The sequence below is a fragment of the Variovorax sp. PMC12 genome (assembly GCF_003019815.1).
Taxonomy (GTDB): Bacteria; Pseudomonadota; Gammaproteobacteria; order Burkholderiales; family Burkholderiaceae_C; genus Variovorax.
In genome coordinates, this window is sequence record NZ_CP027773.1 from 5,100,333 (window position 1) to 5,154,927 (window position 54,595).

A 54,595-nucleotide genomic window follows, 5' to 3' on the forward strand; every position below is an offset into this window, starting at 1 on the left:
ATTTCGGCCTTGATCCAGTGCATGGCGTAGCTCACGAGCCGCACGCCCTGGTCGGGGTCGAAACGCTTCACGGCCTTCATCAGGCCGACGTTGCCTTCCTGGATCAGGTCGCCGTGCGGCAGCCCGTAGCCCAGGTATTGGCGGGAGATGGAGACCACGAGGCGCAAGTGCGACAGCACGAGCGCGCCGGCGGATTCGAGGTCATTGTGGTCGCGCAATTTACGAGCGAAGCCCTGCTCTTCTTCGAGCGTGAGCAGCGGCAGGCGGTTGGCGGCCGAAATGTAAGCATCCAGGTTGCCCAGCGGGGGAACCATCGACCAGGGGTTGGCGACGGCCAGCTGGTTGGCAGAGACTCCGGACAGGGTTGTCATCAGGGGAAACTCCTTTGTGTTGGCCATATTAGCACTCGGTTAGAGGGAGTGCTAAACCAAGGGTTCCCTTGAGTTTCTATCGCGCCGATAGCCCCAGGCTACCAGCGTATGCCTAGCTTGAGAAAGAGCTTCGACAGAACGAACAGCGGGCCGACCCAGAGGTATTGGATGTCTTCGAAGAACGAAGGTTTCTTGCCTTCCAGCTTGTGGCCCACGAACTGAAAGATCCAGGCCACTACAAAGATAGCGGCCGAAAGCGGCAATACAAGGCCGCCCATCGCATGGACCAGCGCCAGGGCAATGGCGGTGAGCAGGGCCATGGCCAGCAGGAAGGCGGGCGCCCGCAGCAGGGCGTAGTACACGAGGCTGGCCGCCACGAACACGTACGCCACCCATGGGTGGATGGCGAACAGCAGCCCGACGATGCTCAGCATGATGGCCGGGATGGCCACGAAATGGATCAGTTCGTTGGTCGGGTTCCGGTGGCTCTCCTCGTAGTGGGCGAGCAGCCGGTCGACCTTGCGATCGCTCGATTCGAGCGGGGCGGCGGCGGTGTGCGTCATGGCGTGTCTCCGTGGGCGCCGTTCGATGCGGCGGAGCTTCGATGGTGCACACGGAAAAGCCCGATGGCAAGAGCGCTTCCGATGCGTATTTGCTATCAAAAAAGTAGCTTGAAAGCATTACAGGTGCGCGCACAGAATGACTTTGGGCACTTTCATCGCGCCGTCGCGCCGCTAAGATCAAGCGCGTGGCTTCCCTCGACACCTCATCCACGCCCCCGCATCCGGCCGCCGAGACCGGCACGTCCGCCGCCAACCCCGCACCCACCGCGATCCTCGTCGTGGACGACCACGACCTGCTGCGCCTCGGCGTCTGCGCGCTGGTCCAGGCGCAGGCGGCGTCCTCCGGCGCGAGCATCGAGGTTTTCGAGGCCGGCAACGTGGCCGACGCGCTGGTGCTCTACGAAACCCACCAGGCGTCCATCGGCCTCGTGCTGCTCGACCTGGCGCTGCCGGACACGCGCGGCCTGAGCGGCCTGGCCGACTTCCGCCAGCGCTTTCCCGACGCGCGCATCGTGGTGCTCTCGGGCACCGGAAACAGCACGCTGGCGCAGGGCGTGCTGGCGCTGGGCGCGGCAGCCTTCCTGCCCAAGTCGGCCGACCTGAAGGAAGTGGTGAGCTTCATCCGCGCCTGCGGCCTGCTCGACCCCTCGGCGCCCGGCGCCGCCGAACCCCCGCCGCCGGCCTTTTCCAGGCCGCTCGCCGGCCATGCCGAATTCCCCCATGCCAGCGCCTGGCAGGAGCTCACGCCGCGCCAGATGCAGGTGCTGCAATGGGTGCTCGAAGGCAAGGCGAACAAGGAAATCGCGCAGCTTGCGAACCTGAGCGAAGGCACCGTGAAGAACCACGTCTCGACCATCCTGCTGCTGTTCGGCATGCGATCGCGTGCCCAGCTGATCAGCACCCTGCACTGATTTGAGCGCACCGACCGTGGCGCCGAGCGAGCCGTCCGCCGACTACATGCTCGGCCAGCGGGTGCTGCGCGAGAGCATCGCCTCGGTCTACAGCACCTACATCGTCTCGACGCTGACGCACATGGCGTTCGTGCTGGTGTTCGGCGCCATCATCTATTCGCAGCTGAAAGACCCGAGCCTGCTGTTCTGGCTCGCCGCGCTGTTGATCGCCGACATCTACGTGCTCTTCACCCCGCGCTGGACGCCCGAGCGGCCGGCGCGCGAAAGCGCCTACTGGGCGCGCAAGATCTCGCGCATGGTCACGCTGGTGAGCATGGTCACCGCCGTGGTGCCCTGGCTCATCGTGCCGCACGAAAACCTGCCCATGACGTCGCTGCTGATGGCCGTGATCGTCGGCAGCTGCGCTCGCGCGGCCCAGTCGCTCTGGCCGCTGAAGCCGGCGCTGTTCGGCTACACGATGCCGATGTCGCTGGGCATGATCACCGCGCTCGCCTGGCAGGGCGACGGCCTGCACCTCTTCCTGGCGGCGGCCGGCGCCGCCTACCTGCTCCTGACGCTGCATGCGGGCGTCGGCCAGCACAAGCTGCTCACCGAGTCGCTCCTGCTGCGCTTCGAGAACGAGGCGCTTGCCGCACGGCTCGGCGAGCAGATTGCCGCCACCGAACGCGCCAGCGAAGAAAAGACGCGTTTTCTCGGCGCCGCCAGCCACGACCTGCGCCAGCCGCTGCACGCCATCGCGCTGTTCGGCGCCGCGCTGGAAAACGAACTGCGCGACCGCCCAGAGCGCAGAAATGCCGAGCGCCTGATGCGCGCGGTGAATGCGCTGGGTGCATCGCTCGACACGATGCTCGACGTCTCGCGGCTCGACGCGGGCGTGGTCACACCGGTGCCGCAGCCGGTGCAGCTCGACGCGCTGTTCCTGCCGCTCAATCACACCTTCGCGGCCCGGGCCGAACACAAGCAGCTGCAACTGCGCGTGCTCGCCAGCGGCCTGTGGGTGCACAGCGATCCGCAACTGCTGCACCGCATGCTGTCCAACCTGATGGACAACGCGCTGAAATACACGGCACGCGGCGGCGTGACCGTGACGGCGCGCGACCGCGGCGAAACCGTGTGGATCGAGGTGCGCGACAGCGGCATCGGCATCGCGCCCGAACAGTCGAGCCGGATCTTCGAGGAGTTCTATCAGATCAACAATCCAGGCCGCGACCGTTCGCGCGGGCTGGGCATCGGGCTGTCGATCGTGCAGCGGCTGTCGCGGCTGCTCGGCCATCCGGTGCAGATGCATTCGCGGCCGGGGCGCGGCACATTTTTCCGCGTGGTGGTGCCCGCGGTGAAGGCGCCGGCACGGTCGGCGGCCGCATCGGCGTCCGTCGCGGGGGCCGCATCGGCGCTGCGTGGCGGCAACCCCGAGTCCGCGTTGCCCGGGCGCGTGCTGCTGCTCGACGACGAACTGGAAATCCGCGAGGCCATGGTGGGGCTGCTGCGCTCCCATGCCGTCGATGCGCATGCCGTCGACAGCGAGGAAGCCGCGGCCGAGGCATTGAAGCAGGCCGCCGCCGAAGGCCGTCCCTTCGATCTGCTGCTGTGCGACTACCGGCTGGCCGACGGCGCGGACGGGCTCGACGCCGGCTTGCGCCTGAGCCAGGCCGCGAACCAGGGCACGACGGCCACGCCGCTGCTGCTCATCACCGGCGAAACCTCGCCGGACCGGCTGCAGCGCGTGCGCGAATCGCGCGTGCCGGTGCTGTTCAAGCCGGTGGCCGCCGAATCGCTGCTGCGTGCGATGGCGGAACTTGCGGCGGCCCGGTAGTCCATTCGATTTTTGAGCCTATTGGTATTAATTGAGTGCCAATGGCATCTGTAGCCGACAGATGAAATGACTTTCGGCACTGGCGAATACCGTGGTTGCGCATTAACTTAGCGGGGCACTGGCGACTCGGACACCCCGTCCGATTCCACTTGCCAGAGCGCTCACAACACATGGATTCCGGAGGTTTTTCCCCAATGAAGTTCAGACTCGCGGCGGTAGCCGCAGCAGTCGCGGCGACGCTTGCCCTGGCGGCTTGCGGCGGCGGCGGCAACGATGGCAACAGCTTTGCGCCCATCGGCGTTCTCCCGTCCCCGCCTCCCGCTCCCGCTCCGCCGCCCGCGGAGCCCCCCGCGCCAGCCCCTGCGCCCGCGCCCGCGCCGGCCACCAGCACCTTCCTGTACGAGCAGGTGCCGTATCCAGCCGATGGCGCGGCTTTCCTGAACGACCTCAATACCGAAGGTGCGAAGGGCTTCAGGTTCCTCGGCGCGTTGACGGCGGCCCAGTCCGGTGCCGGCGCCAACGTCTACTACAAGACCGGCGACATCACCTACGTCTACGAGACGAAGGCGACGCCGGCGGACGCGGATGCCTTCCTGGCCCAGGCCAACGAAGCGGGCGGGCGCGGCTATCGCTGGGCCGGCGCGAGCAGCGTGAACAACGTGCCGGTGATGATCTATCGCAAGGACAGCGGCACCAGCGCCACCTACACCTACCGCACCGAGGCCGCGGCGGCCAGCAGGTCCGACTTCATCGCGCGTGGCAACGCGCAGGGCGCGGAGGGCTACTTCAATACCGCGCCGGCCTACGGGTTCGGCTCGGCGATGGTCGCGGTCTTCGAGAAGAGCTCGGTCGGCAATTCCACGTTCGCCTATGAAGTGAAAGACGACGCATCCGACGTCGGCGCGACCCTGGCGCAGTTCGAGGAGGCGGGCGCTCGCGGCTTCCGCTTCAGGGGACCGTACAGCTTCGGGAACATCTTCGCCAAGGACCTTTCGCAGTCCAGCACCTTCACCTACCAGGCGCTGGTTCCGAAGGACACGCTGGCAGCGGAGATCGAGCAGTCGAACACGCTGGGCGCGACCGGCTTCGCCCTCATCGGCCCGATGATCGTGAACTCGCAGACGCGCAACTACTACTACAAGGCCAGCAATTGCACGGGGCCCGCCCTGTGCATGCCGACATCGCCGTTCGGTCTCTGACCCGGCGAGGGGGGAGAAGAGAAGAAAAGAAGAAAAGAGAAACGGCCCCGGTGCAAGCCGGGGCCGTTTTTTTATGGGTGGGGCACGGGCCGCGTCAGCCGAGCAGCGCCTGCGCGAACTCGCGCGCGTCGAAGGTCTCCAGGTCTTCCAGCTTCTCGCCTACGCCGATGAAGTACACCGGGATCGGCCTATCGCGCGCAATGGCGCACAGCACGCCGCCCTTGGCCGTGCCGTCGAGCTTGGTGACGATCAGGCCCGTGAGGCCCAGCGTCTCGTCGAATGCCTTGACCTGCGCAAGCGCGTTCTGGCCGGTGTTGCCGTCGATGACCAGCAGCACCTCGTGCGGCGCCGTGGCGTCGGCCTTGGTGACGACGCGCTTGATCTTCTTGAGCTCGTCCATCAGGTGCAGCTGCGTCGGCAGGCGGCCGGCCGTGTCGACCAGCACCACGTCCTTGCCGCGCGCCTTGCCGGCATTCACCGCGTCGAAGCTCACGGCGGAGGGGTCGCCGCCCTCGTTGCTCACGATCTCGACCGTGTTGCGGTCGGCCCAGACCAGCAATTGCTCGCGTGCGGCAGCCCGGAAGGTGTCGGCCGCGGCCAGCAGCACCGAGGCGCCTTCGGTGGCCAGGTGCTTGGTGAGCTTGCCGATGGACGTGGTCTTGCCCGCGCCGTTGACGCCGGCCACCATGATGACGGTGGGCGTGAACTGGCCGATGACCAGCGGCTTCTCCAGCGGCTTGAGCAGGTCGGCGATCGCCTCGGCCAGCAGGACCTTGACCTGGGCCGCGTCGGTGGCCATCTGGCGCTTGACGCGGCCGCGCAGGTCTTCGAGCAGGTACTCGGTCGCCTTGACGCCGGTGTCGGCCATCAGCAGGGCGGACTCGAGCTCTTCATAGAGTGCGTCGTCGATCTGGGCGTTGACGAAGACGGCCTGGATGCCGGTGCCGGTCTTGCGCAGGCCGGTCTTGAGCTTGTCGAGCCAGCTCTTGCGCTCGGGGACCGCCGGCGCCGAGGCGACCGGGGAGGGAGCCGGGACGGGGGCAGGCGCCGGAGCTGGCGCGGGAGCGAAGACGGGCGCCAGTGCCGCAGGCGGAGCGGCCACCACCGGGGCTGGCGCCGGCGCCGCGACGACCGGCGCAGGGGCGGCCGGTGCCGGTGCAGGTGCTGGTGCCGGAGCGGGCGTTGGAGCAGGGGCCGGCGCAGGCGCAGGCACGGCAGGCGCTTCCTCCGCCGCAGGCTTCGAGCCGAACCAGCTCGAAGGCGAGAACACCGAGCGCGTGGGCGCGGGCTCCGGGGCGGGCGCTGGCGCGGCGGCCGGAGGGGGCGCCGGCGCGACCGGGGCATCGGCAGGCGGTTTTTTCTTGAAGAAACTGAACATCAGGAGCTTTTTACAATCCGACCCATTCTATGAAACACCTCCCGCCACGCCGTGCTGCGTCTGGTGCGGTGCTGGCGATGGCGCTCGTGGCGCCGTGGGCCATGCCTGCGCAGGCCCAGTCCACTCCGGCCCCCGCCGCTTCGTCCGCCGCCGCCGCGGCTGCGCCGGGACCCCAGCAATTCACCCTTGCCAACGGCATGACGCTGATCGTCCAGCCCGACCGGCGCTCGCCCACGGCGGTGCAGATGGTCTGGGTGCGCGTCGGCTCCCTCGACGAAGTCGACGGCACCTCCGGCGTCGCACATGCGCTCGAACACATGATGTTCAAGGGCACCAGGGACATCAAGCCCGGCGAGTTCTCGCGCCGCGTGGCGGCCCTCGGCGGCCAGGAAAACGCCTTCACCACCCGCGACTACACCGGCTACTACCAGCAGATCCCGGTCGGCAGCCTCGAGCAGGTGATGAAGCTCGAATCCGACCGCTTCGCCAACAACCAGTGGCCCGACGACGAGTTCAAGCGCGAGATCGAAGTAGTCAAGGAAGAGCGCCGCCTGCGCACCGAAGACCAGCCGCGCGCCCTGCTCGGCGAGCAGCAGAACGCCGCCGTCTTCATCGCGTCGCCCTACCACCGCCCCGTGGTCGGCTGGATGAGCGACCTCGACGCCATGACCCCGGCAGACGTGCGCGACTTCCACCAGCGCTGGTACGTGCCCGCCAACGCCGTGCTGGTGGTGGCCGGCGACGTCGACGTGGCCCAGGTCCGCGCGATGGCCGAGAAGTACTACGGCCGCATCCCCTCGCGCGCGGTGCCCGTGCGCAAGCCGCGCGTGGAGCCGGTGCAGCGCGGCATCCGCCGCCTCGAATTCAAGGCGCCCGCCGAGCAGGCCTATGTGTCGCTGGCCTACCGCGTGCCGCAGATCGCGAACATCGACGACGTGAACAGCGACTCCTGGGCGCTGGTGGTGCTGTCCGCCGTGCTCGACGGCTATGCCGGCGCGCGGCTCGACCGCGCGCTCACGCAGGGCCCCGACCGCGTCGCCGATTCGGCCGGCGCCTATGCGGGCTTCATCGGCCGCGGGCCGCAGCTCTTCGTGCTCGAAGGCGTGCCGGCCGCCGGCAAGAGCGCCGAGGCGGTCGAGGCCGCCTTGCGCGCGCAGGTGGCGCGCATCGCCAAGGAAGGCGTGGGCGAAGCGGAACTGGCCCGGGTCAAGACGCAATGGGTGGCGAGCGAAACCTACAAGCGCGACTCGGTGATGGCGCAGGCGCGCGAACTCGGCAGCAATTGGATCCAGGGGCTGCCGCTGGACGCCAGCGAACGCATCGTCGCGCGGCTGCAAGCCGTCACGGCCGCGCAGGTGCAGGCCGTGGCCGCGAAGTACTTCGGCGACGACCAGCTCACGGTCGCCACGCTGCGGCCCCTGCCGCCCGAGGCCAAGCGCGGCCGCGGTTTCGCTGCGCCCGCGGGCGAGCTGCGCTGAAAGGTCCCGATTCCATGACGAAGACTCTCAAGAAAACCGCATGCGCCCTGCTGTTCGCAGGCGTGGCGGCCCTCACGGGCATGACCGGCGCGCATGCCGCGCTGCCCATCCAGCACTGGACGCTCGCCAACGGCGCCAAGATCTATCTGGTGTCGACCAACGCGCTGCCGATCGTCGACATGCAGCTCGACTTCGATGCCGGCAGCCGACGCGACCCGGCACCGCAGGCCGGCCTGGCCAGCACCACGGCCGCGATGGTCGAGAAGGGCGTGCGCGCAGGCAAGGGCGGCGAGCCCGCGCTCGACCAGAATGCCCTCGGCGAAGCCTGGGCCGACCTGGGCGCCAGCTTCGACGTGAGCGCCGGCACCGACCGCACCAGCTATTCGCTGCGCACGCTGTCCGACCCGGCGCTGCTGAACAAGGCCGTCGCGCTGGCTTCGCGCGAGATCGGCGAGCCGGCCTTCCCCGACGACGTGTGGCAGCGCGAGCGCGAGCGCATCAACGCCGCCATCAAGGAGGCCAACACCAAGCCCGCGACCGTTGCGGGCCGCGCCTTCGCGCAGACGGTGTACGGCACGCATCCCTACGGCCAGGAAGTGACCGAGGAAACGCTGGCGCGCATCGACACCGCCGCCATGCGCCAGCGCTACGAGCAGCTGATGGTGCCGTGCCGCGCCAAGCTCAGCATCGTCGGCGCCGTCACGCGCGCCGAGGCCGAGACGCTCGCCAACACGCTGCTGTCGCGCCTGCCCGGGCCGGAGGCCTGCACGCCGCTGCCGGCCATCGCGCCCGTGGCCGCGCTGACCGCGCCGAAGGAAGAGCGCATTCCGTTCGACTCGGCGCAGGCCCATGTCTTCATCGGCCAGCCCGGCTATCCGCGCAAGGACCCGGACCACTTCGCGCTCACGCTGGGCAACTACGTGCTCGGCGGCGGCGGCTTCGTGTCGCGGCTGACCGACCAGGTACGCGAGAAGCGCGGGCTCACCTACAGCATCTACAGCGGCTTCGCGCCGGGGCTCGAGGCGGGCGCGTTCCGCATCGGCTTCCAGACCCGGCCCGACCAGGCCGAGGAAGCGGTGAAGGTGTCGCGCGAGGTGCTCGCGAAGTTCGTGGCCGAAGGCCCGACCGCCAGCGAGCTGAAGGCCGCCAAGGACAACGTGATCGGCGGCTTCCCGCTGCTGCTCGACAGCAATCGCAAGCTGATCGGCAACGTGGCCAACATCGCCTGGCACGACCTGCCGCTGGACTACCTCGACACCTGGACCGCGCGCATGAACGCGGTCACGGCGGCAGACATCAAGGCCGCGTTCCAGCGCAAGCTGCAGCCGGAGCGCATGGTGACGGTGGTGGTGGGCGGGAAGCCCGCACAGGCCTCCGCCAAGGCGCAGCCGCAGTAAAGCGACTAGGCCAGGGCGTGCGGCCCCTGGCTGGCGGCCGCGCGAACGGCGGCGCCGAGTTTTTCCAGCAGGCGCGGCGCCGCGCGCGCCTGCTGCCAGTAGAGCGGCACCGGCAGCGTCGACCCGGGCACCAGCTCCACCAGCCTGCCTTCGCGGAAGGCGCCGGCCACCATGCTGGCCGGATGCATGCCCCAGCCCATGCCGGCGCACGCAGCCTCGACGAAAGCGGTGGGCGAGGGCACCCAGTGCCGCGGCGTCTCGACATTGCGGTGGCAGATGCGCCGCACCCAGCGCGCCTGCAGCCGGTCCTTGCGGTCGAACACCAGGCTCGGCGCGTTCGCCAGCGTGCGCGCACCCACGCCCTTGGCGAAATGGTCGCGTACGAATGCCGGGCTCGCGGCCGCCACGTAGTGCACCGTGCCCAGCGCCTCGCTGTTGCAGCCCGCCACCGGCTTTGCCAGCGCCGTGACGGCCGCCAGCACCGCGCCGCTGCGCAGCCGCTCGGCCGTGTGGTCCTGGTCGTCCACCGTGAGGTCGAGCAGCACCGTCCGTGCCTGCGCGGTGAAGGCTGCCGCCGCCGCGATGAACCAGGTCGCCAGGCTGTCGGCGTTGACGGCCACGCGCACCGTCAGCCGCTCGTCGGCGGCCTCGCCACTGCCCATGCCCAGCACGGGCATGGCGTCGCGCAGTTCGTGCTCCAGCATGCCCACGCGCTCGACATGCCGGCACAGCTGCAGCCCCGCCTCGGTCGCCACGCAGGGCTGGCCGCGCACGAGCAAGGCGCCGCCGGTGCGCTCTTCGAGCTGCTTGATGCGTTGCGACACCGCCGACGGCGTGACGTGGAGCGCGCGGGCCGCGCGTTCGAAGCTGCCCTCGCGCACGACGGCTGCAAGGGCGTTCAGGGCGGCATAGTCGAGCATGGTGAAGATGAAGTAAAACTGAATCGGCGTTAGAAAGTTTAGTTTGAATTAACCGCGCGCAGGCCGCAAGCTCGGACCATGCAAGCCGTACAAGCCACCCCCGCCTTCGCCAACGGGCTCCTCATGAGCCTGGTCCTCATCGTCGCCATCGGCGCGCAGAACGCCTACGTGCTGCGCCAGGGCTTGCGCCGAGAGCACGTGGGCGCGGTGGTGCTGTTCTGCGCGGCCAGCGACGCTGTGCTGATCGGCGCCGGGGTGGCCGGCATGGCGCAGGCGCTGAAGGGCCGCCCGATGCTGGCGACCGTGCTGGCGGCATTCGGCGCCGTCTTTCTCTGCGGCTACGGGCTGAAGGCGCTTTGGCGTTCGCGCCGGCCCGCCGCGCTGCAGGCCAGCGCGCAGGGCGTGTCGCTGTCGCGCGCGGCCGTGGTCGCGCAGGCTGCGGGCTTCACGCTGCTCAATCCGCATGTCTACCTCGACACCGTGCTGCTCGTGGGCAGTGCCGGCGCACAGTACGCGGGGCCGCTGAAGGTCTGGTTCGTGGCGGGCGCGGCCACGGCCAGCGCGCTGTGGTTCACCTCGCTGGGCTTCGGTGCACGCCTGCTCGCGCCGGTGTTCGCCCGGCCGCGCGCCTGGCAGATGCTCGACGGGCTCATCGGCGGCACCATGCTCCTGCTGGCCGCCATGCTGGCCCATCGCGCCTTCAGCGGGCTCTGAAGTCGGCTCTGAGGTGGGCTCCGGGCCGAGGGGCGCCGGGCGTTAAGCTCGCCGCATGCCCCAGAAGAAAGCCGCCCCAGCCGCCCGTCCCGCCGCAACCAGGCGCCCATCGAAGCCCAGCGAGGTGCGCATCATCGGCGGCGAATGGAAGCGCACCCGCCTCGCCGTGGCCGACAAGCCCGGCCTGCGCCCCACGCCCGACCGCGTGCGCGAAACCCTCTTCAACTGGCTCGCGAGCCTGGCCGGGGCCGGCGGCGGCGAACTGCCGGGCTGGCACTGCGTCGATGCCTTCGCCGGCACCGGCGCGCTGGGCCTGGAAGCCGCCTCGCGTGGCGCCGCCAACGTGCTGCTGTGCGAGCAGGACGCCGCGCTGGTCGCGCAGCTGCAGGCCGCCAAGGCCAAGCTGTCGGCCGAGGCCGTGCGCATCGAGCGCGGCAACGGCGTGACCGCGCTGGAGCGCACCCCCGCCGGCAGCCTCGACGCCGTGTTCCTCGATCCGCCGTTCGACAGCACCGCGCTCTACGAGCCCGCCCTGCGCGCGGCCGCGCGCGCGCTGCGTGCCGGGGGCTCGGTGTACCTCGAGGCGCCGCGCCGCTGGAGCGACGAAGAGCTCGCCGCCTTCGGCCTCGCCGGCTTCCGTTACCTGAAGGCCGGCGCCGTGCATGCCCATCTGCTTCGGCCCGCTCCGGAGGGGACTGCATAATCCGCCGAACAAGCCGCATCGGCAGCATGAGGAAGAAGCAACCATGGCCAGCAACGTGATCGCGGTTTACCCCGGCACTTTCGACCCCATCACCCTCGGTCACGAGGACGTGGTGCGGCGCGCAACCCAGCTCTTCTCCAAGGTGATCGTCGCCGTCGCGGCGGGCCACCACAAGAAGGCGCTCTTCACGCTGTCCGAGCGCATGGACATGGCCCGCGAGGCGGTGAAGCCCTACAGCGACCAGGTCACGGTCGAGAGCTTCTCCGGCCTGCTGCGCGACTTCGTCGTCGCGCGCGGCGGCAAGGCCATGGTGCGCGGCCTGCGCGCCGTGACCGACTTCGACTACGAGTTCCAGCTCGCGGGCATGAACCGTTCGCTGATGCCCGACGTCGAGACCGTGTTCCTGACCCCCAGCGACAAGTACCAGTTCATCTCCAGCACCTTCGTGCGCGAGATCGCCATGCTCGGCGGCGAGGTCCACAAGTTCGTCTCTCCCAACGTGGAGCAGCAGCTCGCCGCCAAGGTTCGCAGCCTCGGCCGTGAATAAGCCTCGATGAGCGGCACCCCGCCGCCCCGGCTGCATCTCCTGGGCGATGCAGCGCTCTTGTGCGAGCTGCCGGCGCCCGCCACGCTGGCGCAGCAGCAGCGCATCTGGGCGCTCGCCGAGCGTGCGCGCCAATGGCCGGGCGTCGGCGAGACGCTGCCGGGCATGAACAACCTCACGCTCACCTTCGACCCGACCGCGATCGACCTCGACACCCTCACGGCCCACGTGCTGGAGGCCTGGCCGAAGCTGCCGTCCGGCGGCGCCCTGGGCCGGCTGGTCGAGATCCCGGTGGCCTACGGCGGAGAGCACGGGCCCGACCTGGCCGACGTCGCGGCGCACACCGGCTTCACACCGGCCGAGGTGGTGCGGCGCCACAGCGCGGGCGAATACGTCGTGTACCTGCTCGGCTTCCTGCCGGGCTTCGCCTTCATGGGCGGCCTGCCACCCGAACTCGCCACGCCGCGCCGCGCGGAGCCGCGCACCGCGGTTCCCGCGCGCTCGGTCGGCATCGGCGGCGAGCAGACCGGCATCTACCCGCTGGCCTCGCCCGGCGGCTGGCAACTGATCGGGCGCACCCCGCTCGAGCTGTTCGACCCCAAGGCCGCACCGCCCACGCTGCTGCGCCCCGGCGACCGCGTGCGCTTCGTCGCGGAAAGCGTGCAGGCATGATCGTCGTCCACAAACCCGGCGTGCTCGCGTCGGTGCAAGACCTGGGGCGGCACGGCCATCGCCAGCTCGGCATCTGCCCCGGCGGCGCGCTCGACGTGCTTTCGCTCACGCTGGCCAACCGGCTCGTGGGCAACGCCGACGGCGCCGCGGGCCTCGAACTCACCATGGGCGGCTGCGAGCTTCGCTTCGAAGCCGCCACGCGCATCGCGCTGACCGGCGACGACTTCACGGCCAGGCTCGACGGCGTACCGCTGCGCGCCTGCTGGAGCGTGCCGGTGGCGGCCGGCCAGGTCCTGAAGCTCTCCGGCGCGAACTCGCCTGGCGCGGCGAAAGCCGGGCTGCGCAGCTGGCTCGCGGTGGCGGGCGGCATCGACGTGCCGCAGATCCTGGGCTCGCGCAGCACCGACCTGAAGGCCGGCTTCGGCGGCCACCAGGGGCGCCCGCTGCGCAAGGGCGACCGCTTGCCGCTGGGCACGCCCAGGCTCGACGCCGCTCAGCTCACCCGCCGCCCCTTCGGCGTGCGCGGGCCGGACTGGGGCCCCACGGAAGCCGACGGCGCCATCGCCCTGCGCGTGCTGCCCGGCCCCGAGTTCGAGCAGTTCACCCTGGCCGCGCGCGAACTGCTGTGGGGGGAGCAGTGGCGCATCACGCCGCAGAGCAACCGCATGGGCAGCCGGCTCGCGGGCGCCGAGCTCAAGCGCAAGCGCGGCGGCGACATGCTGTCGTCGGGCGTCATCCCCGGCACGGTGCAGGTGCCGCCGTCGGGCCAGCCGATCATCCTGATGGGCGATGCGCAGACCACCGGCGGCTACCCGCGCATCGGCGTGGTGATCCGCGCCGACCTGTGGAAGCTGGCGCAGGCGCCGCTGAACGGCATGCTGCGGCTGGTGCAGGTCGACCAGCCGCAGGCGCTGGCCGCATGGGCGCAGCAGCAGCGCTATCTTGCGCAGGTGGCACAGGGGTTGGCCGCTACAGGCTGGCCGGGCAGGGCATAGACTTTCCGCAAAGGAAACGCCCCATGCACATCGACCTCAACGCAGACCTCGGCGAAGGCGCCGGCAGCGACGAAGAACTGCTCGCGCTCGTGAGCTCCGCCAACATCGCCTGCGGCTGGCACGCCGGCGACGCCAAGACCATGCAGCAGTGCGTGCGCTGGGCCATGCGCCACGGCGTGGCCATCGGCGCGCACCCCAGCTTCCCGGACCGCGAGAACTTCGGCCGCAGCACCATGCACCTGCCGCCCGACGAGATCGTGGCCAACGTGCTCTACCAGGTCGGCGCGCTGGCGGCCATCGTGAAGGCGGAGGGCGGCAAGCTGTCGCACGTGAAGGCCCACGGCCAGCTCTACAACCAGGCCGCGAAGGAACCCGAGCTCGCCGACGCACTGTGCGAGGCGGTGCGCCGCTTCGACCCCACGCTCAGGTTCTTCGGCCTCGCGGGCAGCCGCATGATCGACGCCGCCCGCCGTGCCGGCCTGGAGCCTGTCGAAGAGGTGTTCGCCGATCGTGGCTACATGCCCGACGGCAGCCTCGTGCCGCGCAGCCAGCCCGGCGCGCTCATCGACAGCGAAGAGCGCGCGATCGCGCAGACGCTGTCGATGGCGCGGGACCGCCGCGTGACGGCCATCGACGGCAGCGTCGTGGCCGTCAACGCACAGACCGTGTGCCTGCATGGGGACGGCGCCCATGCGCTGGCTTTCGCGCGCCGCATCCGCGAGCGGCTGCAGGCCGAAGGTATCGCGGTGCGGTCGTCGGCCTGACCCCAGGGCGCGCTCGGAAGCGCTCCCACCCGCCTTCGGCGATCGCCACGAGAGCGGCCGCGAGGCTCAGCCGAAGTGCTTCGCGAGCCAGCCGTTCAATGCGGCGTTGACGAGCTCCGGCTTCTCCATCGTCAGCATGTGGCCGCAGGCGGGCACCCACACCACCTCGGCCTGCGGCAGCAGCGCGGCCATCTCGCGGGTGCACTCGGGCGGCGCGAGCTTGTCGTCGTCGCCGCACATCAGCAGCACCGGCGCACGCACCGAGCCCAGGTGCAGCCGCGCGTCGGGCCGCCGCATCACGGCGCGGTTCTGGCTGATGAGCTGCTGCGCGCCCGCGCCCAGCACGATGTCGAGGTAGCGCCGCACCAGCACTTCATCGGCCGCCTGCGCGGGGTGGAAGGCGAAGTAGACGTTCGGCTCGATCACGTCGCGCAGCTCGCCGCGCTCGAAGTACTCGATGGCGCCTTCGCGCAGCGTGAACATCTCGGGCGTCTCTGGCCGCGCGCTGGTGCCCAGAAGGGCGAGCCCGGCGATGCGCTCGGGCGCCTGGCGGGCCGCTTCCATCGCGACCATGCCGCCCATCGACGCGCCGCACAGCACCAGCGGCCCGTCGTTGTCGCGCAGCACCGCGGCGGCCATGCCCTCGATGGTGCCGTTGTGCCGCTGGGCGTCGCTCACGCGGGTGTCGAAGACGGAGGGAAGGGCGGGGATCTGGGCTTCCCAGATGCGCTCGTCGCAGGCGAGGCCGGGCAGCAGGACTAGATTTGGCATGCATGGATTCTGCGCGATCGCGGCCACCGGCGTAACGTCATAGGCTTCATGGCCAGCAGCCACGGCAGCCTCCGGTCGACATACTTTGCGGCACATGTCGAAGGACTCCGAAAAATGAATCTGGTCGAACGCGTGCAGTCCATCCTGCTCAAGCCCAAGGCGACCTGGCCGGTGATCGATGCCGAGCCGGCCGACCCCGCGTCGCTCTACAGGAACTACGTGATGATCCTCGCGCTGATACCGGCGGTGGCGAGCTTCATCGGCCTTTCGCTCATCGGCGTCGGCGCCTTCGGCATCAGCTTCCGCGTGCCGATCGTCTCGGGGCTCGCGCACATGGTCGTGGGCTACGTGCTGTCGCTGGTGATGGTGTTCGTGCTCGCGCTCATCATCGACGCGATGGCGCCGACCTTCGAGGGCACGCGGAGCCAGATCGGCGCGCTCAAGCTGTCGGCCTATGCCAGCACCGCGGCCTTCGTGGGCGGGGTCTTCAGCCTGCTGCCTTCGCTGTCGATCATCGGCGCGCTCGCGGCGCTCTACGGCATCTACCTGCTCTACACCGGCCTGCCGGTGCTCATGCGCTGCCCGCCCGACAAGGCGGTGCCGTACACGGCCGTGGTGGTGGTTTGCGCCATCGTCGGCGGCTGCATCATCGGCTGGGTGCTGGCGCTGCTCACGCCGTCGCCCATGCGACTGGGCGCGGCCTCGCCCGCCGCTGCGGTGGCGGCCTTGCAACAGCTGGTTGCGGCAAACGCCTGAGCCGTCACGCCCAGCGTGGAAAATGGGCGCAATGCCCACGCCCAAACCCGACTCCACCACCGACCTGATCCTCATCCGCCACGGCGAGACCGCCTGGAACCGCGAACTGCGCTTCCAGGGCCATGCCGACGTCCCGCTCAACGACATCGGCCATGAGCAGGCCCGCCGCCTCGGCCTGCGGCTGGCCAGCGAAACCGCGGTGCAGCACATCCTGAGCAGCGACCTGATGCGCGCGCAGCAGACCGCGGCACCGGGCGCGCAGCAGCTGTCGCTGCCGGTGGTCACTTCGGCGGCCTTGCGCGAGCAGTTCTTCGGCGTGGCCGAGGGCATGCGTTCCGACGAGATCCAGAGCCAGCATCCGCGTGCCTGGGAGGAGTGGCTGGAGTTCCGCGAGGACCACGCCATGCCCGAGGGCGAGACGCCGCGCGAGTTCCACACGCGCATCATCGCGGCGCTGGGCAACATCGCCGCCGCGCACAAGGGCCGCTACCTGATCGTCGTCACCCACGGTGGCGTGCTCGACATGGTGTGGCGCACCGCGCGCGGGCTCAGCCTGAGCGGGCCGCGCCGCAGCGAGATTCCCAACGCGGGCTTCAACCGCATCCGCATCGCCGACCCCGCAAGGCCCGAAGAGATTGAGATCGTCGACTGGGCCGACACGCGGCATCTGGCCGACCTGCCGCCGCAGCCGACCTACGACCAGACGCGGCACCTTAAGAACAAAGGCTGAGCGTCCCGCCGCCCGCTCAGCTCCGCAAGAGCTGGCCCAGCCCGAGCCGCTCGTAGACAGCGGCCGTCTGCCGGCGCAGGCGCAGGGACTGCGGCTGTCCGTTGAGCTGTTGCTGCAGGATGCCCTGCGCCCCCGTCAGCGAAGCCTCCGTGCCGGTGCGCACCAGCGCGGCAAGGTAGAGCTGCTCGAACAGGTCGCGCTGCGCGTGGCTGCCGCCGATCTCGATCATGCGCGGCAGCGCCGTGCCCAGCCCTTCGATGGCGCCCGCGAGATCGCCGCGCGCATGCGCCACCAGCCCGTGCGCGGCCGGCACGCACACGCGCTGCCAGGCGGCGCGCGTCGAGAGCGGCGCGTTGGGCGCGAAGGCCGCGATGTTGCGCAGCAGCGCATCGGCCTCGGGCCTGCCGGCACGCGCAAGGCCGTAGAGGTACTGCAGGTCGAGAAAAGGCAGCACATGGTCGGCCTGCCGCTGCAGCAGGTAGCCCGCCACGTCGTTCCATCGCGTGCCGACATCGATGCCGGCAAGCTCCAGCCGGGCCAGCAGCGACACGGCGCCGATCTGGTCCTGCGAGTAGTCCTTGACCACGCCCCAGGCGTGTTCGTCGTACACCGCAAGCGCCTCGGCGTCGTGGCCCAGGTCGATCAGGAACAGCGCCACGTGCCACCAGTTGTGCGTGACCATGAACGAGTTGAGCCCGGTCCATGTGTCGCTCACGCTCTTCATGAAGGCCAGCCCCTCGGCGAGCCGGCCTTCGGTGAGCATCACGTGCGCCAGCGCGTGGTGCGCCCACGGCTCCTTGCGGCACATGCCGATGGCCTGGCGCGCACTGGCTTCGGCCTCGCGCATCAGATGGCACTGCTCGTAGCCGAAGGCGGCCATGCCGTGCACATAGGGCACGTCCGCCGCATGCGGCAGCACGGCCAGCGCCAGCCGCAGCATGCCGGGGCAGTCGCCGGTGTTGAAGCAGTGGTACTGGCCGAGCTTGACCGACACCAGGTCGCGCGGATGCTCGCGCGCCTGCTCCGCATGAAGCGCGATGGCGCGGGCGATGTCGCCCTGTGCCCAGGCCTCGATGGCCGCGATGTAGCGCCGCTCGCGCGGCGTGGCGCGCGCGGCGCCGGCCAGCGCCTTGTCGAGGAAGGGCCGCGCGTTGGCCACAGCCTCGCGCGATTCCGCGAACAGGTGCAGCGTGGCGCAGTAGGCCTGCACGATGGGGCTCGCGTCGGCGTCGGCTGCCGCCAGCAGGTTGACGGCGCGGGCCTCGGTCGAGATGAAGCCCATGACGAAGTCGTCGACCAGCGGCAGGCTGGCCGCGTCGTCGAGGGTGAGCGGGTTGCCGAGGCTGTCGGCGAGGGATTTTCCGGAGGGCATGGCGGCATGGTGCCATGCCGCCGGGGATGCTTCAACGACTCAGACGCCGGCCTGCTGGTGCCGGTACTCCTGCGTCTGCCCGCCATAGCCGTAGGCCGCGGCGCGCGCGTCGATCACGTGGATGTACGACACCTCGTGCAGGTCGGGCCGGATCTTCGCCATGGCCGCATGCACCTCGCGCAGGTAGCGCGCCTTCTCGGCCTTGGTGTTGGTCTCGTCGGTGACGCTGATGTCCAGGTGAAAGGCCGACTTGCCCAGCGAAGCCAGCGACTGGCCGCCGATGAACCAGGCCTCGGCGGCGATGTACTGCACCGTGATGGCGGTGACCGGCAACTGCTTTCCGAGCACGCTCTGCGTCAGTTCGGCGACCGTGTCGACGGTCTTGCGGGTGAGGGCGGCGTCGGGTTCGCCGGAGAGGTGGACGACGATGTGGGGCATTGCTGGCTCCTTGGTGAATGGTGGATCGATGGGTTGATTGTGGGCGCCCTCTCATCATCGGAAAAGCGGGAAGATATGATGTGTTCAATCGGATAAACGGATGGATTGACCATGCAAGGCTTCGACCTCGAGCAGCTACGCACCTTCGCCGCGGTGATCGACGCGGGCAGTCTCACCGCGGCCGCGCCGCGCGTGTTTCTCTCCCAGTCGTCGGTCAGCGAGCAGATTCGCAAGCTGGAGGAGCGGGCAGGGCAATCGCTGCTCACGCGCAGCAAGGCCGGCGTGTCGCCCACGGAGGCAGGCACCCGGCTGCTGGCCCACGCGCGGCGCATCCTGGCGCTGAGCGACGAGGCGTTCCGCGACCTGCATGGCGAAGTGCTGCAGGGCGAACTTCGACTGGCCGTCACCGACTACTTCCGGCCCACCGACCTCACGCGGCTGCTGGGGCGGCTCGGCGAAAGCTACCCGCGCGTGCGGCTGCACGTGAGCATCCTGAAGAGCGACGACCTGCGTGCGGCCTATGCACGAGGAGATTTCGACGTGGGCCTCGGGATGAACATCGCCGGCGTGTCCGCTGTGCAGCCGCGCGCGCCGGTGCTGCGGCGCGAGTCGCTGGCGTGGCTCGGCGCCTCGGGCATGCGGCTCGTGCGCGGCGAGCCGGTGCGGCTACTGGTGCTGCCCGACACCTGCTCGCTGCACCAGTTCACCGTCGCGCTGCTGCGTCGGCGGCGCGTGGCTTACTCGCTTGCGCACGTGGCTTCGGGCGTGGCCGGGCTGCAGTCGGCGCTGGCCGCGGGGCTGGGCGTGGCCTGCCTCAACGAATCCGCGATCAGCGAGGGCGTGGCGCGTCTGCCGACGCCGCACGGGCTGCCGGCACTGCCGAAGGTGGCGTTCCAGTTCCTGCCGGCGCGGCGGGGAGAGACGGCGTTCGTCAGCAAGGCCCGCGAACTGCTGGCCTCCCACCTCGTGTGAGACGCTATCGTTCACGCCAAGGAGCAGCCGCAGCCATGACCACTACCGACCTTTCCAGTGTCTACCGCAGCTACATCGCCTGCCTCAATGCAAAGGACTGGCCGAGCCTGGGCCGCTTCGTTCACGACGAGGTGAAGCACAACGGCCGGCTGCTCGGACTGTCGGGCTACCGCGAAATGCTGGAGCAGGACTACGCAGCGATTCCGGACCTCTTCTTTCGCATAGAGCTGCTCGTTGCCGAGCCGCCCCGCGTGGCCAGCCGGCTGCAGTTCGACTGCGCGCCGAAGGGCAGTTTTCTCGGCTTGCCGGTGAACGGAAGAACCGTCTCGTTTGCCGAGAACGTGTTCTACGAATTCAAGGACGCGAAGATCGTGGAGGTGCGGTCGATCCTCGACAAGGGCGCCATCGAGAGGCAGCTCCAGAAGGGCGGCAGCGCGGCGGTCTGAGGCCGGCCCCACACCGGGCTTGCACCGGGCTCAGCGGCACTCTTCGGCCACGGCGCGAAACACGTCGATCGTTTCCGCCTCGTCCTGCTGCGAGCCGTAGTCGCTGAGTTTCACCACGACGGTGTAGCGTGCGGGGTTGACGTAGACGTATTGGCCGTAGACGCCGATCGCGCTGTAGTCGCCATTCTTTTCGTGGCCGGGCGGGTGCCACCACAGCGCCGCGTACATCCAGCCGGGCTCCGCCTCGGCCACGGGCGTGGTGATGCGGGCCATCCATGCGGGAGAGACCAATGTGCGCCCGCCGACCTTGCCGCCCGCGAGCGCGAGCAGGCCGAGCTTGGCGAAATCGCGCGGCGTGGCGTTCAGGTTGCCGAAGCCGCGCTCGATGCCGCCTGCGTGATCGAGGTTCCAGCTCGCCTCGTCCTGCGCGCCTAGGGGGCCCCACAGCCGGCGCTCTAGCACCTTCGCCAGCGGCTCGCCTTCTATCCGCGCCACCATCATCGACAGGTACTGCGCGTCGATGCTGCGGTACGCCGACCGGCTTCCAGGCGCGAAGGCGAGCGTGCGGTGCTTCATCACATAGGCGCGAAGGTCGGTGGTGATCTGCATGCCGGCGACACCGGTGAATGGCTTGTATTCGGCGTAGTCCTCGGTCACGTCGATGCCGCTCTTCATGTCGAGCAGGTCGCGTACGGTGATCTCATCGAACTTGCCGCCGGCGGCGAACTCGGGCAGCACCGCCACCAGCTTCGTGTCTTCGGACAGCTTGCCCTCGGCGATCAACTGCCCGACGAGAAGGCTCAAGACGGACTTGGCGATGGACCATGAAGACTCGCGCGCCGTCTTCTTGCCGGGCTCGCTGTACCACTCGTTCACCAGGGTTCCGCGGCACATGACCAGGAATGCATTGGTCCGGGTCTCCCGCAGCACGCTCAAGATGTCGGCCTTGTTGCCTTTCCAGGGGACTGTCGCGGCAAGGGGCCGCAGCTGCTCGGGAATCGGCCTTGGCTTTGTCGACGCGGCGATCATGCGGGTGTCGTACAGCGCCTCTACCTCCGATCTTGGCGTGAACAGAAAGCGGACGAGGAACACCGGGTTCTTCATGTCGATCGCGGCTGTGAACACGAAGCCGGCGGCGATCACGAGCAGGACGGCTGCTGCGGCGACGAGCCCGGGCTTGCGGCGCCGAGGCCTGGATGCCGCAGTCGACATGCCCATGCGAGTGTCCCTACGCCGAGTTCACTCGCGCCTGGATCATCTTCCAGCCGTTGCCCGCGGGGTCGCGAAAGCCCGCGTCCACGCTGCCGTAGCGTTCCATGGGCTCCTGCGTGAACTCCACACCCAGCTTGCGCATCCGCTCGCAGGCCGCGCGGCAGTCGGCCACGTTCAGCACCAGCGGCGGCATCGCGCCCTTGGCCACCATGGCGCGCAACGTCTGGGCGGTCGCCTCGTCGTGTACCGGCGGCCCGGGAGTGAACAGGCCCAGCTCGAACGACGGCTGCTCCGGATGCTTCACCGTGAGCCAGCGATAGGCGCCGTTGCGCACGTCCGCGTGGACGCGGAATCCGAGCTTCTCCACATAGAACGCCAGCGCTTCGTCCTGGTCGTCCACATACAAACCCACCACACCGATACCTTGGCTCATCGCGTCTCCTTGGTTGAAAGCCGTTTTGTACCGGCTGCCGTGCGGCGGCGCTTCTCCGAAACTGCTTCGGTCAGATCGGGCCGCTGCGCGGCCTTGAGCACACAGGCCGGCATGTGCTCGAGCTGCCGCGCCGCGGCCTGCAGGCGGGGGCGAAGCGTGCCGGGGCTTTCTCCCGCGACGTCGCGGAAGGTGCGGCCGAAGGTGCCCAGGCTTTCCCAGCCGGTGGCGAAGGCGATCTCGGTGATCGACAGGTCGGTGTCGCGCAGCATCGCCGTCGCCCGCTCGATGCGGCGCGTCAGCAGGTAGCGGTGCGGCGGCATGCCGAAGGCCAGCTTGAACGAACGCGCGAAATGGGCTTCGGAAACACCGCTCACCGCGGCCAGCCGCAGCACCGGCCAGGCTTCGTGCGAAGCGGCGTCCATGCGGTCTTTCGCGCGCAGCAGGCGGCGCAGCAGCTGTGGGTCCTGCATGGGGGCGCCCTCAGCCGGTGCGGGGGGCGGGGCGCTGGAGTCTTTGCGGGAGGGCATGGCAAGAGCGCCAAGGATGGGTGGCGTACGGCGAGCTTATCCGGCTTCGCCTTTCGCCGAACCATACTGCCCGCCGCCGGAGTTCAGCCCGCCGGCTGCGGGCGATACACGGTCTCGCCGTAGCCTCGCGGCAGCGCGCCCGGCCTGTCCGGCAGGACGGCCAGCGACGCAGCCACCGCGAGCGCCTGGTCGCGGCGGCGCGCATCCTCGGGCTCATGCGACCTTTCCGCCTTCTCGACGCTCGACAGCAACAGGCGCACGTCCGAGACACGCTTGCGCTCGAGCGGAGTCGTGGTGTCGGACGCCAGCTTGCCCATGAGGTAGCGCTGGACGCGGATCGATTCGCTCGCGGACTGCTCGACCGTCGCGCCGATGCGCTTGCCATCCTCGTAGGTGATGTCGGCGGACGCTCTGGCCTGGTCGTCGATCCGCACGTATTCGTAGAACTGCGATTCCTTCGAAGCCGTGAGCAGGAGCGACACCTCCGGCGTCAACGGCCGGTGGAAGCTTGCGCTCAGTTGGGCCTGCTGGTCCTGGTGGATGTTGCGATTGCGCGGGTCCTTGCCCGTCACGCTGGTGCTCTGCGAGAGCTTGTACGAGAAGGTGTCGACTTCCTCCGGCCGCATCGGATTCGATGAAACCGGGGGCTGCACCATCGACGCATTGAAGTCGGCCAGGCCGCTGAGCAGGCTGTGGTCGCCCGCGTTCAGCGCGATCACGCCCGGCGCCTCGCGGCCCGCGACGGGTGGCGTCACGCCGTAGTCGCTGTTCATCTGCGAGAACGCGTCCTTGAACATCGACACGAGCGCCTTGTCGCCCCGGCCCCGGCTGCCGGCGGCATCGACCTGTTGCAGGTAGCGCGCCATGGCCTGCGCCTGCTGGGTGGCGTCTCCGAGGATGGCCGGATTCGAGAGGTCGACGTCGACCTTCACCGCGCCCGACGGACCGGAGGCGTTCACCGACCGCGACTTCGCGTCGGCATGGAACTCGAGGGTGTTGATGGCGCCCTTGCCATCGGCCTTGATGCCGGCCTTGAAGTCGATCGACGACAGAACCGCCGGGTCGAACTTCATGAGGCCGCCGAGCGCCATGCGCGGCGGAAAGGCGCTCAGGCCGTCGATGGCTTCCTGGAAGGCATCCGAGAGCTGCACCAGCGCCTTGCGCTCGGCCTCGGTGAGTTCGCCGCCGGAGACCTTGATCTGCACCGCCATGCCGTCGTCCTGGCTGCCGAGGCCCAGCTCGACGGTGGCACCGCTGGCCGTGCGGATCGACAGCTTGATCTGGTTGTCGGCGTCGGTGTGCAGCGCCGAGGCGCTCGTGCCTTGCGCCGCCAGCGTCAGCGACTGGGAGAAGTCGCCGGCGTCCGCGCCGAAGCGCTTGAGCATCGCGGCGCCCAATCCGTTGAACCGCGTGCCGCTCGGGCCATGGACGAGGTTGCCCGCCATCAGCGAGGAGATCGCGTCGTCGGGCTGCCGCTCCCAGGCGGGTGCGGCGACCGTTCGGCCCGATATTGCATAGGTCCGCGCATCGGCCGGCGTGGCCGACTGCCCGAGGCTCACGGAAACGGCGGGCGTGGCCGTTGCCGCGGTGTCGACGGGGACCGGCTGGCTGTTGGTGCGCCATGCGGTGGTGGCGCCTGACGTGACCAGGGGGCTGACAGCGGTCGGGGTGACGATCAATCCAGGCTCCTGTCGAAAAAGAAGACGCCCGGTATCCGGGCACTCTTCCTTATCGGCAGGTTCGCCAGTTTCTGAAGGCTTCAGCTGCCTGCCCGCGGCCCCTCGGGCCAGGGCCGCTGCAATTCGCGGATCTGCTCGAAGGCGCGCGAAACGCGAAGCACGCCGAGATCGTCGAAGCGCTGCCCCGCGATTTGCAGGCCGATCGGCAAGCCCGAGGCCGAGTAGCCGCAGTTCACCGACGAAGCCGGCTGCTCCGACATGTTGAACGGCACCGTGAAGCCGATGTGCTCCAGGGCACGCAGCGGATCGTTGGTGGGCGAGGGCGCTTCCGCGGCCGCCGGCATGTTCGGCGACACCGGCGAGATCACGTAGTCGAAGCGCGCGCATGCGCTGACGGCGGCCACGCGCGTTGCGTGGAACTGGCTGAAGCTGCGGAACACATGCTCGCCGCTGAACTCCGCCGCGCTCTCGGCCCATTCGCGGATATAGGGCAGCACCTTCGCGCGCTGGTCGGCGCGCAGCCCCTTCATGTCCACCAGCGAGCGCATGCGCCACAGGTGGTCCATGCCATCGAGCATCGCCTGCGACATGAAGGGCTGCATCGGTTCGATGACGGCGCCTGCCTTTTCCAGCAGGCGTGCGGCCTGCTCGACCGCCGCCTGGATCTCGGGCTCCACCGCCAGTCCGCAGCCCGCGTCGAGCAGCAGCCCGATGCGCAGTCCGCGCAGATGGTCGGGCGACACGTCGAAGGCGGACCAGTCGATGTCCTGCGCCGGCAAACTCATGCTGTCGCGTGCGTCGGGCCTGGCCAGCGCCTGCATCATCAGCGCGGCGTCGCCCACGGTGCGCGTCATCGGGCCGGCCGCGCGGCCCATGTAGGGTGGGTCGATCGGAATGCGGCCCAGGCTGGGCTTGAGCGTGAAGATGCCGCACCAGCTCGCGGGCAGGCGCAGCGAGCCGCCGATGTCGGTGCCCAGGTGCAGAGGGCCGTAGCCGGCAGCAGCCGCGGCACCCGCGCCCGCGCTGGAGCCGCCCGGCGTGAGCCGCAGGTCCCACGGATTGCGCGCCAGCGTGTGGAAGCTCGAGAGGCCCGAAGACAGCATGCCGTAGTCCGGCATGGTGGTCTTGCTCACGATCACCGCGCCCGCTTCCTTCAGGCGCGCGGCCGGTGGCGCGTCGGCGGCGGCGGGCTTCAGGTCGACGGCCGCGGTGCCGGCCGGCATCGGGTCGCCGCGCGTGGCGATGTTTTCCTTGATGGTCGCCGGCACGCCGTCGAGCGGACCGCGCGCGTCGCCGCGCTGCCAGCGCGCCTCCGATGCCCGCGCCTGCTCGAGCGCGGCCTCGGGCCTGAAGAGCCAGGTGGCCTGCAGGTGCGGCTCCCAGCGCTCGATGTGCGCAATGACGGCCTGCGTGACCTCCACCGGCGAGAGCTTGCGGTCGCGGTAGGCCGCGGCAAGCTCCTGCGCGGTCAGGTCGCTCAGCCCCACGACAGCGCCGACAGGTCGTTCACGAAGATCGGGTTTTCCTTCCAGATGCCCTTGACGTTCTTCTTCGCCACGGTCGGGAACTGCGGCTGGTAGAGGAAGCCGTTGGCCGCGTCGGTGGCCAGCATCTTCTGCGCGTCGCCGAGCAGCTTGTTGCGCTCCGCGGTGTTGGCGGTGGTCTTGATCTTGTCGAACAGCGTGTCGAAGGCCTTCGACTGGTAGCCCCAGTAGTAGTCCGACTTGGCGTAGTTGCCGAGGTCGAAGGGCTCCACGTGCGACACGATCGACAGGTCGTAGTCCTTGTTGCCGTAGGTGCCGCTGAGCCACTGCGCCCACTCGACGTTCTGCACCTTCACCACGATGCCGATCTTGGCCAGCTGGGCCACGATCACCTCGCCGCCCTGGCGCGCGTAGGGCGGCGGGGGCAGCGTCATCTTGAGTTCGAGCGGCGTCTTCACGCCGGCTTCGGCCAGCAGCTTCTTGGCCTTCTCGATGTCGAAGGGGTTGATGGCGGTGGTGTCGACATAGCCCGCCGCGCCCGGCACGTAGTGGCTGCCGATGGGCACGCCGAAGCCATCCGCGGCGCCTTCGATCACGGCCTTGCGGTCGATGGCCGCGAGGATGGCGCGGCGCACGCGCACGTCGTCCAGCGGCTTCTTGCGGTTGTTGATCGACAGGATGGTCTTGGCGCGCGAGCCGGCCAGGATCACCTGGAACTGCGGGTTCATCTTGAACTGCGGCACCACGCGCGTGCCGATGCGCGGGAACACGTCGATGTCGCCCGACAGTACCGCCGCGGCCTGCGCCGCGGTGTCGGAGATGAAGCGGAAGGTGACCTTGTTGATCTTGGCGGTGGCGGGGCTGCGGAAGCCTTCCCACTTGCTCAGCGTGATCGACGAGCCCTTGGCCCAGTTGTCGAGCTTGTAGGGGCCGGTGCCGACTGGCTTGGTGGCATTGCCCTCGGCGCTCTTGGGCTCCACGATCACGGCCGTGGCCTGGCCCAGCACGAAGGGCAGGTCGGGGTCGATTTCCTTGTTGATGACCACCACGGTGTAGTCGTCGACCACCTGGGTGCTCAGGTTGGCGAAGGTGCGCTTGTCCTTGTTGGTGCTCTTCTCGCTGCCGGCGCGGTCGAACGAGAACTTGACCGCGGCCGCGTTGAAGGGCTCGCCGTTCTGGTACTTCACGCCGCGCTTGAGCTTGAAGGTGTAGGTCTTCAGGTCGGGCGAGACTTCCCAGCTGTCGGCCAGCAGCGGCGTGACGCTGCCGTCGGCGTTGATCTTGGTGAGCGTTTCCAGGATGTTGTACTGCACAACTTCCGCGATGGCGGCGGCGGCGCCGCTGGTGGGGTCCAGGCCCGGCGGCTCGAGCGCCATGCCGATCACGATGGCGTCCTTCCTGCCCTGCGCCATGCCGGCGAGCGGGGTGGCCAGCGCAACGGTGGCGCCGGCGGTGGTGAGGAGGGTGCGGCGGTTCAACATACGTGTGATCTCCGGAAAAACAGGCCAGGTTCGAATGACTGCTTCGGCGTGCGCCGTGCCCCGAAGGGAGGCGCGACGCCGCAAAGACACGACACGCAGCACGAAAGATGCCACGTGCGCAACCGGTCATTCTCTCGCAGCGGGAGCGCCGCCGAGCGGCCCGCGGGGCGGTTTTTCCTCGGGACGTTCCCGTAGGCCGCGGACCGCCTGGCTCAGGCCCAGGACATTGCCGCGATGTCGTTCACGAAGATCGGCGCGTCCTTCCACAGCCCGCGCAGGTTGCGCCCGGCGATGGTGATGAACTGAGGCTGGAACAGGAACACGTTGGCCGCGTCTTCCGCCAGCAGCCGCTGCGCGTCGCCGAGGTAGCGCAGGCGGTCGGCGGGGCGCGCCGCATTGCGGGCCTTGTCGAACACCTCGTTGAACTTTGCCGACTGGTAGCCCCAGTAGTACTCCGGCTTGGTGTAGTTCACCAGGTCGAAGGGCTCGACGTGCAGGATCAGGGAGAGGTCGTAGTTCTTGTTGCCGTAGGTGCCGCTGATCCACTGCGCCCACTCGACGTTCTGGATCTTCGCGACGATGCCGATCTTGGCCAGCTGCGCGGCGATCAGCTCGCCGCCCTGGCGCGCATAGGGCGGGGGCGGCAGCACCAGTTCGAGCTCCAGCGGCGTCTTCACGCCGGCCTCGGCCAGCAGCTTTTTTGCCTTCTCGATGTCGTACGGGTTCACGCCGGTGGTGTCCACATAGCCGGGCAGGCCCGGCACGTAGTGGCTGCCGATGGGAATGCCGCGGCCGTCCACCGCCGCGTCGATCACGGCCTTGCGGTCGATGGCCGCGGCAATGGCGCGGCGCACTCGCACGTCGTCCAGCGGCTTGCGCTTGTTGTTGATGGCCAGGATGGTCTTGCCGAGCGAGGCGTTGAACACGATCTGGAAGCGCTTGTCGTTCTGGAACTGCGACAGGCTGCGCGACACCGAGGCGTGCGGGAACAGGTCGATGTCGTTCGACAGCAGCGCGGCCGTCTGCGCCGCCGGCTCGGAGATGAACCGGAAGGTGGCCTTGCGGATCTGCACCGTCTCGGCGCCGCGCCAGCCGTCCCACTTGGCCAGCACGATGCTCGAGCCCTTGGCCCAGTTGTCGAGCCTGTAGGGGCCCGTGCCGATCGGCTTTGTGGCGTTGGTTTCCACGCTCTTCGGTTCGACCAGGATGGCGGAAGCCTGGCCCAGCAGGAACAGCAGGTCGGGCTCGATCTCCTTGCTGATCAGCACCACCGTGTGCTCGTCGACCACCTGCGTCGCGATGTTGGTGAAGGTGCGCTTGTCCTTGTTGGTGCTGTTGGCCGCGGCCGCGCGGTCGAACGAGAACTTCACGCTCTGCGCGTTGAAGGGCTCGCCGTTCTGGTACTTCACGCCGCGCTTGAGCTTGAAGGTGTAGGTCTTCAGGTCGGGCGAGACTTCCCAGCTGTCGGCCAGCAGCGGCGTGACGCTGCCGTCGGAGTTGATCTTGGTGAGCGTTTCGAACACCGTGTAGAGCACCACTTCCGCGATTTCGGCGCCGGCCTTGGCCGTGGGGTCCAGCCCCGTGGGCTCGAGCGTGAGACCGATCACCAGCGCGTCTTTTTTTCTTTGCGCCAGCGCGATGGTCGGCAGGGCCAGCGGTGTCAGGGCTGCGGCGCCGGTGGCGAGCAGGGTGCGTCGTTTGAGCATGAAGCGGTGTCCTCGGAACAGGGGGCAAGCATCATCCGCGAGGTGGCGGCCTTCGCGCAACCAGATGCTTATGACCCACTCATCCTAAGAACGGCCGGCGACACGCCGGTGTCAGCTCCCTCAGGCCGGCAGCAGCGTGCCGCCGGTGGGCGTGCGCGGCACGGCTTCGAGCAGCGTGCGCGTGTAGGGGTGCTGCGCATGCCGGAACAGCTCGGCGGGCGGGCCTTGCTCCACGATCTTGCCTTTCCACACCACGCACACGTCATCGCACAGGTGGTTGACCACCGCGAGGTCGTGGCTGATGAGCAGGTAGCTGATGCCGAACTGCTGCTGCAGGTCCTGCATCAGGTTGAGCACCTGGGCCTGCACCGACACGTCGAGCGCGCTCACCGGCTCGTCGGCCACGATGAGCTTGGGGCGTGTGATCAGTGCACGCGCGATGGCGATGCGCTGGCGCTGTCCGCCCGAGAACTCGTGCGGGTACTTGTCCATGTCGGTGGTGCGCAAGCCGACGGCTGCGAGTGCCTCCGATGCGCGCTCGCGCTGTTCGGCGCGGCTGGTCTCGGCCAGCGCCTCCAGCGGCTCGGCCACGATGCGCGCCACGGTCTGGCGCGGGTCGAGCGAACCGTACGGGTCCTGGAACACCATCTGGAAATCGCGCCGCGCCGTGCGCAGCTCGGCCCTGGGCAGCGTGTGCAGGTCGCGGCCTTCGAGGCGCACGCTGCCGGAGGTCGGCGTGTCCAGCGCCATCACCAGGCGCGCGATGGTCGACTTGCCCGAGCCCGATTCACCGACGATGCCCACGCTCTTGCCGGCCTGCACGTCGAAGCTCACGCCGTTGAGTGCCTTCACGGTCGGCGGCGGGCCGAAGAGTTTTTCACGCGGCAGCGCGTAGTGGCGCACGAGGTCGGTGACCTGCAGCAGCGGTGGAACGGCGGTCTTCTGGCTCATGGTGCGGCGGCGACTTCGGTCGCGATCTCTTCGAGCCGGATGCAACGCACCGCATGGTCGTGCGGCAGCATCGTCGCGGGCGGCCGCGTGGTGTGGCAGGCATCGACCGTGTAGCTGCAGCGGCCGGCGAACGGGCAGCCCTTCGGCAGGTCGACCAGCTCGGGCACGCTGCCCTTGATGGTGGCAAGGCGCAGCCCGCGCGGCGCGCCGATGGCGGGGCGCGCGGCGAACAGGCCCTGCGTGTAGGGGTGGGCGCGGCGGGCGAACACGGCTTCGGTCGGCCCGCTCTCGACCACGCTGCCGCCGTACATCACGAGCATCTTCGACACCGTCTGCGCGATCACGCCGAGGTCGTGCGAGATCAGTATCAGCGCCATGCCGCGCTCGGCCACGAGGCTCTGGATCAGCTCCAGGATCTGCTTCTGGATGGTCACGTCGAGCGCCGTGGTGGGCTCGTCTGCAATCAGCAGGTCGGGCCCGCAGGCCAATGCCATCGCGATGCCGATGCGCTGCCTCTGGCCGCCCGAGAACTGGTGCGGGTACGCATCGAGGCGCGAAGCCGCGTCGGGAATGCCCACGCGTTCGAGCAGCGCGAGCACTTCCTTGCGCGCATCGGCCTTCGAGAGGCCGCGGTGCAGCCGCAGCGGCTCGCCGACCTGGCGTGCGATGGTGTGCACCGGGTTCAGTGCCGTCATCGGCTCCTGGAAGATCATGCCGATGCGGTTGCCGCGGATCTGGCACATGTCTTTCTCGGCGCGGCCCACCAGTTCGGTGCCGTCGAAGCGGATGCTGCCCGTGACCCTGGCGGTCGACGGCAGCAGGCCCATGAGCGACATCACGGTGATCGACTTGCCGCAGCCCGACTCGCCGACGATGCCCAGCGTTTCGCCGCGCTCCAGCGTGAAGTCGATGCCGCGCACGGCCTCGGCGGGGCCGCGCTGCGTCTGCAGTTCGATGTGCAGGTCCTTGACTTGAAGCAGTGGCATCTTGCTTACCTCGCCCGTGCCAGCCGTGGATCGAGCAGGTCGCGAAGTCCGTCGCCCAGCAGGTTCAGGCCGAGCACCGCGAATGCGATGGCCATGCCGGGGAACACCGCGAGCAGGGGCGACTGGAACATCATCGTCTGGGCCTCGCTGAGCATGCGGCCCCATGACGGCTGCGGCGGCTGCGTGCCGAGGCCGAGGTACGAGAGCGCGGCTTCCGCCAGGATGGCGATGGCGAAGCGGATGGTGATCTGCACGATCAGCACGGCCGAGATGTTCGGCAGCACATGCTGCATGGTGATGGCGAACGAGCCCTTGCCGCAGGCGCGCGCCGCGGCCACGTATTCGCGCGACCAGATGGCGTTGGCCGATGCGCGCGTGATGCGCGCGAAGGTCGGGATGTTGTAGATGCCGATCGCGATGATCGCGTTGACGATGCCCGCGCCGAACACGGCGGTCAGCATGATGGCGGACAGGATCGCCGGGAAGGCGAGCGAGAAGTCGGTGAGCCGCATGATGGCTTCCTCGACCCATCCCCGCCTGGCGGCCGCGAGCAGGCCCAGCGCGGTACCCACCACCAGGCCGATGCCCACCGCGATCATGCCCACCAGGATGGATGCGCGCGCGCCCACCAGCAGCAGCGAGGCCACGTCGCGCCCGTAGGTGTCGGTGCCCAGCCAGTGCGAGGCCATCGGCGGCTTGAGCTTGTTGGCCATGTCCATGTCGTAGGGCGACCAGGGCGTCCACACCAGCGAGACGGCGGCGGCCAGCAGCAACAGCAGCGTCAGGACGCCGCCGATGACGAAGCTGCGGTGCTTCACCGCGCGTTGCCAGAAACCGGGGAGCTTGAGCGCCGCGGCACTGGGGGCCGGGGCCGTGATGGCGTTCATATGTCGCTGGCCTTGATGCGCGGGTCGATGACGGCGTAGAGCACGTCGACCACGAAATTCACGATGACCACCATGGCCGCGAGCAGCATCACGCAGTTGCGCACCACGATCAGGTCGCGGTTGCTGATGGCCTGGAAGATCAGCCGGCCCAAGCCGGGAAGATAGAACACGTTCTCCACCACGATGGTGCCGGCCAGCAGCTCGGAGAACTGCATGCCCATCACCGTGATGACCGGGATCATGGCGTTGCGCAGCACGTGCGTCCAGAGCACCATGCGCTGCGAAACGCCCTTGGCCCGCGCGGTGCGCACGAAGTCTTCGCGCATCACTTCCAGCACCGCCGAGCGCGTGATGCGGGCGAGGATCGCGGCCTGCACCACCGCGAGCGACAGTGCAGGCAGCAACAGAGACTTGATGCCCGAGAAGAAGCCGTCGCCCCAGCCCTCGAAGCCGCCGGCAGAGAACCACTGCAGCTTCACCGAGAACACGAGGATCAGAAGAATCGCGAACCAGAAATTGGGAATGGCGATGCCGACCTGGGCCATGCCCATCAGGCCGACGTCGCCGAGCTTGTTGTGGCGCGCGGCGGCCGTCACGCCCACCAGCAGCGCGATGACCGTGGTGAAGAACATCGCCAGCAGCGCCAGCGGCATGGTGAGCGCCAGGCGCTCGAGGATCAGGTCGAGCACCGGCGAGCTGTAGGCGTAGCTGTCGCCCAGGTTGCCGGTGAGCAGGCCGCCGATCCAGTGCCAGTAGCGCGTCCACGCGGGCTGGTCGAGGCCGAGCTTGGTGGCCAGCGCCGCCACCGCTTCGGGCGAGGCGTCGGGGCCCATGAGCATCTGCGCGGCATTGCCGGGCAGTATCTCGAGGACGAGGAAAACGATGACCGAGGCACCGATCAGCGTGCCGATCAGCGTGGCAAGGCGCTTGAATAGAAACAGACTCATGGGGCGGGGCGCAGCATAACTGACTCCTGCAACAAATGTGCCGTGAATGTGGCCTTTGTCATTCAGGGGCGGCCGGCCCGCGCGGCCCCGCGATAATCGGGGGATGGCCCTCATGATCACCGACGAATGCATCAACTGCGATGTCTGCGAGCCCGAGTGCCCGAACGACGCGATCTACATGGGCGAGGCGTTCTACGAAATCGACCCGCACAAGTGCACCGAGTGCGTCGGCCACTTCGACGAGCCGCAATGCGTGCAGATCTGCCCGGTGGCGTGCATTCCCGTCAATCCCGAGCATGTGGAAAGCCGCGAGACGCTGCTTCAGAAGTACGAGCGTCTCACGGCGATCAAGGTGACGACGGCCGCGTCAGGCGGCGTCTGAGCCGGCGGATTTCCGCTTCCTTTTCTTCTTTGGCGCGTCGCCGGCCGTATTCAGGTCGCTCGCCGCGCCCCTGAAGCTCGCGCTGGCCTTGCGCGGTTCGGCCGCCAGGGTGCGGGCACGGTCCCGCTCCTTTTGCTCTGCCAGGGCGAGCCGCCGTTCCGCGAGAGCCGCGCTGCGGGCCTCGCGCGCGGCCCGCTGGTCGCGGTCGTGGGCCCCCTTTTCCAGCGAGAGCCTGCTGCGCTCCATCTGGTCGGCCTGCGTTCTGGCGCTGCGAGTGCCCGTGTCGGCGTCGCGGCGGTCTTGCGCGTTTCGGCTGTCGTTCACCCGCACCGCCTTGCCGCCTTCGCAGGGCTGGTCCGAGTAAGCGTTGCCGCAGCGCCATGCGGTGGTTCCACCTTGCGCCAAGGCGCCGGTGGAATGGATGCAGGCCGCTATGGAAAGCATAGCGAAGCCGATCCTTGCGGCGCCTGCTGTCGTTCTTCTTCCGCTTTTCTCTCTCATTTTTTATTTCTCTCCCTCCTGCGCTCCGATGGCCGGCTAGGTGGCTGCAGGCGTGCCCCCGTCGCCGGGCTCCCTCCGCGGCGGTTTGGGCCGCGGTGGCTTGCTCGTGTGAATCAGCAGCGTCGCCTTTTCCATCTCGCCCGCCACCAGCGCGGGCGTGGCGTGCAGCGTGCGGACGATGGCGTCTTCGATCGCCTCGCGTTGTTCCTTCAGTGGCTTCTTGAGCACCCAGTTGACCACCTCCGACTTCACGCCGGGGTGGCCGATGCCCAGGCGCAGCCGCCAGTAGTCGCCGGTGCCGAGCTGCGCGTGAATGTCGCGCAGGCCGTTGTGGCCGGCATGGCTGCCGCCGAACTTGAGCTTGGCCTGGCCGGGCACCACGTCGAGCTCGTCGTGCACCACCAGGATTTCCTCGGGCGCGATCTTGAAGAAGCGCGCGAGCGCCGCCACCGACTTGCCCGACAGGTTCATGAAGGTCTGCGGCTCCAGCAGCCAGATGCTCTGCCCGCCGATGTTGGCGCGCGCCGCGAGGCCGTGGTAGCCGCGTTCGGGCACGAGGTTGAGTTTCCAGTCGCGCGCCAGGGCGTCGATCCACCAGAAGCCCGCGTTGTGCCGCGTGGCTTCGTACTCAGGGCCCGGGTTTCCGAGGCCGACGAACAACTTGATCATGGCCTTGATTATCCCGCCGCCAAAAAGCAGAAGGCCCGCACGAGGCGGGCCTTCTGCAGCAACGGATGCGAAAGAAGATTACTTCTTGGCAGTCTTAGCGGCGGGGGTCTTGGCGGCCGGAGCCTTGCCACCCTTGCCGGCCGGTGCGGCGGCGGCTGCTGCATCGGCAGCGCCTTCGGCGGGAGCGTCGACTTCTTCAGCCGCCGGCGACACGGCCGAAGCCAGCACCGGGTTGACCTTGCCGTGGCTGACCCACTTCACGCCCTTGGGCAGCTTGATGTCCTTCAGCGTGACGGTGCCGTTCTTCTTCAGGCCCGACAGGTCGACTTCGATGAACTCGGGCAGATCGCTCGGCAGGCAGTTCAGTTCGAGTTCGGTCGTCACGTGGTTGACCAGGTTCAGGTCGATCTTGACGGCTTCGGATTCTTCTTCACCCTTGAAGTGCACGGGCACCTTCGTGGTCATGCGGGTCTTGGCATCGACGCGCTGGAAGTCGATGTGCTGCACCAGCTGGCGGAAGGGGTGGTACTGCACGTCGCGCAGCAGGACCTTGCTGGTCGTGCCGCCGAGTTCCATCTCGAGCACGCTCGAGTGGAAAGCTTCTTTCTTCAGGGCGTGCCACAGCGCGTTGTGATCGATCTCGATCAGTTGCGGCTGGGTGTCGCCACCGTAGACGATGCCGGGGGTCTTGCCCGTGATGCGGAGACGGCGGCTCGCACCCGTGCCCTGCTTTGCGCGCTCAAAAGCGACGAATTTCATAACTAGCTCCTGTGAGAGTCCACCGCGACCAGTGCGACTCCGGTTCAAAAAGGCCTCCTGCGAAGGAGGCCAGCTTCATGCCCCGGTCAGAACAGGTTGTCCTGATCCGAGAACAAACTCATCACCGACTCGCCCTTGGCAATGCGCTGGATCGTTTCGGCGATCAGCGGTGCCACGGAGAGCTGGCGGATCTTTCCGCAGGCATTGGCGCCGTCGGAAAGGGGAATGGTGTTGGTCACGACCACTTCGTCGAGGGCCGAGCCCTGCGTGATGCGCTCGATGGCCGGGCCCGAGAAGATCGGGTGCGTGCAGTAGGCGTAGACGCTCTTGGCGCCGCGCTCTTTCAGCACTTCGGCTGCTTTGACCAGCGTGCCGGCGGTGTCGATCATGTCGTCCATGATCACGCAGTTGCGGCCGTCGATCTCGCCGATCACGTTCATGACTTCGCTGACGTTGGCCTTCGGGCGGCGCTTGTCGATGATGGCGAGGTCGCAGTTCAGTTGCTTGGCCAGCGCGCGGGCACGGACCACGCCGCCGACATCGGGCGAAACCACGATCAGGTCTTCGTAGTTCTTGGCGCGCAGGTCGCCCAGCAGCACCGGCGAGGCGTAGATGTTGTCGACCGGAATGTCGAAGAAGCCCTGGATCTGGTCGGCGTGAAGGTCCATCGTGAGCACACGCTCGACACCGACGGTTTCCAGCAGGTTGGCCACGACCTTGGCCGAGATGGGCACGCGGCTCGAGCGCGGACGGCGGTCCTGGCGGGCGTAGCCGAAGTAGGGAATGACGGCGCTGATCCGCTCGGCCGAAGCGCGCTTGAGCGCGTCGACCATGATCAGCAGTTCCATCAGGTTTTCGTTGGTAGGAGCGCAGGTCGACTGGACCACGAACACGTCGCGGGCGCGGACGTTCTGGTTGATCTCGACGGTGACTTCACCGTCCGAGAAGCGGCCCACGCGGGCGGCGCCCAGCGAAGTACCGAGGTTGTGCGCGATTTCCGCAGCAAGGCCAGGATTGGCGTTACCGGTGAAAACCATGAAATCAGGGTGATTAGCCTGCATGAGCGCGTCCCGGCAGTGCAAATTGGCTTAGGAAGCCGCCAAAAGGTTTGTGATGCATGGCGACCGGTAGGCCGCCGATTATTGCAGCGGGTGAGCTGCAAATGAAGACTGCGGCCATTTGGCCGCAGTCGTTGAAGATTTGGCAGGGGAGAAAGGATTCGAACCTTTGCATGCTGGAATCAAAATCCAGTGCCTTAACCAGCTTGGCGACTCCCCTACACGGGTCGATGATTTTCACCACCAACCGATATATGTCGCATCGAACCGAATGAACGGCCCGATCATCTTTTCAGGTTGCCCATCCCCAGAGTGGATGGACTTCCAGGTTGCTGCATTGACGAACCTGCCAGCCCTTGGGGGCTTCCAGCAGTTCCGCTTCCTGCGGCGCTTGCGGCATTTTCGCGAACACCGAACTTCCGGAGCCGGTCATCCGTGCCTTCAACCCTTGGGCTCCGAGCCATTCGATGGCGTCGGTGACCGCGGGGCAAAGTCGCTGGGCAACCGGCTGCAGGTCGTTGTGGCCGAAGTCGAAAACCGAAGGGCTCAGAACCGAGCTTTTCAGGTTTGTCGCTTCGAGCGATTCGCTCTCTGCAGCAAAGCCTGTGATTATAGCAACAGGAGTTGAACGTTCAAGATCTGTTGCTGAAAAAATTAATCGGGTATCGAGTCCCTCGGGAGGCTTGGCCACCGCGAAACGCGCGGCAGGGAGTGTAACCGGTGTCAGCTGCTCTCCGATGCCCTCGACCCACGCATTGCGGCCGCCGAGAAAGAAAGGCACGTCCGCGCCCAGCTTCAGCCCGATGTGGGCAAGGCGCGAGAGCGGCAGGTTCAGCCCCCACAGGCGGTTCAGCGCCAGCAGGCAGGTGGCCGCGTCCGAAGAGCCGCCGCCCATGCCCGCCTGCGCCGGCACATGTTTGGCCACGCCGATGTGGGCTCCCTGGCCCGGCGCGGCGAACGCCTGCAGTGCACGCGCAGCACGCAGGATCAGGTCGTCCGCGGGCAGCTCGGTCGTGAGGTCTTCGCGGCTCAGTTGGCCGTCACGGCGCAATTCGACATGCAGCGTGTCGCACCAGTCGATCAGCATGAAGACCGATTGCAGCAGGTGGTAGCCGTCGTCGCGCCGGCCGGTGATGTGAAGGAAGAGGTTGAGCTTGGCCGGCGCGGAAAGGTCGTAGATCGCCTTCATGACCGCTCGAACACGATGCGCAGGTCAGCCCGCGGGCTCGGTGCTTCGCGTACCGCCGCCAGGCGGCCGTTGGCGAGCTGCCCCAGGTCCGGCTTCCAGCCAGGCACGGGATCATTGCGGCCCGCCAGCCAGCCAAACAGCGCACCGACCGGAATGGCTGCCCCGGTGGCTGCTTCGATGAGCGCATCGACGGAGTCGAAGCGCCGCGTGTTGCTGCCGTCTTTCAGCAGTGCTTCGCCCGGCGACCAGTGCAGCTGTGCAAGCGTGCTGCCGATGGGGGTCGTGAGCGTGAGATCGCCCGAGTCTGCGGAGCCGCGCAGCTCGAACAGCGCGGCAAAGGTCTGTACAGGCTCGCTCTCGATGCGCAGCGACATCCGTCCGCTCCAGCTGTCCGAAGCCTTGGGCGCCGAAGCGCCGCCACCCGACAGCTGGGCGCAGCCTGCCACGACGAGCAATGCAGCGCCGCCAGCGGCCAGCAGCACGCGTCGCCCGTGATCGATCCGTTGCGGCGCAAGCGCCTTTGCCAGCGTCATCTTCAAGGCTTCACGCGCAGGCGCTTGAGTGTTTCCTGCAGGGTTTCGTTCTCGGAGTCGCTCAGCAAGGCTTCTTTCCAGATCGCGACCGCGCGGTCCTTCTGGCCGCTGCTCCACAGCACTTCACCGAAGTGCGCGCCGATCTCGGGGTCGGGCCGTGTCTTGTACGCGGCTTCGAGGATGCGGATCGCCTCCGTGGTGTTGCCGAGGCGGAATTCGACCCAGCCCAGGCTGTCAGCGATGAACGGATCGTCCGGCGCGAGCTGCACCGCCTTCTGGATCAGCGTGCGTGCCTCGTCGAGCCGGATCTTGCGATCGGCGAGCGAATAGCCCAGCGCGTTGTACGCATTCTGGTTGTCGGGCTTGAGTTGGATGAGCCGGCGCAGCAGGCGCTCCATGTCGTCGAGGCGGTTGAGGCGCTCGGCGACCATGGCCTGGTCGTAGACGAGGTCGGCGTCGTCCGGCGAGGCCGCTGAAGCCTGGGCCAGCATGTCGTAGGCCGCCTGGTATTGCTTGGCGTCGCGCAGCAGCTGCACCTCGGCGAGGAACTTCTGCTTCTTGTCGTCGGCCGTGCGTTCGGGCAGCGACCGGATGAGTTCGCGCGCCTGCGGCAGCTTGCCCTGTTGCGCGAGCAGCGCCGCGCGGCGGGTTTGGGCGGCGACGATGTCGTCCGTGCCGGTCACGCGCGACAGCCAGCGTTCCGCGGCCGCGTAGTCCTTGCGGCGCTCGGCCAGTTGCGCCAGTGCAAAGTACGCCTGCGACACGCTGCGGCGGCGGTCTCCCGCTTCGCCCGCGTCCTTGCCCTGGTTGCCCGAGAGTTCGATGAAGCGCTTGAGCGAGGCCTCGGCGGCCGCGTCCTGCTTGGCCTGCATCTGCAGGCTGCCGAGCAGCAGCCAGGGCTCGGCCAGTTCGGGCCGGGCCGTGGTGAGGGCCTGGAGCTGCGCGGTGGCATCGGGGAAGCGGCGGTTTTCGACCAGCACGCGGGCGTAGGCCACGCGCAGGTCTGGGGCGGCCTTGGGGTTGTTGTTCAGGTAGCGGGTGACGATGGGCTCGGCCAGCGGCTGGCCGGGGTCGATCATCTCGAGTGCCAGAGCAGCCGGGGCGTCGGACGAGGGATCGAGTTCCTGGCCCCTGCGAGCGGCTTCCAGCGCGCCGGAAGCATCGCCCGCGTTCAGGCGCAGCCGGCCCACGGTGGCCCAGGCCAGCGCGCCGGTGGCCGGGTTCTTGAGTTCGTCGGACAAGGCCTGCTCGACCACCGAGGCGGCCAGCTTCTTGTCGGGCGCGCGCGAATAGTTGCGCACGATCACGGCCATGAGCAGCGGCCGTTCGACCTGCGAGGTGGCCGCCACTTCGGCGCGCAGCAGCTCGGTCGTTTCGCTGATGCGGTTGAGCGCGATCAGGATCTGCAGTTCGACGCGCCGGGCGTCGCGCGAGGTGGGCAGCGTTTCCTGCCAGGCACGGGCCGCCGCCAGTGCCGCATCGCCGGAACGCGACTGCAGGGCGATCTCGACCGCGCGCTGGAACAGCTTGCCGTCGCGCAGCCGGCGTGCGGCGTCGAGCACCAATGCATAGCCGGAGCCGGGGTCGCCGGAGCGGGTCGTCAGCTCGCCCATCAAGATTTCATAGAACAGGTCCGCGGTCAGTGCCGACGGCTGCGCCGCAGGCTCGGCGGCAGCGGCTGCCTTGGCGACGACGGTCTGCTGCGGCTTGGCCGCCGGCTTGCGTGGCGCGGACCGTTCGATGATGGGAGCGGGGCTGTCGGGGGCTGCTGGGTCGTTGGTTTGCGCGTGGACGGCACAGGCCAGCAAGACGAGAGACGCGGCCGCCGCAAGGCGGTGTCGGCGGGGCGGAAGGTTCATCCGACCATAATAATCCAGCCTTTTGAACGTGCGCCGCGTGGGGCTTCGTCGCCGTCGGCATTTGCCGGAGATTTACTTTTCATGCCTGAATTACCCGAAGTCGAAGTCACCCGGCGCGGCATTGCCGACCGCATCGCCGGGGCGCGCATCGACGCGGTACGCATCGGAAAACCACTGCGCTGGGCGCTGATGGTGCTGCCCGAGGCGCTGGTCGGGCGCCGCGTGCTCCAGGTGCGCCGGCGCGGCAAATACCTGCTGATCGATCTCGACCGCGGCATCCTGCTGCTGCACCTGGGCATGTCGGGCAGCCTGCGCTTCGATGCGGTGCTGCCGCCGCCCGGCACGCACGACCATTTCGATCTCGTCACCGACCTGGGCACCTTGCGGCTCAACGACCCGCGCCGTTTCGGCGCCGTCGTCTATGTGGAGAACGAAGACGCGCCCTGGGCCATCAAGCTGCTCGGCGGGCTCGGCATGGAGCCGCTGGGCGAAGACTTCGACCTCGACGTCTTCCATGCCGGGCTCAAGAAGCGCAAGACCGCCGTCAAGCAGGTGCTGCTGGCGGGCGACGTGGTGGTTGGCGTGGGCAACATCTATGCGTCGGAGGCGCTGTTCCAGGCCGGCATCCGGCCGACGCTGTCGGCCGCGCGCATCAGCCGGCCGCGTGCCGCCAAGCTGCATGCGGCGGTGCGCGAGATCCTTGCAAGGGCGGTGGAAAAGGGCGGCAGCACGCTGCGCGATTTCTCCAACATCGACGGCCAGAACGGTTATTTCCAGCTCGAGGCAACCGTCTACGGCCGGGCCGGCGAACCCTGTCGGGTCTGCGCAACGCCCATCCGGCTGTTGAGGCAGGGGCAGCGCTCCACCTATTACTGTCCCAACTGCCAGAAATAGCGGATGTAACCGTCGAGCTAAATGGGCCGAAAACGGTTGCTGCCTACCTCTCGATGCTATATTTGTAAGCTCTTTTTTACATCTGTCTCTTGAGCCGCTCCTTCAACCAACAACTCGATCAGCACGGCGCCTGGCGAAGCAATTTCGCCCGCCGGCTGCAGTGGCTGTCCCGCTGGCTGACCGAGAACGAGCTGCTCGACCAGGCGGTGGCCGAGCGCCTGCGCGGGCTCGAGACGCAGATCCGCACCAGCAAGGTCATGGTCGCGTTCGTCGCGGAGTTTTCGCGCGGCAAGTCGGAGCTGATCAACGCCATCTTCTTTGCCGGCTACGGGCGGCGCATCATGCCCGCGAGCGCCGGGCGCACCACGATGTGCCCGACCGAGCTGGGCTACGACCCCGCGCTTGCGCCCAAGCTGCGGCTGCTGCCCATCGAGACCCGCCTGGAGCCGCACTCGCTCGCGCACTGGCGCGAAAAGCCCACGCGCTGGACCGAGATCGCCATCGACGTAGCCAATGCCGAGCAGCTGGCACAGGCCATGAGCAAGGTGGCCGAGGTGCGCTGGGTCGCCAAGGACGAAGCGCGCACGCTGGGTTTCTGGGACGACGAGACGCCCGACGACAACCCGGTGCAGGACGCCGAAGGCCGCGTCGAGATTCCGCGCTGGCGCCATGCGGTGCTCAACATGCCGCATCCGCTGCTGGAGCAGGGGCTGGTGATTCTCGACACCCCCGGCCTGAACGCGATCGGTGCCGAACCCGAACTCACCGTGAGCCTGATCCCGCAGGCGCACGCGGTCGTCTTCATCCTGGGCGCCGAGACCGGCGTGACGCGCTCCGACCTCTCCATCTGGCGCGAGCACCTGATCACCGAAGACGAAGGCAACAACACGCGCTTCGTGGTGCTCAACAAGATCGACACCATGTGGGACACGCTGAGCACGCCCGCGCAGATCGCGCAGCAGATCGAGCGCCAGCGCGAAAGCGCGGCCCGCCTGCTTGAGGTGCCGCTGGCGCAGGTGCTGCCGGTGTCCGCGCAGAAGGGCCTGCAGGCCAAGATCCAACGCGATGTGCCCTTGCTCGACGCCAGCCGCCTGCCGGCGCTAGAAGCGCTGCTCGGCGAAGGCGTGCTCGGCAAGCGCGAGACCATGCTGCGGCTGGCCGTCGATGCCGGCATGAGCGCGCTGCGCGTCGAGGCCGAACGCATCCTGAAGGTGCGCCAGCGCGACCTGTCCGAGCAGGCGCTCGAGCTGCAGGGGCTGCGCGGCAAGAATGTCTCGGTGATCCGCCACATGCGCGCGCGCATCGACCAGGAGCATGCCGAGTTCGAGGGCAGCAACACGCGCATCCTGGCGCTGCGCTCGGTGCAGGGCAAGCTGCTGCGCGAGGTGTATGCCGTGCTCGGCCGTACCGCGCTCAAGGCCGACATGGTGCGGCTGTCGGCCGCGCTCAAGCGCCCCGGCGTGAAGCTCAGCGTGCGCAAGGTGTACGCGGAGACCTTCGACTCGCTGCGCAACAACCTGCGCGAAGTGCAGGCGACCACGGCGGAGATCCAGTCGATGCTGCACGCCACCTTCCGCCAGCTCAATGCCGAACAGGGCTTCACGCTGCAGGCACCGGCGGAGCCCGACCTCACCGGCTTCGAGCAGGAGCTCAGCCAGATCGAGCGCAGCCACATCCACTACCTCGGCGTGGGCAACCTGCTGAAGCTCGCGCAGGCCGATTTCTGCGACAAGCTCGTGCGCGCGCTGGCCAGCCGGCTGCGGCTGGTGAACGAAGCCGCCATGACCGAGGTCGAGCGCTGGAGCAAGGGCGCGAGCGCGCAGATCGATGCGCAGCTCAAGGAGCGCCGGCGCAACTTCAGCAAGCGCATCGAGGCCATCGAGCGCATCCAGAGCGCGGCGGGCAACCTCGACGAGCGGCTGATGGAGCTCGCCGCGCAGGAAAGCAACCTGGCCGAGCTTCATCTGCGGCTGCGCGAATTCACCACGCTCATCACCCAGCAGGCAAAGCCGCAGGCTGCGGCTGTCGCCGGCGAACTGCGTGCTGCCTGAATCCCCCGACTTCGCCGCGCAGATCGTGGCCTGGCAGCGCAGCCACGGCCGCAGCCAGCTGCCGTGGCAGAACACCCGCGACCCCTACCGCGTCTGGCTGTCGGAGGTGATGCTCCAGCAGACGCAGGTGTCGACGGTGCTCGGCTACTTCGCGCGATTCCTCGAGCGCTTTCCGGACGTGAAGGCGCTGGCCGCCGGAACCGAAGACGAGGTGTTCGGCCTCTGGAGCGGCCTGGGCTACTACAGCCGCGCGCGCAACATGCACCGCTGCGCGCAGGACGTCGTCGCGCGCTTCGGCGGCGAATTCCCGCGCACGGCGCAGGAACTCGTGACCCTGCCCGGCATCGGCCGCTCCACCGCCGCGGCGATTGCCGCCTTCTGCTTCGGCGAGCGCGTGGCGATCCTCGACGGCAACGTGAAGCGCGTTCTGACGCGGGTGCTCGGCTTCGGCGGCGACATGTCGTCGTCTGCGCAGGAGCGCGCCCTTTGGGATCTCGCGACGCAGCTGCTGCCCCCCGCCGAACAGCGCGAGGCCATCGCCCACTACACGCAGGGGCTCATGGACCTGGGCGCCACGGTCTGCCTGCCGCGCAAGCCCAGCTGCATGATCTGCCCGGTCGACCAGCGCTGCGTGGGCCTGCGCGAGGGCGCGCCCGAGCGCTACCCCGTCAAGACCCGCAAGCTCAAGCGCAGCGCCCAGTCGCTCTGGCTGCTGCTGGCGCGCGATGCGCAGGGCCGCGTGTGGCTGGAGAAACGGCCGGCGAAGGGCATATGGGCGGGGCTGCACTGCCTGCCCGTGTTCGACAGCCGCGACGACCTGCTCGCAGCGCTGCCGCCCGCCGCGCAACGCGGCACGCAAGACATGCCGGCCTTCGTGCACGTGCTGACCCACAAGGACCTGCACCTGCACCCGGTGCTGATCGAGGGCGCCCAGCCGCTCGGCGAAGGCGCGCGCTGGGTCGACGCGCAGGAGTGGAGCCGGCTGGGCCTGCCGGCCCCGGTGCGCAAGCTGCTGGAAAGCAGCGAGGCCCGATAGAAGCCGGCGGTCAGTTCGCGTCGAGTTCGCGGTGCCGCTTGAGCGCACCCCAGCGGGCGCCGAACGAACGCGCTAGCTGCTCCACCAGGAACACCGACCGGTGCTGCCCGCCGGTGCAGCCGATGGCCACCGTCACGTAGCTGCGGTGGTCGCGCGCCAGCGCATCGAGCCAGTGCGACAGGAACTGCTCGATGTCGTCGTACATGCGCGCCACGTCGTCGTGCTCGCGCAGCCATTCGATCACCGGTTCGTCGCGTCCCGTGAGCGGGCGCAGCGCGGGCACATAGTGCGGGTTCGGCAGCATGCGCACGTCGAATACGTAGTCGGCATCCAGCGGCACGCCGCGCTTGAAGGCGAACGACTCGAACACCAGCGTCAGCGCGCTCTGCGGCGCCGAGATCAGCGACTTGATGTAGCTCTGCAGCTGCGCCGGCCGGATCAGGCTGGTGTCGATCACGTCGGCACCATCGCGCAGGTCGGCCAGCAGTTCGCGTTCCAGCTCGATGGCCTGCATCAGCACGCGATGCTGCTCGGGCACGTCGGTGCGGCCTTCCTGGCGCGAGAGCGGATGGCGGCGGCGGGTTTCGGAATAGCGGCGCAGCAGCGCGTCGGTGGTGGCGTCGAGGAACAGCGAACGCAGCGAGATCCCGCCGTCGCGCCGCAGCGCATCGAGCTGCTGCGGAACGATGGGCAGCGAGACGCCGCTGCGCACGTCCATGGCAATGGCCACGCGCGGCGTCTGCTGTTCGTGCTGCAGGGCGATGAATGCCGTCAGCAGCTCGGGCGGCAGGTTGTCGACGCAGTAGTAGCCGGCGTCTTCCAGCGCATGCAGGGCCACCGATTTGCCGGAGCCCGACATGCCCGTGATGAGGACCAGGTCGAGGTTCATGGCGTGGCCGCGGAAGTCTTGTGGCCCAGCATCTCGCGGGCGTGCGCGAGCGAAGTCTGCGAAACCTTCTCGCCGCCCAGCATGCGGGCGATTTCCCTGGCGCGGTTGTCTTCGTCCAGGCGCGACACGCCGCTCTCGGTGCGCGGGCCTTCCTTGCCGGCCGCCGCGGTCTGGCGCTTGGCCACCACCAGGTGGTGGTCCGCGCAGGCCGCCACTTGCGGCAGATGGGTGACGGCGAGCACCTGGCGGTCGCGGCCGAGCTGCTTCATGAGGCGCCCGACCGTCTCGGCGACGGCACCGCCGACGCCGGCATCCACTTCGTCGAAGATCAGCGTCTGCGCGGTGCCGAGCTGGCTGGTCGTCACGGCGATGGCCAGCGCAATGCGCGACAGCTCGCCGCCCGATGCCACCTTGCCGATGGCGCGCGGCGTGCTGCCGGTGTGGCCGGCCACGAGGAACGCCACTTCTTCCAGGCCGGCGCGGCCGGGCTGCGCCAGCGGCTGCAGATCGACTTCGAAGCGCCCGCCCTGCATGCCCAGGCCCTGCATCGCCTCGGTGACGGCCTGCGCGAGCCGCGGCGCCGCCTGCTTGCGCGACTTGCCGAGCGCCTTGGCTTCCTTCATGTAGGCCTGCTGTGCGCTCTGCTCGGCACGTTCCAGGCCGTCGAGATCGCTTTGCGCATCGAGCGCCTGCAGCTCGGCCTGCCAGCCGGCCAGCAAGGCCGGCAGGTCGGCCGGCGTGCGCTTGTAGCGGCGCGCGAGCGACATCCACAGGCCCATGCGCTCGTCCAGTTCGGCCAGGCTTTGCGGATCGGCTTCGGCGTCGCGAAGGTAGCCGTGCAGCGAGTGGGCCGCGTCGGAGGCCTGCGCCACGCAGGAGGCCAGCACTTCGCCGAGGTTGCGGAACTCCGGCTCGATGTGCTCGCAGTTCTTCAGCAGCGTGGCCGCGCGCGAGAGCGCGGAGAGCGCACCGTTGTCTTCGTCTTCCAGCGCCTGGCTGGCGCCCTGCGCCGCGTCGATCAGCGCCTGCGCGTTGGAAATGCGCGAGTGGTTGGTCGACAGTTCTTCCCATTCGTCGACGCCGGGCGCGAGCTTGGCGACCTCGGAAATCTGCCACTGCAGCCGCTCGCGCTCACGCTGCAGCGAGTCTTGCGCCGAGCGCGCATGTTCGAGCGCGGAGAGCGCCTGCCGCCAGCCATTCCAGGCGGCGTCTAGCGCGTCGCTGCGCACGCCCGCATAGGCGTCGAGCAGGCCGCGCACCGCATCGGGCCGGGTCAGGCTCTGCCAGGCGTGCTGGCCGTGGATGTCGAGCAGGCGGTCGCCGAGTTCGCGCAACTGCGTGGCCGTGGCCGGGCTGCCGTTGATCCAGCCGCGGCTGCGGCCCTGCAGGTCGACAGTGCGGCGCAGCAGCAGCGCGTCGCCGGCTTCGAAGCCGCCTTCGTCGAGCCAGGAGGCCAAGGCCGGATCTGCATCGAATTCGGCGCTCACGTCGAGCCGTTCGGCGCCTTCGCGCACCGCGCCGGCGTCGGCGCGGTTGCCCAGCGCCAGCTGCAGCGCATCGATCAGGATGGATTTGCCCGCGCCGGTTTCACCGGTCAGTACCGTGAAGCCGCCGGACAGGTCGAGTTCGAGTGATCGCACGATCACGAAGTCGCGCAGTGCGATGCGTCGCAGCGCCATTCAGGAGCCTCCCTCGTTCCAATGAAGTTTCTTGCGCAGCGTGTCGAAATAGCTCCAGCCGCGCGGATGCAGGAAGCGCACGCGGAAGTCGGAGCGGCGCACCACCACGCGATCGCCGATCGCCAGCGAGGCGAGCGACTGCATGTCGAAATTGGCGCTGGCGTCGCGCCCGCCCACCAGCTCGATGACGATCTCGTCGGCATCGGGCAGCAGCACCGGGCGGTTCGACAGCGTGTGCGGCGCGATCGGCACCAGCACCCAGCCCGGCACCGCCGGGTGCAGCAGCGGCCCGCCGGCCGACAGCGCGTAGGCGGTCGAGCCCGTGGGCGTCGCGATGATCAGGCCGTCGGCGCGCTGGTTGGCCACGAAATGCCGGCCGACCGACACGCGCAGCTCCACCATGCCGGAGGTGGCGCCGCGGTTGACGACCACGTCGTTCATGGCCAGCGCGTCGAACACCGAGGCGCCGTCGCGCATGACCCGCGCGTGCATCAGGCTGCGGTGGTCTTCCTCGTATTCGCCGGCCAGCATCGGGATCAGCGTGGCCTGGTAGTTGTCGAGCGGGATGTCGGTGATGAAGCCGAGCCGGCCGCGGTTGATGCCGATCAGCGGAATGCCGTAGCTGGCGAGCTGCCGGCCGATGCCGAGCATGGTGCCGTCGCCGCCGACCACCAGGCCGAGGTCGCAGCGCTGGCCGATTTCCTCGACCGACAGGGCCTCGTAGCGCGGATGGGCGGGCGCGTCGTCGGCGTCGTCCTCGCAGGTCGAGCGCTCGACGAACACCTTGCACCCCTGGGATTCGAGGAAGGCGCCAATGCCTTCCATCACGCCGTCGCGCGCGTCCGCCTGCGCGCGGGCGCCGGAAGCCTGGTATTTGCCTATGAGGGCGACGTGACGGAAGCGAGAGGTCATATCTCACAAATTACAACACTAAAATCTTGCAATGCTGGACGACCGTGCCAAGTTGCTGCTCAAGACGCTCGTCGAGCGCTACATCGCCGACGGGCAACCCGTCGGCTCCCGCACGCTCTCGCGTTCTTCCGGTCTGGACCTGTCGCCCGCGACCATCCGCAACGTCATGGCGGACCTCGAGGAACTGGGGCTGATCGCCAGCCCGCACACCTCGGCAGGCCGCATCCCGACGCATCGCGGCTACCGCCTGTTCGTCGACACCATGCTCACCGCCCAGCGCGAGCAGATGAGTCCGCCGGCGCTGGCGCCCGACCAGCCGCAGAAGGTGATCGCCAATGCGGCGCACCTGCTGTCGAACCTGTCGCAGTTCGTGGGCGTGGTGATGGCGCCGCGCCGCGCTTCGGTGTTCAAGCAGATCGAGTTCCTGCGGCTGTCCGATCGGCGCCTGCTGGTGATCATCGTGTCGCCCGACGGCGACGTGCAGAACCGGGTGATCTTTCCGGAGGCCGACTATTCGCAGTCGCAGCTGGTCGAGGCGTCCAACTACATCAACGCGAACTACGCGGGCCTGACGATCGAGCAGGTGCGCGATCGCCTGCAATCGGAAGTCGAGAAGCTGCGCGGCGAGATCGCGGCGCTGATGCAGGCCGCCGTGAAGGTCAGCTCCGAGGTGCTCACCGAGGCGCAGGAAGACGACGTGGTGATCTCCGGCGAGCGCAACCTGCTCTCGGTGACCGACTTTTCCAGCGACATGGGGCAGCTTCGCCGCGCCTTCGAGCTTTTCGAACAGAAGGCGCAGCTGATGCGGCTGCTCGACGTGTCGAGCAAGGCCGAGGGCGTGCGCATTTTCATCGGCGGCGAAAGCAAGGTGGTGCCGTTCGAGGAACTGTCCATCGTCAGCGCCAACTACGAGGTCGACGGGCAGGTCGTGGGCACGCTGGGCGTGATCGGGCCGACCCGCATGCCCTATGAACGCATGATCCAGATCGTCGATATCACGTCGCGTCTGGTGAGCAATGCGCTGAGCCATCGCAAATAGGCGCCGCGGCGCGAATAGAATCGTGGCGCGTGGGCCGTTAGCTCAGTTGGTTAGAGCAGCGGACTCATAATCCGTTGGTCGAGTGTTCAAGCCACTCACGGCCTACCACCATCCCCCGTATCTTCTGGATTCCGTGCTTCGCTATTTCCATGGCGTTGCACCGCAATCCGTGAACGCTCTCCGCAAATCAGCGGAGCGGCTTCGCCTTCTTCCCGACTTCAGTCATTTGGCCGAGCAGGCCCTGCGGCCGCCTCGGCTCATGGCTTGCCCCGGTGCGGTCTCCAGCACAAAGGCTCGGGTGCTTGTCCGACTTTGAAACTCAGGAAAAGTAGTACTTTGGGTTAACAAAACTCAAAAGGCAGCCTCCCCGCAGGCTGAAGACCAATAGTGCGTATCAAGAAGCCCGACAACCTTGCCGCCATCCGGGCGAAATTCGGGGTGCCGGCGCGCCGTGGTGGCGCAGTCGAAATCAATGGCCGGCGCGGTGTCATCACCGGAATGAGCGGGGATCTCGTGAAAGTGAAACTCCAGGGGACGGATGCCGGCCTGCCGTTTCATCCTCTCGAGATCACGTACCCGCAGCAGTGCTGATCGGAGGTGGCCGCAACGGTGGGCGCAAGCCTACAAGCTGGCCGGACGAAGCGTGGAAAGATACATGGCGGGGAGCACTGAACACCGATACCCGCAAGCGGAACCTTGTGTGGAGGATTTGCAATGCCGATGGATTTCCTGCTTCGCATCGAGGAGGCGCAATTTCCCCTCGCCGTTCTCGAAGAGGCTGACATCAATTGCGCGGCCGTGCTCGCCGCGGCGAACTTCATCGATGCGAATCTTCCGGTGCCCGGCAGCGGTTCGAAGCCCCCCGCCGTCATCCTGCGCATCACTCCGCAGGGTCGAGCAGAACTGAACCGGTTGCGAAAGCAATGCACATGAAAAAGCCGCCTCGAGGGCGGCCCGGGGCCATTCCAGCCTTCAACCCGTACGTTCGAGCGGGATCACATCGGCGCTCAGCGAACCCGGCTGGGCGGCAAGGTCCGACGCGAAGGTGAACGCCGGGCCCGCCCGGTGCTGCTTGACGTGGTACATCGCCCTGTCCGCCGCGCGCAGCAGCCGGGCCAGGGTGTCGCCGTCGCCTGGACGGCAGGCAATTCCCAGGCTCATGCCGACCGTGACGCTGCGGCCCTCGTATTCGACCGGTTGCGAGCCCGCCTCGATCATGCGGCGGGCCATGAGGCTCATGGCGTCGCGTGAGGGCGTGCCGAGCACCAGCACCGCGAACTCGTCGCCGCCCAGCCTGGCAACCACGTCGTCCTTGCGCAATTGCGCGCGAAGCCGTTGGGCGATGGCGATCAGCACCTGGTCGCCGGCCGCGTGTCCGTGCGCGTCGTTCACGCCCTTGAACCCGTCCAGGTCGAGCAGCATCAGGGCGAAAGGCTGGCCCTTGTCCAGCAGTTCCTCGCCGCGGCTCTCGAAGCCGGCGCGGCTGGCGGCGCCGGTCAGCGCGTCGGTGCCCAGGGCCTCCACCAACTGTTGCGTGCGCGCGGTGAGCGCCTGCTCGGAGCGCAGCACGAGCTGCAGCCGCGAACCCATGGCCACGGCGAACACGATCAGCTCGGCCACCAGCGCGCCCTGCGACACGTTCATCTGGTTCGGCGCCCACTCGATCCAGCCCCAGCTCGCGACCACGATCGCGCCGATGCCGCCCAGCAGCAGCGCCACGCCGAAGAAGTAGAGCACTGCCGGCCAGTAGCGCCGCCGCATCGCGATCAGCGCGCCGATCACCATCACCACGGTCGATGCAATCACCGAGATCTGCACCAGCCGGAAGGTCATCAGCGGATGGGCGCCCCAGTTGGCGTACGGAATGGCCAGCGCCAGCGCGACGGTGAAGGCCTGCACCAGCCAGTCCAGCGGCGGCGCGAAATGGCGCAGCCGCAGCAGCCGCCTGCCGAACTGCAGCTTGCAGATGGCCCAAAGCGCCGGCCCCGCGGTGTAGGCGAAGCCTGCCGCCGCGGGCCAGTGGGCGAAGGGGTAGCGCAAGGCGTGGCCGTTGATGCTGCCGAGGGCCAGCACGCCGCAGGCGCAAGACAGCATGTAGAAGCCGTACAGCCCCTCGCCGAACACCTTGAACAGGACCAGGCCATAGACCATCAGGCCGATCAGCACGCCGTAGGTCACGCCGTCGAACATGCGCTTGTCCTGCGTGGACTGCAGGTAGTCGGCCGGGTCCCAGACCGAAACGTCGTAGATGCGCGCGAACGTCGATTCGACCCGGAAGTACACGTCGTAGGTGCCTGGCCCGGGCAACCGGAAGCGCCAGGCCATCTGTTCGGACGCGGCCGGGCGGCTCGCCCACGGGTAGCGCATGCCGGTGGTGACCGGGGCGGCCAGCGCGTGGCCGTCTGCGTCGTAGGGGCCGTAGAAGCGCAGGTCGTGCGTCGAGACCGTCGGCACCAGCATGAGCCACTCGCGCGAGGCTTCGGCGGGGTCGGCCAGCCGCATCTGCAGCTTGAACCAGAGCACGCGGTCGGATTCCTTGCCCCGCAGCGGGTCGTCCGGGAAGGCGAACCTGGCCTCCTGCGGCGGCGTGCGCACCTGCTCGATGCTCAGCGACCGCGTCTTGTCCTCGAACACCTGCAGATGCCGCACGGCCGGCAGCCCGTTCGGCTGGTGCCGTATCAGCAGCGGCCCGCGCTGCGCGTCACCGGCCGGCTGGGCGGCGGCGACGGCTGACAGGAACAGCGCGAGCGCGGCGGCCACCAGCAGGCGCCAGGCAAGGCGCGTATCGGCGGCGCCGCGTAGGAAGAGGCGGGACATCATGGGATGTGCTGCAGCGGAGCGGGCAAAACGGCGGATTCTCGGGGAAAAGCATGGCGCTTGTTCGCACCGGCCGGCTGCGCAGCATCACTATCTGCCTCTCTTGTGCGAGATAGAGGCAATGACCAAGGGTAAACCCTTGGATCAATCGACCCTGATGTTGCGTGCCCGGACCAGGGCACTCACCCGGCCCGTCTCGTCCTGCACGAACCTCGCGAATGCCTCCGGCGTGGTCCCCGCGGGTTCGAGGCCGAGTTGCAGCAGCTTCTGGCGCACCGTGGGATCGTTCACCGCCGCCTGCACCGCCTTGCCGAGCTTCTGCACGATGTCGGGCGGCGTGCCCTTCGGAAGGAACACGCCGTTCCACTCGACCACGTTGTAGCCCGGCAGGCCCGACTCTCCGAGCGTCGGCGTGTCGGGCAGGGCCGGCACGCGTCGGGTGGAGCTCACGGCCAGCGCGCGCAGCTTGCCGGACTTCACATAGCCGAGGGTGGAAGCCACGTTGCCGAAGTACGCCGACACCTGCCCGCCCATCAGGTCGGTGAGCGCGGGTGCGCCGCCCTTGTAGGGCACGTGCATCAGGTTGACCTTGGCCTGCTCGTTCAGCGCCTCGCCCGCGAGATGCGAGCCGGTGCCGCCGCCCGCCGACGCGAAGCTCAGCTTGCCGGGGTTCTTGCGCGCGAAGTCCAGGAACTCGGCCACGGTCTTGTAGGGCGCGTTCTCCGGCACCACCAGGATCTGCGGCGCCGTGGCCACCAGCGACACCGGAATGAAGTCTTTCGCCGCGTCGAAGGGCAGCTTGCGCAGCGCAGGGTTCACCGAGAACGCCGATGCGTCGTAGAGCACCGTGTAGCCGTCGCCCGCCGCCTTGGCCACGTTGTCTTCGCCGATCACGCCGCCCGCGCCGGGCCTGTTGTCGATGACGATCTGCTGGCCCAGCGCCGCGCTCATCTGCTGCGCGACGATGCGCGCTGTGTTGTCGGCGCCGCCCCCGGCCGCGTAGGGCACGACCATGCGGATCGGCTTGTCGGGCCATGCCGCCCAGCCCAGCAGGGGCGCGCAGGCGGCGATGGCCGCGATCGTCTTCAGGACGCGTGTTGTCTTCTTCATGCCGATGTCTCGATGTTCTTGGTTCAGGAAAAGTCGTAGAGGCGCGCCGGGTTGTCGACCAGCACGCGGCGGCGCACGGCTTCGTCGGGCACCCATTGGTGAAGCAGGTCGAACAACTGCGCGTCGTCGGGCTTGGCGCCGCGCTCGGTGGGGTGGGGCCAGTCGCTGCCCCAAACCATGCGCTCGGGCGCATGCCGCACCCAGGCCCGGGCAACGGCGGTGGTGTCGGCGTAGCCGCCTTCGGCGCCCAGCTTCGAATCGAGGTAGGCGCCGGACAGCTTGATCCAGGTGCGGCCGTTGTCCAGCAGCCGGCGCACGACCGCGAAGGCGGGGTGCGCCTGCGCATCCGGCAGCGCAAGCCGCGCGAGGTGGTCGAGGACGATGGTGCAGGGCAGCCGCTCGAGCAGGGCCGCGTGTTCGGCGATCTGGTCGGCGCTCCAGTGCAACTGCACATGCCAGCCGAGCGCGTGCACGCGGTGCGCGAGCGGCTCGACCATGGAGAAATCGGTGGTCGCGTGGGTTGGTGTGTAGAGCGTGAACCGGATGCCGCGAATGCCACCTGCGTGCAGCCGCACGAGCTCGTCGTCGCCCACCTCGGGACGCACGACCGCCACGCCCCGCGTACTCGAAGCGCCGAGCGCGCGAATGGCCGCGAGCGTCACGCTGTTGTCGGTGCCGTGGATGCGCGGCTGCACGACGACGGTGCGCTGCGTGCCGATGCGCCGCTGCAGCAGGCGGTAGTCGTCGGCGGTGGCGTCGTCGACCATCGCATCGGGCGGGGCATGCAGCGCGAAGCGGCGGTCGTAGACATGCATGTGCGCATCGCAGGCACCCTCCGGCGCGTTGCTCGTGGACCGCTGCGTACCGCTGCTGTTGGGGCAGGCGATCTCGAGGCGCATGGCTCAGCCCTGGCCGGTTCCCTTGCCGCGAGAGGCCAGCACGGCGCCTGTGTGCTGGCCCAGCGTCGGCGCCGCGAATGGCTCCGGGCCCGGCGTGCGGCCGAACTGCACGGGCCGCGTGAAGCCGCGGTAGCTGCCGAGCGTGGGGTGCGCGAACTCCGTCACCATGTCTTCGGCCAGCACCTGCGGGTTGTCGAACATGTCCTCGACGGTGCGTGCGGCGGCGCAGGGCACGTCTTCGCCGAAGCGCTCTTCCCACTCCAGCGCGCTGCGTTCGGCCAGCGCCGCGCGCAGCCGGGGAACGATCTCGGCGGAATGCTGCGCGCGCTTGCGCACCGAGTCGTAGCGCTCGTCGACCGCCAGCTCGGGCAGCCCGACCTTGGCGCACAGCGCCTGCCAGAAATGCGGCGTGTTGGCGGAGATGTACAGGTAGCCCTCGCGCGTGGGATGCAGGCCGGTGATGCCGCCGGAGCGCATGTCGCGCCCCACGTCCTTGGGCTCGCCTTCTGCCCACACCATGCGGGCCGACTGCATGGTGAGCGCGGAGCGCAGCAGTGACACGCCGACATACTGGCCGACGCCGCTCTTCTCGCGCTCGTACAGCGCCGAGGCCACGCCGGCGGCCACCAGCGCGGCCGCGTAGTAGTCGACCACCGAGCCGTAGAGGATCTCGGGCGGACCGCCGCGCTGGCCCTGCAGCGCGCACATGCCGGTCATGGTCTGCAGCACCTGGTCGTAGCCTGCCTTCTCGCGCAGCGGCCCGGTCTCGCCGTAGCCGGTGACGGCGCAGTAGATCAGGCGCGGATTGAGCGCCTTCAGCTGCTCGTAGCCGATGCCCAGCCGCGGCGGCACGCTGGGCCGGAAGTTGTGCACCAGCACGTCGGCCGTGCCCACCAGCGTCTTCAGCGCGGCGAGGTCGTCCGCGTTCTTCAGGTCGAGCACCACGCCGAGCTTGCTGCGGTTCACGCCGATGAAGGCGCGGCTCTCCGCTTCCAGCGTCGAGGGGTACTTGCGCAGGTTGTCGCCCGCGGGCGGCTCGATCTTGATGACCTCCGCGCCCTGGTCGGCCAGCAGCGAGCAGCCGTACGGACCCGCGATGTAGGCGCTCAGGTCGAGCACGCGCAGGCCGCTCAGCGGACCCGCGGGGCCGCTGCGCGGGGGCAGGCGCGCGTCGTTGCCGGCATCGTGGGGTGGGGCGAGGCTCATGGGTCTTCTCTCTTCTCAGTCTGCAGTGATGTTCTGTTGCCTGGCCAGCTTCTTCCAGCGCTCCACGTCGTCGGCGATCACGGTGCCGAACTGCGCCGGCGTGAGCGGCGTGGCGATCGCGCCTTCGCGCAGGAAGTTGGCCGCGATCGTGGGGCGCGCCAGGATCTGGTTGACGGCCTGGTTGAGCTTCGCGACCACGTCGCCCGGCGTGCCCGCCGGCGCCAGCAGGCCCCACCAGAGCTCGAACTCGTAGCCGGGCACCGCGGCGGACATCGGCGTGAGGTCGGGCGCGACGGGGCTCGGCTTGAGGCTGGTGATGCCGACGGCGCGCAGCTTGCCCGCGCGCACCATCGGCAGCAGCGACGGCCCGCTGGAGATCAGCAACTGGGTCTGGTTGCCGATCAGGTCGGTCACGGCCGGGCCCATGCCCTTGTAGGGGATGTGCGCGATCTGCAGGTCGCCCACCTTGGCCTTGAGCAGCTCGGTGCCGAACTGGTTGACGCTGCCCGAGCCCGAGGAGGCGTAGTTGTACTGGCCCGGCTTCGCCTTGATGGCTGCGATCAGCTCGGCGGGTGTCTTCGCGGGAAAGTCGTTGTTGACCGCGACGATGAAGGGGCCCTTGGCAAACATCGCCACGGGCGCGAGGCCCTTCACCGGATCGAAAGGCAGCTTCGACTGCACGGCCGCATTGGTCGTCATGCTGGAGGACACCGCCACCAGCGTGTAGCCGTCGGGCGTTGCGCGCGCCACCTGCGCGGTGCCGGTGTTGCCGCTGGCGCCGGGCCGGTTGTCGATGATCACCGGCTGCTTGAGCTCGTCGCCGAGTTCCTTGGCGATCTGGCGCGCAAAGGTGTCGTTCGAGCCGCCCGCGGGGTAGGGCACGACGATGGTGATGGCCTTGGACGGATAGGCC

At 68.5% G+C, this 54,595-nt stretch carries 55 protein-coding genes and 2 tRNA genes (2 of these 57 only partly in view); 23 read left to right on the forward strand and 34 right to left on the reverse strand.

The window, feature by feature from the left end; translation table 11 throughout:
* Both rpoH and C4F17_RS23820 read right to left on the reverse strand, forming a co-directional pair.
* Positions 1–371: the 5' portion of an RNA polymerase sigma factor RpoH gene (gene rpoH, locus C4F17_RS23815; protein WP_081269917.1), read on the reverse strand. Its footprint begins 571 nt before the window's first position; the window shows 371 of its 942 coding nt (coding positions 1–371); the start codon lies at positions 369–371; its stop codon lies beyond the left edge, outside the window.
* 98 nt (positions 372–469) lie between these two features.
* The gene (locus tag C4F17_RS23820) at positions 470–934 is read right to left on the reverse strand and encodes an Mpo1 family 2-hydroxy fatty acid dioxygenase (protein ID WP_106936893.1); all 465 of its coding nucleotides are present in this window, start codon (positions 932–934) and stop codon (positions 470–472) included.
* 185 nt (positions 935–1,119) lie between these two features.
* Here C4F17_RS23820 and C4F17_RS23825 point away from each other — a divergent pair, with 185 nt between their 5' ends.
* From C4F17_RS23825 to C4F17_RS23840, 3 genes are all read left to right on the forward strand, one after another.
* The gene (locus C4F17_RS23825; RefSeq protein WP_106936894.1) at positions 1,120–1,845 is read left to right on the forward strand and encodes a response regulator transcription factor; all 726 of its coding nucleotides are present in this window, start codon (positions 1,120–1,122) and stop codon (positions 1,843–1,845) included.
* A 46-nt stretch (positions 1,846–1,891) separates the two neighbouring features.
* Entirely contained in the window at positions 1,892–3,658 is a 1,767-nt protein-coding gene (locus C4F17_RS23830; protein WP_106937681.1) for an ATP-binding response regulator, read from the forward strand.
* A 194-nt stretch (positions 3,659–3,852) separates the two neighbouring features.
* Positions 3,853–4,857: a hypothetical protein gene (locus C4F17_RS23840; RefSeq protein ID WP_159053692.1), complete on the forward strand. Its 1,005-nt coding sequence runs from the start codon at positions 3,853–3,855 to the stop codon at positions 4,855–4,857.
* A 94-nt stretch (positions 4,858–4,951) separates the two neighbouring features.
* Here C4F17_RS23840 and ftsY read toward each other — a convergent pair whose 3' ends face one another.
* Positions 4,952–6,235, reverse strand: a complete 1,284-nt coding sequence (gene ftsY, locus C4F17_RS23845) for a signal recognition particle-docking protein FtsY (protein WP_106936897.1) — start codon at positions 6,233–6,235, stop codon at positions 4,952–4,954.
* Between the two features lie 29 nt (positions 6,236–6,264).
* On the opposite strand from ftsY, the gene C4F17_RS23850 reads away from it, so the two are divergent.
* Positions 6,265–7,713, forward strand: coding sequence for a M16 family metallopeptidase (locus C4F17_RS23850; protein ID WP_106936898.1), 1,449 nt, complete (start codon positions 6,265–6,267; stop codon positions 7,711–7,713).
* Positions 7,714–7,727: 14 nt separating this feature from the next.
* Positions 7,728–9,110, forward strand: coding sequence for a M16 family metallopeptidase (locus C4F17_RS23855; protein ID WP_106936899.1), 1,383 nt, complete (start codon positions 7,728–7,730; stop codon positions 9,108–9,110).
* A 5-nt stretch (positions 9,111–9,115) separates the two neighbouring features.
* On the opposite strand, the gene C4F17_RS23860 is transcribed toward C4F17_RS23855, so the two are convergent.
* Entirely contained in the window at positions 9,116–10,030 is a 915-nt protein-coding gene (locus C4F17_RS23860; RefSeq protein WP_106936900.1) for a LysR family transcriptional regulator ArgP, read from the reverse strand.
* A gap of 78 nt (positions 10,031–10,108) precedes the next feature.
* Here C4F17_RS23860 and C4F17_RS23865 point away from each other — a divergent pair, with 78 nt between their 5' ends.
* From C4F17_RS23865 to pxpA, 6 genes are read left to right on the forward strand one after another with little or no spacing between them, the layout of a single operon-like run.
* Positions 10,109–10,744 carry a LysE/ArgO family amino acid transporter gene (locus C4F17_RS23865; protein ID WP_106936901.1) on the forward strand — a complete coding sequence of 212 codons (636 nt, stop codon included), beginning with the start codon at positions 10,109–10,111 and terminating at the stop codon, positions 10,742–10,744.
* A 55-nt stretch (positions 10,745–10,799) separates the two neighbouring features.
* Complete coding sequence (locus tag C4F17_RS23870; RefSeq protein WP_081269909.1) at positions 10,800–11,447, forward strand: RsmD family RNA methyltransferase; 648 nt, start codon at positions 10,800–10,802, stop codon at positions 11,445–11,447.
* A gap of 43 nt (positions 11,448–11,490) precedes the next feature.
* Positions 11,491–11,994: a pantetheine-phosphate adenylyltransferase gene (coaD, locus tag C4F17_RS23875; RefSeq protein WP_081269908.1), complete on the forward strand. Its 504-nt coding sequence runs from the start codon at positions 11,491–11,493 to the stop codon at positions 11,992–11,994.
* Between the two features lie 6 nt (positions 11,995–12,000).
* Positions 12,001–12,663 carry a 5-oxoprolinase subunit PxpB gene (gene pxpB / locus C4F17_RS23880; protein WP_081269907.1) on the forward strand — a complete coding sequence of 221 codons (663 nt, stop codon included), beginning with the start codon at positions 12,001–12,003 and terminating at the stop codon, positions 12,661–12,663.
* Entirely contained in the window at positions 12,660–13,658 is a 999-nt protein-coding gene (locus C4F17_RS23885; protein WP_106936902.1) for a biotin-dependent carboxyltransferase family protein, read from the forward strand. The genes pxpB and C4F17_RS23885 overlap by 4 nt, the downstream gene beginning before the upstream one ends.
* Before the next feature lie 23 nt (positions 13,659–13,681).
* On the forward strand, positions 13,682–14,422 hold the full coding sequence (gene pxpA, locus C4F17_RS23890) for a 5-oxoprolinase subunit PxpA (protein ID WP_106936903.1): 741 nt from the start codon (positions 13,682–13,684) through the stop codon (positions 14,420–14,422).
* Positions 14,423–14,488: 66 nt separating this feature from the next.
* Here the strand turns inward: pxpA and C4F17_RS23895 are convergent, their stop codons facing one another.
* Positions 14,489–15,193 (reverse strand): alpha/beta fold hydrolase, encoded by a 705-nt coding sequence (locus tag C4F17_RS23895; protein WP_199851885.1) that lies wholly within the window; start codon positions 15,191–15,193, stop codon positions 14,489–14,491.
* A gap of 114 nt (positions 15,194–15,307) precedes the next feature.
* On the opposite strand from C4F17_RS23895, the gene C4F17_RS23900 reads away from it, so the two are divergent.
* Positions 15,308–15,949, forward strand: a complete 642-nt coding sequence (locus C4F17_RS23900) for a Yip1 family protein (protein ID WP_106936904.1) — start codon at positions 15,308–15,310, stop codon at positions 15,947–15,949.
* Between the two features lie 31 nt (positions 15,950–15,980).
* A complete protein-coding gene (locus tag C4F17_RS23905) occupies positions 15,981–16,679 on the forward strand; it encodes a histidine phosphatase family protein (RefSeq protein WP_106936905.1) in 699 nt (232 codons plus the stop codon).
* Between the two features lie 16 nt (positions 16,680–16,695).
* On the opposite strand, the gene C4F17_RS23910 is transcribed toward C4F17_RS23905, so the two are convergent.
* Positions 16,696–18,051 carry a tetratricopeptide repeat protein gene (locus tag C4F17_RS23910; RefSeq protein ID WP_106936906.1) on the reverse strand — a complete coding sequence of 452 codons (1,356 nt, stop codon included), beginning with the start codon at positions 18,049–18,051 and terminating at the stop codon, positions 16,696–16,698.
* Positions 18,052–18,090: 39 nt separating this feature from the next.
* The gene (locus tag C4F17_RS23915; protein ID WP_106936907.1) at positions 18,091–18,489 is read right to left on the reverse strand and encodes a tautomerase family protein; all 399 of its coding nucleotides are present in this window, start codon (positions 18,487–18,489) and stop codon (positions 18,091–18,093) included.
* 111 nt (positions 18,490–18,600) lie between these two features.
* Here C4F17_RS23915 and C4F17_RS23920 point away from each other — a divergent pair, with 111 nt between their 5' ends.
* Both C4F17_RS23920 and C4F17_RS23925 read left to right on the forward strand, forming a co-directional pair.
* Positions 18,601–19,461: a LysR family transcriptional regulator gene (locus C4F17_RS23920; protein WP_106937683.1), complete on the forward strand. Its 861-nt coding sequence runs from the start codon at positions 18,601–18,603 to the stop codon at positions 19,459–19,461.
* Between the two features lie 35 nt (positions 19,462–19,496).
* A complete protein-coding gene (locus C4F17_RS23925) occupies positions 19,497–19,907 on the forward strand; it encodes an ester cyclase (RefSeq protein WP_081269899.1) in 411 nt (136 codons plus the stop codon).
* Between the two features lie 30 nt (positions 19,908–19,937).
* On the opposite strand, the gene C4F17_RS23930 is transcribed toward C4F17_RS23925, so the two are convergent.
* From C4F17_RS23930 to C4F17_RS23980, 11 genes are all read right to left on the reverse strand, one after another.
* Positions 19,938–21,125, reverse strand: a complete 1,188-nt coding sequence (locus tag C4F17_RS23930; protein ID WP_199851886.1) for a serine hydrolase domain-containing protein — start codon at positions 21,123–21,125, stop codon at positions 19,938–19,940.
* A gap of 10 nt (positions 21,126–21,135) precedes the next feature.
* On the reverse strand, positions 21,136–21,552 hold the full coding sequence (locus C4F17_RS23935) for a VOC family protein (RefSeq protein WP_106936908.1): 417 nt from the start codon (positions 21,550–21,552) through the stop codon (positions 21,136–21,138).
* Positions 21,549–22,079: a helix-turn-helix domain-containing protein gene (locus C4F17_RS23940; RefSeq protein WP_106936909.1), complete on the reverse strand. Its 531-nt coding sequence runs from the start codon at positions 22,077–22,079 to the stop codon at positions 21,549–21,551. Before C4F17_RS23940 ends, C4F17_RS23935 begins: the two co-directional genes overlap by 4 nt.
* Before the next feature lie 83 nt (positions 22,080–22,162).
* Positions 22,163–23,758: a hypothetical protein gene (locus C4F17_RS23945; RefSeq protein WP_106936910.1), complete on the reverse strand. Its 1,596-nt coding sequence runs from the start codon at positions 23,756–23,758 to the stop codon at positions 22,163–22,165.
* 80 nt (positions 23,759–23,838) lie between these two features.
* Positions 23,839–25,245 carry an amidase gene (locus C4F17_RS23950; RefSeq protein ID WP_106936911.1) on the reverse strand — a complete coding sequence of 469 codons (1,407 nt, stop codon included), beginning with the start codon at positions 25,243–25,245 and terminating at the stop codon, positions 23,839–23,841.
* Complete coding sequence (locus tag C4F17_RS23955; protein ID WP_081269893.1) at positions 25,236–26,723, reverse strand: ABC transporter substrate-binding protein; 1,488 nt, start codon at positions 26,721–26,723, stop codon at positions 25,236–25,238. Before C4F17_RS23955 ends, C4F17_RS23950 begins: the two co-directional genes overlap by 10 nt.
* 212 nt (positions 26,724–26,935) lie before the next feature.
* Positions 26,936–28,429, reverse strand: a complete 1,494-nt coding sequence (locus C4F17_RS23960) for an ABC transporter substrate-binding protein (protein WP_106936912.1) — start codon at positions 28,427–28,429, stop codon at positions 26,936–26,938.
* A 120-nt stretch (positions 28,430–28,549) separates the two neighbouring features.
* The gene (locus C4F17_RS23965; RefSeq protein ID WP_081269891.1) at positions 28,550–29,380 is read right to left on the reverse strand and encodes an ATP-binding cassette domain-containing protein; all 831 of its coding nucleotides are present in this window, start codon (positions 29,378–29,380) and stop codon (positions 28,550–28,552) included.
* Positions 29,377–30,366, reverse strand: coding sequence for an ABC transporter ATP-binding protein (locus C4F17_RS23970; RefSeq protein ID WP_081269890.1), 990 nt, complete (start codon positions 30,364–30,366; stop codon positions 29,377–29,379). The genes C4F17_RS23965 and C4F17_RS23970 overlap by 4 nt, the downstream gene beginning before the upstream one ends.
* Positions 30,367–30,371: 5 nt before the next feature.
* Positions 30,372–31,253 (reverse strand): ABC transporter permease, encoded by an 882-nt coding sequence (locus tag C4F17_RS23975; RefSeq protein ID WP_106936913.1) that lies wholly within the window; start codon positions 31,251–31,253, stop codon positions 30,372–30,374.
* Positions 31,250–32,200 carry an ABC transporter permease gene (locus tag C4F17_RS23980; protein WP_106936914.1) on the reverse strand — a complete coding sequence of 317 codons (951 nt, stop codon included), beginning with the start codon at positions 32,198–32,200 and terminating at the stop codon, positions 31,250–31,252. The genes C4F17_RS23975 and C4F17_RS23980 overlap by 4 nt, the downstream gene beginning before the upstream one ends.
* 103 nt (positions 32,201–32,303) lie before the next feature.
* Between C4F17_RS23980 and C4F17_RS23985 the strand changes: the two genes are divergently transcribed.
* Positions 32,304–32,582, forward strand: a complete 279-nt coding sequence (locus tag C4F17_RS23985) for a YfhL family 4Fe-4S dicluster ferredoxin (protein WP_081269887.1) — start codon at positions 32,304–32,306, stop codon at positions 32,580–32,582.
* Here C4F17_RS23985 and C4F17_RS23990 read toward each other — a convergent pair.
* The 8 genes from C4F17_RS23990 to C4F17_RS24025 form a co-directional block, all read right to left on the reverse strand.
* Positions 32,568–33,026: a hypothetical protein gene (locus C4F17_RS23990; RefSeq protein WP_199851887.1), complete on the reverse strand. Its 459-nt coding sequence runs from the start codon at positions 33,024–33,026 to the stop codon at positions 32,568–32,570. The genes C4F17_RS23985 and C4F17_RS23990 overlap by 15 nt on opposite strands.
* Positions 33,027–33,119: 93 nt before the next feature.
* Positions 33,120–33,752: an aminoacyl-tRNA hydrolase gene (gene pth, locus C4F17_RS23995; RefSeq protein ID WP_106936916.1), complete on the reverse strand. Its 633-nt coding sequence runs from the start codon at positions 33,750–33,752 to the stop codon at positions 33,120–33,122.
* 78 nt (positions 33,753–33,830) lie between these two features.
* On the reverse strand, positions 33,831–34,511 hold the full coding sequence (locus tag C4F17_RS24000) for a 50S ribosomal protein L25/general stress protein Ctc (RefSeq protein ID WP_106936917.1): 681 nt from the start codon (positions 34,509–34,511) through the stop codon (positions 33,831–33,833).
* Between the two features lie 86 nt (positions 34,512–34,597).
* Entirely contained in the window at positions 34,598–35,572 is a 975-nt protein-coding gene (locus tag C4F17_RS24005) for a ribose-phosphate pyrophosphokinase (protein ID WP_081269883.1), read from the reverse strand.
* Between the two features lie 140 nt (positions 35,573–35,712).
* Positions 35,713–35,789 (reverse strand) — tRNA-Gln (locus C4F17_RS24010).
* 72 nt (positions 35,790–35,861) lie between these two features.
* Positions 35,862–36,758, reverse strand: coding sequence for a 4-(cytidine 5'-diphospho)-2-C-methyl-D-erythritol kinase (gene ispE / locus C4F17_RS24015; RefSeq protein WP_106936918.1), 897 nt, complete (start codon positions 36,756–36,758; stop codon positions 35,862–35,864).
* Complete coding sequence (locus C4F17_RS24020) at positions 36,755–37,291, reverse strand: lipoprotein insertase outer membrane protein LolB (protein WP_106936919.1); 537 nt, start codon at positions 37,289–37,291, stop codon at positions 36,755–36,757. Before C4F17_RS24020 ends, ispE begins: the two co-directional genes overlap by 4 nt.
* Before the next feature lie 2 nt (positions 37,292–37,293).
* On the reverse strand, positions 37,294–39,150 hold the full coding sequence (locus C4F17_RS24025; protein WP_081269880.1) for a tetratricopeptide repeat protein: 1,857 nt from the start codon (positions 39,148–39,150) through the stop codon (positions 37,294–37,296).
* A gap of 81 nt (positions 39,151–39,231) precedes the next feature.
* Here C4F17_RS24025 and mutM point away from each other — a divergent pair, with 81 nt between their 5' ends.
* The 3 genes from mutM to mutY all read left to right on the forward strand — a co-directional run bounded on the left by mutM (position 39,232) and on the right by mutY (position 43,131).
* On the forward strand, positions 39,232–40,044 hold the full coding sequence (mutM, locus tag C4F17_RS24030) for a bifunctional DNA-formamidopyrimidine glycosylase/DNA-(apurinic or apyrimidinic site) lyase (RefSeq protein ID WP_081269879.1): 813 nt from the start codon (positions 39,232–39,234) through the stop codon (positions 40,042–40,044).
* A gap of 89 nt (positions 40,045–40,133) precedes the next feature.
* Positions 40,134–42,095 (forward strand): dynamin family protein, encoded by a 1,962-nt coding sequence (locus tag C4F17_RS24035; RefSeq protein ID WP_106936920.1) that lies wholly within the window; start codon positions 40,134–40,136, stop codon positions 42,093–42,095.
* A complete protein-coding gene (mutY, locus tag C4F17_RS24040) occupies positions 42,085–43,131 on the forward strand; it encodes an A/G-specific adenine glycosylase (RefSeq protein WP_106936921.1) in 1,047 nt (348 codons plus the stop codon). Before C4F17_RS24035 ends, mutY begins: the two co-directional genes overlap by 11 nt.
* A gap of 10 nt (positions 43,132–43,141) precedes the next feature.
* On the opposite strand, the gene rapZ is transcribed toward mutY, so the two are convergent.
* From rapZ to C4F17_RS24055, 3 genes are read right to left on the reverse strand one after another with little or no spacing between them, the layout of a single operon-like run.
* A complete protein-coding gene (gene rapZ, locus C4F17_RS24045) occupies positions 43,142–44,020 on the reverse strand; it encodes an RNase adapter RapZ (RefSeq protein ID WP_106936922.1) in 879 nt (292 codons plus the stop codon).
* Positions 44,017–45,699: a DNA repair protein RecN gene (gene recN / locus C4F17_RS24050; protein WP_106936923.1), complete on the reverse strand. Its 1,683-nt coding sequence runs from the start codon at positions 45,697–45,699 to the stop codon at positions 44,017–44,019. Before recN ends, rapZ begins: the two co-directional genes overlap by 4 nt.
* On the reverse strand, positions 45,700–46,611 hold the full coding sequence (locus tag C4F17_RS24055; RefSeq protein WP_106936924.1) for an NAD kinase: 912 nt from the start codon (positions 46,609–46,611) through the stop codon (positions 45,700–45,702).
* A 31-nt stretch (positions 46,612–46,642) separates the two neighbouring features.
* Between C4F17_RS24055 and hrcA the strand changes: the two genes are divergently transcribed.
* The 4 genes from hrcA to C4F17_RS24070 all read left to right on the forward strand — a co-directional run bounded on the left by hrcA (position 46,643) and on the right by C4F17_RS24070 (position 48,583).
* On the forward strand, positions 46,643–47,650 hold the full coding sequence (gene hrcA, locus C4F17_RS24060; protein WP_081269874.1) for a heat-inducible transcriptional repressor HrcA: 1,008 nt from the start codon (positions 46,643–46,645) through the stop codon (positions 47,648–47,650).
* A 31-nt stretch (positions 47,651–47,681) separates the two neighbouring features.
* A tRNA-Ile gene (locus C4F17_RS24065) sits at positions 47,682–47,758 on the forward strand.
* A 279-nt stretch (positions 47,759–48,037) separates the two neighbouring features.
* A complete protein-coding gene (locus C4F17_RS32865; RefSeq protein ID WP_159053693.1) occupies positions 48,038–48,241 on the forward strand; it encodes a hypothetical protein in 204 nt (67 codons plus the stop codon).
* A 123-nt stretch (positions 48,242–48,364) separates the two neighbouring features.
* Complete coding sequence (locus tag C4F17_RS24070; RefSeq protein WP_106936925.1) at positions 48,365–48,583, forward strand: hypothetical protein; 219 nt, start codon at positions 48,365–48,367, stop codon at positions 48,581–48,583.
* A gap of 39 nt (positions 48,584–48,622) precedes the next feature.
* Here C4F17_RS24070 and C4F17_RS24075 read toward each other — a convergent pair whose 3' ends face one another.
* The 5 genes from C4F17_RS24075 to C4F17_RS24095 form a co-directional block, all read right to left on the reverse strand.
* On the reverse strand, positions 48,623–50,470 hold the full coding sequence (locus C4F17_RS24075) for a diguanylate cyclase (RefSeq protein ID WP_106936926.1): 1,848 nt from the start codon (positions 50,468–50,470) through the stop codon (positions 48,623–48,625).
* Positions 50,471–50,611: 141 nt separating this feature from the next.
* Complete coding sequence (locus C4F17_RS24080) at positions 50,612–51,577, reverse strand: Bug family tripartite tricarboxylate transporter substrate binding protein (RefSeq protein ID WP_106936927.1); 966 nt, start codon at positions 51,575–51,577, stop codon at positions 50,612–50,614.
* A 23-nt stretch (positions 51,578–51,600) separates the two neighbouring features.
* Positions 51,601–52,476 (reverse strand): amidohydrolase family protein, encoded by an 876-nt coding sequence (locus C4F17_RS24085; protein WP_199851888.1) that lies wholly within the window; start codon positions 52,474–52,476, stop codon positions 51,601–51,603.
* 3 nt (positions 52,477–52,479) lie between these two features.
* The gene (locus C4F17_RS24090; protein ID WP_106936928.1) at positions 52,480–53,682 is read right to left on the reverse strand and encodes a CaiB/BaiF CoA transferase family protein; all 1,203 of its coding nucleotides are present in this window, start codon (positions 53,680–53,682) and stop codon (positions 52,480–52,482) included.
* A gap of 15 nt (positions 53,683–53,697) precedes the next feature.
* Positions 53,698–54,595, reverse strand: the 3' portion of a protein-coding gene (locus tag C4F17_RS24095) for a tripartite tricarboxylate transporter substrate binding protein (protein WP_106936929.1). 95 nt of this gene lie beyond the right edge of the window; only the last 898 of its 993 coding nucleotides appear in the window; the start codon falls outside the window, past its right edge; the stop codon is at positions 53,698–53,700.

Bases quoted from the DNA above. Each gene is read 5' to 3' on its own strand.
- C4F17_RS23820 (WP_106936893.1), bottom strand. From the start codon at position 934: ATGACGCACACCGCCGCCGCCCCGCTCGAATCGAGCGATCGCAAGGTC.
- C4F17_RS23830 (WP_106937681.1), top strand. From the start codon at position 1,892: ATGCTCGGCCAGCGGGTGCTGCGCGAGAGCATCGCCTCGGTCTACAGC.
- C4F17_RS23840 (WP_159053692.1), top strand. From the start codon at position 3,853: ATGAAGTTCAGACTCGCGGCGGTAGCCGCAGCAGTCGCGGCGACGCTT.
- ftsY (WP_106936897.1), bottom strand. From the start codon at position 6,235: ATGTTCAGTTTCTTCAAGAAAAAACCGCCTGCCGATGCCCCGGTCGCG.
- C4F17_RS23850 (WP_106936898.1), top strand. From the start codon at position 6,265: ATGAAACACCTCCCGCCACGCCGTGCTGCGTCTGGTGCGGTGCTGGCG.
- C4F17_RS23855 (WP_106936899.1), top strand. From the start codon at position 7,728: ATGACGAAGACTCTCAAGAAAACCGCATGCGCCCTGCTGTTCGCAGGC.
- C4F17_RS23860 (WP_106936900.1), bottom strand. From the start codon at position 10,030: ATGCTCGACTATGCCGCCCTGAACGCCCTTGCAGCCGTCGTGCGCGAG.
- C4F17_RS23865 (WP_106936901.1), top strand. From the start codon at position 10,109: ATGCAAGCCGTACAAGCCACCCCCGCCTTCGCCAACGGGCTCCTCATG.
- C4F17_RS23870 (WP_081269909.1), top strand. From the start codon at position 10,800: ATGCCCCAGAAGAAAGCCGCCCCAGCCGCCCGTCCCGCCGCAACCAGG.
- coaD (WP_081269908.1), top strand. From the start codon at position 11,491: ATGGCCAGCAACGTGATCGCGGTTTACCCCGGCACTTTCGACCCCATC.
- pxpB (WP_081269907.1), top strand. From the start codon at position 12,001: ATGAGCGGCACCCCGCCGCCCCGGCTGCATCTCCTGGGCGATGCAGCG.
- C4F17_RS23885 (WP_106936902.1), top strand. From the start codon at position 12,660: ATGATCGTCGTCCACAAACCCGGCGTGCTCGCGTCGGTGCAAGACCTG.
- pxpA (WP_106936903.1), top strand. From the start codon at position 13,682: ATGCACATCGACCTCAACGCAGACCTCGGCGAAGGCGCCGGCAGCGAC.
- C4F17_RS23895 (WP_199851885.1), bottom strand. From the start codon at position 15,193: ATGCCAAATCTAGTCCTGCTGCCCGGCCTCGCCTGCGACGAGCGCATC.
- C4F17_RS23900 (WP_106936904.1), top strand. From the start codon at position 15,308: ATGAATCTGGTCGAACGCGTGCAGTCCATCCTGCTCAAGCCCAAGGCG.
- C4F17_RS23905 (WP_106936905.1), top strand. From the start codon at position 15,981: ATGCCCACGCCCAAACCCGACTCCACCACCGACCTGATCCTCATCCGC.
- C4F17_RS23910 (WP_106936906.1), bottom strand. From the start codon at position 18,051: ATGCCCTCCGGAAAATCCCTCGCCGACAGCCTCGGCAACCCGCTCACC.
- C4F17_RS23915 (WP_106936907.1), bottom strand. From the start codon at position 18,489: ATGCCCCACATCGTCGTCCACCTCTCCGGCGAACCCGACGCCGCCCTC.
- C4F17_RS23920 (WP_106937683.1), top strand. From the start codon at position 18,601: ATGCAAGGCTTCGACCTCGAGCAGCTACGCACCTTCGCCGCGGTGATC.
- C4F17_RS23925 (WP_081269899.1), top strand. From the start codon at position 19,497: ATGACCACTACCGACCTTTCCAGTGTCTACCGCAGCTACATCGCCTGC.
- C4F17_RS23930 (WP_199851886.1), bottom strand. From the start codon at position 21,125: ATGGGCATGTCGACTGCGGCATCCAGGCCTCGGCGCCGCAAGCCCGGG.
- C4F17_RS23935 (WP_106936908.1), bottom strand. From the start codon at position 21,552: ATGAGCCAAGGTATCGGTGTGGTGGGTTTGTATGTGGACGACCAGGAC.
- C4F17_RS23940 (WP_106936909.1), bottom strand. From the start codon at position 22,079: ATGCCCTCCCGCAAAGACTCCAGCGCCCCGCCCCCCGCACCGGCTGAG.
- C4F17_RS23955 (WP_081269893.1), bottom strand. From the start codon at position 26,723: ATGTTGAACCGCCGCACCCTCCTCACCACCGCCGGCGCCACCGTTGCG.
- C4F17_RS23960 (WP_106936912.1), bottom strand. From the start codon at position 28,429: ATGCTCAAACGACGCACCCTGCTCGCCACCGGCGCCGCAGCCCTGACA.
- C4F17_RS23965 (WP_081269891.1), bottom strand. From the start codon at position 29,380: ATGAGCCAGAAGACCGCCGTTCCACCGCTGCTGCAGGTCACCGACCTC.
- C4F17_RS23970 (WP_081269890.1), bottom strand. From the start codon at position 30,366: ATGCCACTGCTTCAAGTCAAGGACCTGCACATCGAACTGCAGACGCAG.
- C4F17_RS23975 (WP_106936913.1), bottom strand. From the start codon at position 31,253: ATGAACGCCATCACGGCCCCGGCCCCCAGTGCCGCGGCGCTCAAGCTC.
- C4F17_RS23980 (WP_106936914.1), bottom strand. From the start codon at position 32,200: ATGAGTCTGTTTCTATTCAAGCGCCTTGCCACGCTGATCGGCACGCTG.
- C4F17_RS23985 (WP_081269887.1), top strand. From the start codon at position 32,304: ATGGCCCTCATGATCACCGACGAATGCATCAACTGCGATGTCTGCGAG.
- C4F17_RS23990 (WP_199851887.1), bottom strand. From the start codon at position 33,026: ATGCTTTCCATAGCGGCCTGCATCCATTCCACCGGCGCCTTGGCGCAA.
- pth (WP_106936916.1), bottom strand. From the start codon at position 33,752: ATGATCAAGTTGTTCGTCGGCCTCGGAAACCCGGGCCCTGAGTACGAA.
- C4F17_RS24000 (WP_106936917.1), bottom strand. From the start codon at position 34,511: ATGAAATTCGTCGCTTTTGAGCGCGCAAAGCAGGGCACGGGTGCGAGC.
- C4F17_RS24005 (WP_081269883.1), bottom strand. From the start codon at position 35,572: ATGCAGGCTAATCACCCTGATTTCATGGTTTTCACCGGTAACGCCAAT.
- ispE (WP_106936918.1), bottom strand. From the start codon at position 36,758: ATGAAGGCGATCTACGACCTTTCCGCGCCGGCCAAGCTCAACCTCTTC.
- C4F17_RS24020 (WP_106936919.1), bottom strand. From the start codon at position 37,291: ATGACGCTGGCAAAGGCGCTTGCGCCGCAACGGATCGATCACGGGCGA.
- C4F17_RS24025 (WP_081269880.1), bottom strand. From the start codon at position 39,150: ATGAACCTTCCGCCCCGCCGACACCGCCTTGCGGCGGCCGCGTCTCTC.
- mutM (WP_081269879.1), top strand. From the start codon at position 39,232: ATGCCTGAATTACCCGAAGTCGAAGTCACCCGGCGCGGCATTGCCGAC.
- rapZ (WP_106936922.1), bottom strand. From the start codon at position 44,020: ATGAACCTCGACCTGGTCCTCATCACGGGCATGTCGGGCTCCGGCAAA.
- recN (WP_106936923.1), bottom strand. From the start codon at position 45,699: ATGGCGCTGCGACGCATCGCACTGCGCGACTTCGTGATCGTGCGATCA.
- C4F17_RS24055 (WP_106936924.1), bottom strand. From the start codon at position 46,611: ATGACCTCTCGCTTCCGTCACGTCGCCCTCATAGGCAAATACCAGGCT.
- hrcA (WP_081269874.1), top strand. From the start codon at position 46,643: ATGCTGGACGACCGTGCCAAGTTGCTGCTCAAGACGCTCGTCGAGCGC.
- C4F17_RS24070 (WP_106936925.1), top strand. From the start codon at position 48,365: ATGCCGATGGATTTCCTGCTTCGCATCGAGGAGGCGCAATTTCCCCTC.
- C4F17_RS24075 (WP_106936926.1), bottom strand. From the start codon at position 50,470: ATGATGTCCCGCCTCTTCCTACGCGGCGCCGCCGATACGCGCCTTGCC.
- C4F17_RS24080 (WP_106936927.1), bottom strand. From the start codon at position 51,577: ATGAAGAAGACAACACGCGTCCTGAAGACGATCGCGGCCATCGCCGCC.
- C4F17_RS24085 (WP_199851888.1), bottom strand. From the start codon at position 52,476: ATGCGCCTCGAGATCGCCTGCCCCAACAGCAGCGGTACGCAGCGGTCC.
- C4F17_RS24090 (WP_106936928.1), bottom strand. From the start codon at position 53,682: ATGAGCCTCGCCCCACCCCACGATGCCGGCAACGACGCGCGCCTGCCC.